Annotated in this window: 46 protein-coding genes and 8 pseudogenes (2 of these 54 cut by a window edge); 23 read left to right on the top strand and 31 right to left on the bottom strand. The window is 69.4% G+C overall.

Translation table 11 applies throughout. The features are described 5' to 3' along the window. The 3 genes from ACZ4RZ_RS36850 to ACZ4RZ_RS36840 form a co-directional block, all read left to right on the top strand. A protein-coding gene (locus ACZ4RZ_RS36850) for an aldehyde dehydrogenase family protein (RefSeq protein WP_467751281.1) crosses the window boundary here: on the top strand, positions 1-1,305 show its 3' portion. 249 nt of this gene lie to the left of the window's left edge; the window shows 1,305 of its 1,554 coding nt (coding positions 250-1,554); the start codon falls outside the window, past its left edge; it ends in the stop codon at positions 1,303-1,305. Then, positions 1,302-3,494 carry a thiamine pyrophosphate-dependent enzyme gene (locus ACZ4RZ_RS36845; RefSeq protein WP_467751279.1) on the top strand — a complete coding sequence of 731 codons (2,193 nt, stop codon included), beginning with the start codon at positions 1,302-1,304 and terminating at the stop codon, positions 3,492-3,494. Before ACZ4RZ_RS36850 ends, ACZ4RZ_RS36845 begins: the two co-directional genes overlap by 4 nt. 143 nt (positions 3,495-3,637) lie before the next feature. Beyond that, positions 3,638-3,874, top strand: a complete 237-nt coding sequence (locus ACZ4RZ_RS36840) for a hypothetical protein (RefSeq protein ID WP_467751278.1) — start codon at positions 3,638-3,640, stop codon at positions 3,872-3,874. 123 nt (positions 3,875-3,997) lie between these two features. Here the strand turns inward: ACZ4RZ_RS36840 and snpA are convergent, their stop codons facing one another. Continuing rightward, positions 3,998-4,825 (bottom strand): snapalysin, encoded by an 828-nt coding sequence (gene snpA / locus ACZ4RZ_RS36835; RefSeq protein ID WP_467751276.1) that lies wholly within the window; start codon positions 4,823-4,825, stop codon positions 3,998-4,000. A gap of 906 nt (positions 4,826-5,731) precedes the next feature. Between snpA and ACZ4RZ_RS36830 the strand changes: the two genes are divergently transcribed. Further along, positions 5,732-5,938: a hypothetical protein gene (locus tag ACZ4RZ_RS36830; protein ID WP_467751275.1), complete on the top strand. Its 207-nt coding sequence runs from the start codon at positions 5,732-5,734 to the stop codon at positions 5,936-5,938. Positions 5,939-5,948: 10 nt separating this feature from the next. On the opposite strand, the gene ACZ4RZ_RS36825 is transcribed toward ACZ4RZ_RS36830, so the two are convergent. From ACZ4RZ_RS36825 to ACZ4RZ_RS36815, 3 genes are all read right to left on the bottom strand, one after another. After that, positions 5,949-6,569 carry a transposase family protein gene (locus ACZ4RZ_RS36825; protein ID WP_467751273.1) on the bottom strand — a complete coding sequence of 207 codons (621 nt, stop codon included), beginning with the start codon at positions 6,567-6,569 and terminating at the stop codon, positions 5,949-5,951. A gap of 69 nt (positions 6,570-6,638) precedes the next feature. Continuing rightward, a complete protein-coding gene (locus ACZ4RZ_RS36820) occupies positions 6,639-6,860 on the bottom strand; it encodes a helix-turn-helix domain-containing protein (protein ID WP_054237256.1) in 222 nt (73 codons plus the stop codon). Further along, positions 6,860-7,351 carry a DUF2975 domain-containing protein gene (locus tag ACZ4RZ_RS36815; RefSeq protein WP_467751271.1) on the bottom strand — a complete coding sequence of 164 codons (492 nt, stop codon included), beginning with the start codon at positions 7,349-7,351 and terminating at the stop codon, positions 6,860-6,862. The genes ACZ4RZ_RS36820 and ACZ4RZ_RS36815 overlap by 1 nt, the downstream gene beginning before the upstream one ends. A 711-nt stretch (positions 7,352-8,062) precedes the next feature. Here ACZ4RZ_RS36815 and ACZ4RZ_RS36810 point away from each other — a divergent pair. The 4 genes and pseudogenes from ACZ4RZ_RS36810 to ACZ4RZ_RS36795 form a co-directional block, all read left to right on the top strand. Further along, positions 8,063-8,938, top strand: a complete 876-nt coding sequence (locus ACZ4RZ_RS36810) for a phosphotransferase (protein WP_467751270.1) — start codon at positions 8,063-8,065, stop codon at positions 8,936-8,938. Then, positions 8,935-9,402: an NUDIX domain-containing protein gene (locus ACZ4RZ_RS36805; protein WP_467751268.1), complete on the top strand. Its 468-nt coding sequence runs from the start codon at positions 8,935-8,937 to the stop codon at positions 9,400-9,402. Before ACZ4RZ_RS36810 ends, ACZ4RZ_RS36805 begins: the two co-directional genes overlap by 4 nt. A gap of 23 nt (positions 9,403-9,425) precedes the next feature. After that, positions 9,426-10,343 (top strand): annotated as a pseudogene (locus ACZ4RZ_RS36800) (ABC transporter ATP-binding protein); the annotation flags it as partial. Next, positions 10,343-10,879 (top strand): annotated as a pseudogene (locus ACZ4RZ_RS36795) (glutamine amidotransferase-related protein); the annotation flags it as partial. The pseudogenes ACZ4RZ_RS36800 and ACZ4RZ_RS36795, both read left to right, overlap by 1 nt. A gap of 754 nt (positions 10,880-11,633) precedes the next feature. Here ACZ4RZ_RS36795 and ACZ4RZ_RS36790 read toward each other — a convergent pair. Then, positions 11,634-11,815: pseudogene (locus ACZ4RZ_RS36790) on the bottom strand (hypothetical protein); the annotation flags it as partial. Between the two features lie 317 nt (positions 11,816-12,132). Between ACZ4RZ_RS36790 and ACZ4RZ_RS36785 the strand changes: the two are divergent. The 4 genes and pseudogenes from ACZ4RZ_RS36785 to ACZ4RZ_RS36770 form a co-directional block, all read left to right on the top strand. Beyond that, positions 12,133-14,835 carry a SpoIIE family protein phosphatase gene (locus ACZ4RZ_RS36785; RefSeq protein ID WP_467751266.1) on the top strand — a complete coding sequence of 901 codons (2,703 nt, stop codon included), beginning with the start codon at positions 12,133-12,135 and terminating at the stop codon, positions 14,833-14,835. Positions 14,836-15,028: 193 nt separating this feature from the next. Then, on the top strand, positions 15,029-15,469 hold the full coding sequence (locus ACZ4RZ_RS36780) for an amidase family protein (protein WP_467751265.1): 441 nt from the start codon (positions 15,029-15,031) through the stop codon (positions 15,467-15,469). Positions 15,470-15,472: 3 nt separating this feature from the next. Beyond that, a complete protein-coding gene (locus ACZ4RZ_RS36775; protein WP_467751264.1) occupies positions 15,473-15,940 on the top strand; it encodes a hypothetical protein in 468 nt (155 codons plus the stop codon). Continuing rightward, positions 15,922-16,268: pseudogene (locus ACZ4RZ_RS36770) on the top strand (NF041680 family putative transposase); the annotation flags it as partial. The gene ACZ4RZ_RS36775 and the pseudogene ACZ4RZ_RS36770, both read left to right, overlap by 19 nt. A 475-nt stretch (positions 16,269-16,743) precedes the next feature. Here the strand turns inward: ACZ4RZ_RS36770 and ACZ4RZ_RS36765 are convergent. From ACZ4RZ_RS36765 to shiA (ACZ4RZ_RS36750), 4 genes are all read right to left on the bottom strand, one after another. Then, positions 16,744-17,232 carry a hypothetical protein gene (locus ACZ4RZ_RS36765; protein ID WP_467751352.1) on the bottom strand — a complete coding sequence of 163 codons (489 nt, stop codon included), beginning with the start codon at positions 17,230-17,232 and terminating at the stop codon, positions 16,744-16,746. A gap of 118 nt (positions 17,233-17,350) precedes the next feature. After that, positions 17,351-19,135 carry a bifunctional sugar phosphate isomerase/epimerase/4-hydroxyphenylpyruvate dioxygenase family protein gene (locus ACZ4RZ_RS36760; RefSeq protein WP_467751263.1) on the bottom strand — a complete coding sequence of 595 codons (1,785 nt, stop codon included), beginning with the start codon at positions 19,133-19,135 and terminating at the stop codon, positions 17,351-17,353. Then, positions 19,128-20,117, bottom strand: coding sequence for a zinc-dependent alcohol dehydrogenase (locus tag ACZ4RZ_RS36755; protein ID WP_467751261.1), 990 nt, complete (start codon positions 20,115-20,117; stop codon positions 19,128-19,130). Before ACZ4RZ_RS36755 ends, ACZ4RZ_RS36760 begins: the two co-directional genes overlap by 8 nt. 145 nt (positions 20,118-20,262) lie before the next feature. Then, positions 20,263-21,609 (bottom strand): shikimate transporter, encoded by a 1,347-nt coding sequence (shiA, locus tag ACZ4RZ_RS36750; RefSeq protein WP_123969427.1) that lies wholly within the window; start codon positions 21,607-21,609, stop codon positions 20,263-20,265. A 381-nt stretch (positions 21,610-21,990) separates the two neighbouring features. On the opposite strand from shiA (ACZ4RZ_RS36750), the gene ACZ4RZ_RS36745 reads away from it, so the two are divergent. Beyond that, the gene (locus ACZ4RZ_RS36745; protein ID WP_467751260.1) at positions 21,991-22,785 is read left to right on the top strand and encodes an IclR family transcriptional regulator; all 795 of its coding nucleotides are present in this window, start codon (positions 21,991-21,993) and stop codon (positions 22,783-22,785) included. A 392-nt stretch (positions 22,786-23,177) separates the two neighbouring features. Here ACZ4RZ_RS36745 and ACZ4RZ_RS36740 read toward each other — a convergent pair whose 3' ends face one another. From ACZ4RZ_RS36740 to ACZ4RZ_RS36695, 10 genes are all read right to left on the bottom strand, one after another. Then, complete coding sequence (locus ACZ4RZ_RS36740; protein WP_467751259.1) at positions 23,178-24,350, bottom strand: esterase-like activity of phytase family protein; 1,173 nt, start codon at positions 24,348-24,350, stop codon at positions 23,178-23,180. Between the two features lie 82 nt (positions 24,351-24,432). Then, positions 24,433-25,389 carry an ABC transporter permease gene (locus ACZ4RZ_RS36735; protein WP_467751258.1) on the bottom strand — a complete coding sequence of 319 codons (957 nt, stop codon included), beginning with the start codon at positions 25,387-25,389 and terminating at the stop codon, positions 24,433-24,435. Further along, complete coding sequence (locus tag ACZ4RZ_RS36730; protein ID WP_467751256.1) at positions 25,389-26,504, bottom strand: ABC transporter permease; 1,116 nt, start codon at positions 26,502-26,504, stop codon at positions 25,389-25,391. The genes ACZ4RZ_RS36735 and ACZ4RZ_RS36730 overlap by 1 nt, the downstream gene beginning before the upstream one ends. Then, positions 26,501-28,069 carry an ABC transporter ATP-binding protein gene (locus ACZ4RZ_RS36725; RefSeq protein WP_467751255.1) on the bottom strand — a complete coding sequence of 523 codons (1,569 nt, stop codon included), beginning with the start codon at positions 28,067-28,069 and terminating at the stop codon, positions 26,501-26,503. The genes ACZ4RZ_RS36730 and ACZ4RZ_RS36725 overlap by 4 nt, the downstream gene beginning before the upstream one ends. Before the next feature lie 29 nt (positions 28,070-28,098). Beyond that, complete coding sequence (locus tag ACZ4RZ_RS36720; protein WP_467751253.1) at positions 28,099-29,070, bottom strand: BMP family ABC transporter substrate-binding protein; 972 nt, start codon at positions 29,068-29,070, stop codon at positions 28,099-28,101. Between the two features lie 210 nt (positions 29,071-29,280). Beyond that, positions 29,281-30,015 carry a purine-nucleoside phosphorylase gene (gene deoD / locus ACZ4RZ_RS36715; RefSeq protein WP_467751251.1) on the bottom strand — a complete coding sequence of 245 codons (735 nt, stop codon included), beginning with the start codon at positions 30,013-30,015 and terminating at the stop codon, positions 29,281-29,283. After that, a complete protein-coding gene (locus ACZ4RZ_RS36710) occupies positions 30,015-30,797 on the bottom strand; it encodes a glutamine amidotransferase (RefSeq protein WP_123969434.1) in 783 nt (260 codons plus the stop codon). The genes deoD and ACZ4RZ_RS36710 overlap by 1 nt, the downstream gene beginning before the upstream one ends. Before the next feature lie 62 nt (positions 30,798-30,859). Beyond that, positions 30,860-31,909: a LacI family DNA-binding transcriptional regulator gene (locus ACZ4RZ_RS36705; RefSeq protein WP_467751250.1), complete on the bottom strand. Its 1,050-nt coding sequence runs from the start codon at positions 31,907-31,909 to the stop codon at positions 30,860-30,862. Further along, positions 31,899-33,257 (bottom strand): amidohydrolase, encoded by a 1,359-nt coding sequence (locus ACZ4RZ_RS36700; RefSeq protein ID WP_467751249.1) that lies wholly within the window; start codon positions 33,255-33,257, stop codon positions 31,899-31,901. The genes ACZ4RZ_RS36705 and ACZ4RZ_RS36700 overlap by 11 nt, the downstream gene beginning before the upstream one ends. A 203-nt stretch (positions 33,258-33,460) precedes the next feature. Beyond that, on the bottom strand, positions 33,461-33,673 hold the full coding sequence (locus ACZ4RZ_RS36695) for a hypothetical protein (protein ID WP_467751248.1): 213 nt from the start codon (positions 33,671-33,673) through the stop codon (positions 33,461-33,463). Between the two features lie 340 nt (positions 33,674-34,013). Between ACZ4RZ_RS36695 and shiA (ACZ4RZ_RS36690) the strand changes: the two genes are divergently transcribed. Further along, entirely contained in the window at positions 34,014-35,342 is a 1,329-nt protein-coding gene (gene shiA, locus ACZ4RZ_RS36690) for a shikimate transporter (RefSeq protein ID WP_467751247.1), read from the top strand. A 92-nt stretch (positions 35,343-35,434) separates the two neighbouring features. Continuing rightward, positions 35,435-35,539 (top strand): annotated as a pseudogene (locus ACZ4RZ_RS36685) (DUF1737 domain-containing protein); the annotation flags it as partial. Positions 35,540-35,563: 24 nt separating this feature from the next. Here the strand turns inward: ACZ4RZ_RS36685 and ACZ4RZ_RS36680 are convergent. Beyond that, the gene (locus ACZ4RZ_RS36680) at positions 35,564-35,845 is read right to left on the bottom strand and encodes a transposase (protein WP_467751347.1); all 282 of its coding nucleotides are present in this window, start codon (positions 35,843-35,845) and stop codon (positions 35,564-35,566) included. Next, the gene (locus ACZ4RZ_RS36675) at positions 35,755-36,726 is read right to left on the bottom strand and encodes a transposase (RefSeq protein WP_467751246.1); all 972 of its coding nucleotides are present in this window, start codon (positions 36,724-36,726) and stop codon (positions 35,755-35,757) included. Before ACZ4RZ_RS36675 ends, ACZ4RZ_RS36680 begins: the two co-directional genes overlap by 91 nt. 167 nt (positions 36,727-36,893) lie before the next feature. On the opposite strand from ACZ4RZ_RS36675, the pseudogene ACZ4RZ_RS36670 reads away from it, so the two are divergent. Further along, positions 36,894-36,998: pseudogene (locus ACZ4RZ_RS36670) on the top strand (DUF317 domain-containing protein); the annotation flags it as partial. A 281-nt stretch (positions 36,999-37,279) separates the two neighbouring features. Here the strand turns inward: ACZ4RZ_RS36670 and ACZ4RZ_RS36665 are convergent. After that, entirely contained in the window at positions 37,280-38,284 is a 1,005-nt protein-coding gene (locus ACZ4RZ_RS36665; protein WP_467751245.1) for an APC family permease, read from the bottom strand. On the opposite strand from ACZ4RZ_RS36665, the gene ACZ4RZ_RS36660 reads away from it, so the two are divergent. The 6 genes and pseudogenes from ACZ4RZ_RS36660 to ACZ4RZ_RS36635 all read left to right on the top strand — a co-directional run bounded on the left by ACZ4RZ_RS36660 (position 38,268) and on the right by ACZ4RZ_RS36635 (position 45,956). Further along, positions 38,268-39,302, top strand: a complete 1,035-nt coding sequence (locus tag ACZ4RZ_RS36660; protein ID WP_467751244.1) for an ATP-binding cassette domain-containing protein — start codon at positions 38,268-38,270, stop codon at positions 39,300-39,302. The two genes, ACZ4RZ_RS36665 and ACZ4RZ_RS36660, sit on opposite strands and share 17 nt — an antisense overlap. Positions 39,303-39,325: 23 nt before the next feature. Further along, the gene (gene fxlM / locus ACZ4RZ_RS36655; protein ID WP_467751242.1) at positions 39,326-41,467 is read left to right on the top strand and encodes a methyltransferase, FxLD system; all 2,142 of its coding nucleotides are present in this window, start codon (positions 39,326-39,328) and stop codon (positions 41,465-41,467) included. 98 nt (positions 41,468-41,565) lie between these two features. After that, the gene (locus ACZ4RZ_RS36650; protein ID WP_467751240.1) at positions 41,566-43,062 is read left to right on the top strand and encodes a methyltransferase; all 1,497 of its coding nucleotides are present in this window, start codon (positions 41,566-41,568) and stop codon (positions 43,060-43,062) included. A 31-nt stretch (positions 43,063-43,093) separates the two neighbouring features. Next, positions 43,094-44,299 (top strand): bifunctional class I SAM-dependent methyltransferase/NUDIX hydrolase, encoded by a 1,206-nt coding sequence (locus ACZ4RZ_RS36645; protein WP_467751238.1) that lies wholly within the window; start codon positions 43,094-43,096, stop codon positions 44,297-44,299. A 696-nt stretch (positions 44,300-44,995) separates the two neighbouring features. Then, a pseudogene (locus ACZ4RZ_RS36640) lies at positions 44,996-45,268 on the top strand (DUF6907 domain-containing protein); the annotation flags it as partial. A gap of 280 nt (positions 45,269-45,548) precedes the next feature. After that, complete coding sequence (locus ACZ4RZ_RS36635) at positions 45,549-45,956, top strand: DUF6177 family protein (protein WP_467751345.1); 408 nt, start codon at positions 45,549-45,551, stop codon at positions 45,954-45,956. 148 nt (positions 45,957-46,104) lie between these two features. Here the strand turns inward: ACZ4RZ_RS36635 and ACZ4RZ_RS36630 are convergent, their stop codons facing one another. The 9 genes and pseudogenes from ACZ4RZ_RS36630 to ACZ4RZ_RS36590 form a co-directional block, all read right to left on the bottom strand. Further along, on the bottom strand, positions 46,105-47,535 hold the full coding sequence (locus tag ACZ4RZ_RS36630) for a DMT family transporter (RefSeq protein ID WP_467751237.1): 1,431 nt from the start codon (positions 47,533-47,535) through the stop codon (positions 46,105-46,107). A gap of 234 nt (positions 47,536-47,769) precedes the next feature. After that, the gene (locus tag ACZ4RZ_RS36625) at positions 47,770-48,666 is read right to left on the bottom strand and encodes a helix-turn-helix domain-containing protein (protein ID WP_467751236.1); all 897 of its coding nucleotides are present in this window, start codon (positions 48,664-48,666) and stop codon (positions 47,770-47,772) included. Positions 48,667-48,893: 227 nt separating this feature from the next. Continuing rightward, positions 48,894-49,581: pseudogene (locus tag ACZ4RZ_RS36620) on the bottom strand (IS5 family transposase); the annotation flags it as partial. Between the two features lie 301 nt (positions 49,582-49,882). Continuing rightward, on the bottom strand, positions 49,883-51,394 hold the full coding sequence (locus ACZ4RZ_RS36615; RefSeq protein WP_467751235.1) for a hypothetical protein: 1,512 nt from the start codon (positions 51,392-51,394) through the stop codon (positions 49,883-49,885). Positions 51,395-51,549: 155 nt separating this feature from the next. Further along, positions 51,550-53,127 (bottom strand): glycosyl hydrolase, encoded by a 1,578-nt coding sequence (locus ACZ4RZ_RS36610; protein ID WP_467751234.1) that lies wholly within the window; start codon positions 53,125-53,127, stop codon positions 51,550-51,552. Positions 53,128-53,257: 130 nt separating this feature from the next. Next, positions 53,258-54,478 carry a hypothetical protein gene (locus tag ACZ4RZ_RS36605; RefSeq protein WP_467751233.1) on the bottom strand — a complete coding sequence of 407 codons (1,221 nt, stop codon included), beginning with the start codon at positions 54,476-54,478 and terminating at the stop codon, positions 53,258-53,260. A 128-nt stretch (positions 54,479-54,606) separates the two neighbouring features. Further along, on the bottom strand, positions 54,607-55,137 hold the full coding sequence (locus ACZ4RZ_RS36600; protein ID WP_467751231.1) for a DUF4913 domain-containing protein: 531 nt from the start codon (positions 55,135-55,137) through the stop codon (positions 54,607-54,609). 45 nt (positions 55,138-55,182) lie between these two features. Beyond that, entirely contained in the window at positions 55,183-56,841 is a 1,659-nt protein-coding gene (locus ACZ4RZ_RS36595) for a hypothetical protein (protein ID WP_467751230.1), read from the bottom strand. A gap of 122 nt (positions 56,842-56,963) precedes the next feature. Then, positions 56,964-57,389 carry a DUF4913 domain-containing protein gene (locus ACZ4RZ_RS36590; protein WP_467751229.1) on the bottom strand — a complete coding sequence of 142 codons (426 nt, stop codon included), beginning with the start codon at positions 57,387-57,389 and terminating at the stop codon, positions 56,964-56,966. A gap of 151 nt (positions 57,390-57,540) precedes the next feature. On the opposite strand from ACZ4RZ_RS36590, the gene ACZ4RZ_RS36585 reads away from it, so the two are divergent. After that, positions 57,541-57,671, top strand: the start of a protein-coding gene (locus tag ACZ4RZ_RS36585) for a hypothetical protein (RefSeq protein WP_467751228.1). It continues 1,315 nt past the right edge of the window; only the first 131 of its 1,446 coding nucleotides appear in the window; the start codon lies at positions 57,541-57,543; the stop codon falls past the right edge of the window.

The raw sequence follows: 57,671 nt of genomic DNA, 5'->3' as shown, positions 1-57,671 counted from the left end.
CAACTCGCCCGCATCGTGACCGAGGAGATCGGCAAGCCGCTGGCCGAGGCACTCGGCGAGGTCCAGGAGATCATCGACACCTGCGACTTCTTCCTGGGCGAGGGGCGCCGGCTGTACGGGCAGACGGTGCCCTCGGAGATGCCGGACAAGCAGCTGTTCACCTTCCGCAACCCCGTGGGCGCGGTCGCGGTGATCACCGCCGGCAACTTCCCGGTGGCCGTGCCGTCCTGGTACCTCGTACCGGCGCTCGTGACCGGCAACACCGTGGTGTGGAAGCCCGCCGAGTACGCCGCCGCGAGCGCCAAGGCCCTCTTCGAGGTGTTCGTGCACGGAGGGGGCTTGCCCGACGGCGTACTCAACCTCGTCCTCTCCGACGGGGAGCAGACATACGCCGGTCTGGAGGCCTCCCTCGACGCCGGCCTGGTCGACAAGGTCGGCTTCACGGGCTCCACGCTCGTCGGCCAGAAGATCGGCGCCCTGTGCGGAAGCCACCTGCAGACCCCCTGCCTGGAGCTGGGCGGCAAGAACCCCCAGGTGGTCACCCCCAGCGCAAACCTCGACCTGGCGGTGGAGGGGGCGTTGTTCTCCGGATTCGGCACCGCGGGGCAGCGCTGCACCTCCCTCGGGACGCTCATCGTGCACGAGTCGGTGCACGAGGACTTCCTCGCCCGCTTCGACGCCGCGAGCCGCGCGGCCCGGATCGGCGACGCGTTCGAGGACGTCCTCTACGGCCCGATGCTCGACGAGCGCTTCGCGCAGCGCTACGAGACCTTCCTCGGCTGGATCAAGGACCACCACCGCACCTACGGCTCCGACGGCATCGGGCGGATCACGACCGGCAACCCGCGCAAGGGCTTCGTCGGGGACCCTGAGGCGGGCATGTTCTACCACCCGGTGATCGTCGACGGAGTGCGCCGCGACGACGAACTGTTCCTCAACGAGACCTTCGGCCCCATCGTCGGAGTCACGACCTACCGGGACCTCGACGAGGCCGTCGATCTGGCCAACGCCCACGGCTACGGACTGTCCGCCGCGATCTACACCAACGATCCGCACGAGGTATGGACGTACCGGCGCGGCATCTCCGCAGGCATGGTCAGCGTCAACAACACCACCTCCGGAGCCGAGGCCCACCTTCCCTTCGGCGGCAACGGCAAGTCGGGCAACGGCAGTCGACAGTCGGGGCAGTGGGTGCTCGACCAGTTCACCCGCTGGCAGTCGATGAACTGGGACCACTCCGGCCGTCTGCAAAAAGCGCAGATGGACGTGGCCACGCTCGAGCCCGACCTGTCCTTCCGCCTGTGAGCGCCGTCGAGGACCTGGAGCGGCACTTCCGCGAGGCGGTAGCCGGTCTGCGGTCTGCGGACGCGGCGATCCCGCTGCGCGACGCCGGCGGACTGGACACCGGTACCGCACTGGACCTGTTCGACGCGCAGTTGGAGAGCCGGCACACCGACGCCGCCGCACGCTGGATGCAACAACAGGGCCGCGGCTACTACACCATCGGATCGAGCGGGCACGAGGGCAACGCCGCACTCGCCCTCGCCCTGCGCCCCACCGACCCGGCGCTACTGCACTACCGATCCGGCGCCTTCTACTGCGCCCGCGCCCGGCAGGCCGGCGGCGTCGACGCGGTCAGGGACATGCTGCTGGGGGTGGCCGCCGGGGCCGAGGAGCCGATCGCCGGTGGACGGCACAAGGTATACGGGCGCCACGAACTGGCCGTCATCCCGCAGACGTCGACCATCGCCTCCCACCTGCCCCGAGCGGTCGGTGTGGCATGGAGCATCGCCCGCGCCAAGCGGCTCGGAACCGAGTGCACCTGGCCCGCCGACGCCGTCGTCTGCTGCTCCTTCGGCGACGCCTCGGTCAACCACTCCACGGCGGCAGGCGCCATCAACAGCGCCTGCCACGCGGCCTACCAGGGCCTCCCGATGCCGATCCTGTTCGTCTGCGAGGACAACGGCCTGGGCATCAGCGTCCCGACACCGCACGACTGGGTGCGGCAGGCCTACGGCAGCCGGCCTTCTCTCACCTACTTCGCCGCGGACGGCTGCGATCCGCAGGCCGCCTTCGACACCGCGCGCGAGGCAGTGACCCACGTACGCAAGAACCGGCAACCCGCCTTCCTGCACCTGTCGATGGTGCGCTTCCTCGGCCACGCGGGCTCGGACGCCGAAGCCGCCTACCGCACGCCGTCCGAAGTCGCCGCGGACCTGGAACGCGACCCACTGCTGGCCACGGCCCGGCTGCTCACAGCGGCCGGCATCCTGTCACCGCAACAGGTTCTCGACCGGTACGACGAGGTGAGCGGACGGGTGTTCGCCGTAGCCAAGGAGGCCCTGGAGAGCGAGCCCCTGACCACCGCCGCGCAGATCACAGCCCCCATCGCACCCCGCCGCCCCGACCTCGTGGCGGCTACGGCACGCCGTACAACCGAAGCACCCGCAGCCCCCGTGGGCGAGCCCGTCACATTCGCCCAGGCCATCACCCACACACTCGCCGACCTGCTCGGCAGCCACCCGGAGATGGTCGTCTTCGGCGAGGACGTCGGCCGCAAGGGTGGGGTCTATGGTCTGACGCGGGGCCTCCAGCGGCGTTTCGGTACCGCGCGGGTCTTCGACACCTTGCTCGACGAGCAGTCCATCCTCGGCCTCGCGCTGGGGGCGGGCCTGTCCGGACTACTGCCGGTTCCCGAAATCCAATACCTCGCCTACCTGCACAACGCCGCAGACCAACTGCGAGGCGAGGCCGCCACGCTCCAGTTCTTCTCCCAGGGCCAGTACCGCAACCCCCTCGTGGTCCGCATCGCCGGCTACGGCTACCAGCGCGGCTTCGGCGGCCACTTCCACAACGACAACGCGCTCGGCGCCCTGCGCGACATCCCCGGCCTGGTCATTGCCTCCCCCTCCCGCCCGGACGACGCGGCGGCGATGCTCCGCACGTGCGTGGCGACCGCGAAGGTGGACGGCACGGTCAGCGTCTTCCTGGAGCCGATCGCGCTCTACCACACGCGAGACCTCCAAGAGGAGGGCGACAACGCCTGGCTGGCGGCATACCCGCCCCCCGCAGGCCACGTACCGATCGGCCGAGCCCGCACCTACGGCACAGGCACAGACCTGACCCTCGTAACCTTCGGCAACGGCCTCCCCATCTCCCTGCGAGCCGCACGCCGACTGGATCAACAGGGCATCGCCAGCCGGGTCGTCGACCTGCGCTGGCTGGCCCCCCTGCCGCTCGACGACCTGCTGCGGGAAGCCCGTGCGACGGGACGCGTCCTCGTGGTCGACGAGACCCGCCGTACGGGAGGTGTGTCAGAGGGAGTCGTGACCGCCCTGGTCGATGCCAGATTCACCGGGGCGGTCAGACGGGTCGCGAGCGTGGACAGCTTCGTCCCGCTGGGGAAAGCAGCTCAGTTGGTACTTGTGTCGGAGGCGGACGTCGAGCGCGCCGCGACCGAGATGCTCTCTGCAGGCCCAGATACTCAGAGGTGATGGCTGGTCAGGCGGCAGTAGACACCGGTGGCTTCGAGACACCCGCGGATGATGCGCGAGCGCCTTCGATCGAGCCGACCGTGATCGACCGACCGCGGGCAAAAGCGGTGTCATCGGGGAGCTGGTCGAGGTGGCCGGCGGGCGTGCTGACCGACCCAATTCCCAGGAACCCGCTGGCAGCGCCGCCTGAGCAGCGGATCGCCTCCTTGCCGGTGAGGGGATCGACGCCAACGCTGCGCAGGATCACCGAGGCCCTGGGCCTCAACGGCAAGCAGCGTCAGGACCTGAGAGCTCTCCTGCTCAGCAGTCGGCCGGAACAGTACGCCGCTCCGCTGTGGCGCATCCCAGCCGAAGCGGTCCAGGTTTCAGTCGATGCTTGACGGGTCGGCGTCGCGTGATGCTTGACGCCCGCCCCGGACAATCCTCTGCCAGGCGATCATCAAGATCGACTAGTGAGTTCACACCCGACCTCACGCCTGGGCGCGCGATGAGTGGGAACGCAATCAATTCCAGAGCGTGCGGTGGTGCGGACGCCACGGACCGTGACCCGGCCCCGCGGGCCATACCGGCCGTGCAGCACTCGGGCCGCCAGCGGGCTGGTTCCCCGTGCCCGGGGCCACGGACGGTGCCGACGGTGCAGCACTCGGGCCGCCAGCGGACTGGTTCCCCGTACCCGGAGCTTGCCCGCCTCCGCTGGCCCACAGCTCGTCGACACGCGCACGCTCGGTGGCGTTCGGGTAGCGGTTGGTGCAGGACGGGCCGGCGGTGCCACCCGACATCAGCTCACTGCACGGCCCGCCGTAGTCGTCCGGCAGGCCCAGCACGTGCCCGGTCTCGTGGGTGGCGACGCGGACCGAGTCGTACTGCTGGCTCTGGGCGTAGTCGAGGAAGACATAGCCACTTCCGTGGCCGTTGGTGGAGGCGTAGGACCCGCGCGGGTCGTTGCCCTCGTAGTAGGAGAAGTCGGCACCGCTCGAAGCCTCCTCGAGCTTGACGTTGGACTCGGAGCTGTTCCAGATCGCGGCCGCGCTCGATATCTGCGAACGGAAGCTCGGCGCCTTGGAGGCGTCGTAGTGGAGGGTCACCGCCTGCCCGCTGGGCTGGGCGGCACTCTTCTCGGCGACCGACTTGAGCACAGCCTCGAAGAACGCCTTGTTGTTCGCAGCCTCCTCAGCCGACCCGTCGTACCCCGCCACGGAGGCATCGGCGGAAGCGGACGGGGTGGGGGCCGTCAAGGCGCTCGCCGGCACCGCTGCGCCCAGCGCGCTGGAGGCCAGACCCAGGCCGATAGCGAGGGCAAGGAACCTCGGGGACATTCGGGACGAATTCATGTGGGGGGTGCTCCTACTCACTCGGTGACGCCGAGCGCCACAGCGCGCGGTCGACTCGGCGTGAACACCGGTTCCGAACTGCAGCGACGTCCTGTGGGTCGACATTCTTAGAACGGCTCGACAGGGCGCGCAATGGGTCCCGCCACTACGTCGCTTCGTAGGTCCCAGGACCTCGCCAGGACAGTGCACGGGCCTCCGGTCCGGACATGGCGACAGGAGGAAAAGCTGTCGCGGCGTCAGAAGCCTTACAGCATGGGGTCGCGGGCGCGCGGGCCAGTCGAGCGGAATCCCGGAAAAGCGCGGCGAGATACACATCCAGACCAAGACGGGCAAATCCCTAGATGTCCGCCACGTTGCATCTACTAAGCGCGCCGGTCAATTGATGGTGACCTGTGACTGACGTCACGGAATATGGGCTTTCGCTTCTTTCGCGCCCCACCGGCCCCGGTTCGCCCCCCCACAGGGAGTCACCCTCGGCGCTGGGCGGCACCCCTCACGGCTGAGCCGCCACCGCTCAGTCCTGATCAGGCTGGAAGCCGGGCCCGCCGTGCGGCACGGCGAGCCGGTGGCGCGCGCTGGTGCTCTTGTCGCTTGTCGCGCCAAGACGGGGCCGCCCCCATAGAAGCCCGAAACGAGCTCTGACCTGCGATCCGACAAGCGACAAGCAGCACGACAAGCCCCAAGCCGCCACCAGCAAGAGCAGCACGGCGCGCCCTAGTGCTCTTCTTGCTGTTCGGCGGCGATGCTGGGCCCTTTCTGGGCCCTCCGAGGACGGCCAACAACGACCACCAATGACCGCCCGACCGCAGGTCAGTTGAGGACGTGTTCCTGCGGTCCGCCCGCCAGGCCGTCCTGGATCTTTGCGACCGACGGGGCGGCGAGTTCGAGTCACTCACCGGCGAAGCCGTGTCCGATGCAGCGGACAACGTGGTCGTCGCCGCCACCGCAGTGATGCTCTTCCGTGGCCGTCGCTGCGTCTTCCGCCGCGGGATCTGGCCGCCGAGCCACCCCGCCACCACGCAAGCCGCCATCTACGCGACCGTCCTGAAGGAGCGGCTGCTGACGCGGGTCCACCCCCCGCTCGGCGACGACGTGTCGCCAGTCGACCTCTGAGAGCGCGCACTCACGAGCGTCGGCTCAATGCGCAGCTCCACCGATCGGACTCGCCGTCGTGGCACGAGCGCGTAGCAGCCGATCGAGTACAGCGACCGGCGAGCGCAGGTGCAGGCTCCGACGGACGTCGAGCGCTGCTTCCAGCGAGCGGCACGCCGGTCTTCTCGCCTACGTCGAGTTGGGCCAGGACCAGGCTGAAGAGGTGGTCGCAGGCGGCGAGCAGATGGATCTTGCGGCCCGTGGCCCTGGCCGCTCCGCGCAGGGTCTTGCCGTCGACCGCCACTGCGTGCAGCCGGCCGTCGGCCCCAGCGTGCCGGTCGGCCAGCCAGCGGCCCACCGCCCGGTCCAGCGCGTCGCCGTCGATGCGTCCCAGCAGCCGCCGCACCGTCGCCTCCGCCGGCAGGCACCGCTTCGGGGACAGCGGATCGGGCCGTACGCCGAGACGCTCCAGGACGGACGGCGGGGCGTCGGTGATCCACTCACCCACCGCCAGCAGGGAGGTCGCTCCGGCCAGAACCGCGCACGCGGTCAGCGCGAGCACGACGACCAGAGCGTGCCGTACGCCGCGCGGATCGCGAGGGTCGGGCACCTCGGCCAGTCGCTCCAGCAGGCCCGGGATCTCCCCGGGCACGGCCCCGGGATGCTCGCGGAGTTGGTCAAAGGCAAGCGGGATCGGCGATGACGCGTCGGCAGGCACGGTTCATTCACCCGCGGTGTCCTCGGCCTCCCAGCGCAGCAGGTCGCCCGGCTGGCACTTGAGCACCTCGCAGAGCGCGGCGAGCGTCGCGAAGCGCACCGCCTTGGCGCGGCCGTTCTTGAGTACCGCCAGGTTGGCGGGCGTGATCCCTACGCGGTCTGCGAGCTCGCCCACGGACATCTTCCGCCTGGCCAGCATCACGTCGATGTCGACGGCGATCGGCATCAGATCACCTCGTCCAACTCGGCCTGCATCTGCGCTGCTTCGACGTCGCGGGCGACGGCCTGGGCGAGCAGCATCCGCAGCACGAGCACGATGAGCGCGACTCCCAGGATGGCCACGCCAATCCCGCCCATGATGAGGGTGACGCCCGGGTCGTCCCGCTGGTCCGGCGCATTCAGGGCCGTGACCGCGAACCACACGAGAGCAGCCGCAACGATCGCGCCGATGATGACGTCCACGTACCGGAAGGCGGCGTGGGAGAACACGGTTCCGCGTCGAACCATCGTTACCAGTCGCCATACACAGACCAGGGCGACCTGGGCCGCCCCGATGCCCAGGATCGTGATCACGCGCAGCGGGGTCAGCGGGAGAGACCCGTCCTCCGGGTCGCTCCCGCTGACCAACGCCCACACCATCAATGCCTGTACGAACACGGTGCCGGTGAGCACCACCACGAGCACGGCGCGCAGCGCGCGCACTGTCAGCTTTCCCATGACCCATCCTTCCATCGAGCTACGATGGGAATCTATCGAATCTCGATAGGTGAAACAAGGACTGGGTCGGAGGGCGGGCGGCGGTTTCGCACCATGGCGGGATGCCGCCGCCCCCTCCCGCGGCATGGCGCGATGCGAAGGTTTTCGATCTTGCCGAAGTCGACCTCGCTTAGCCACAAATCGGACGCCATACGACTACGCCGAGGCCTTAGGACGAGGTCCTGCACGAAATGGAACGCATCAACGACTGGCTCCGAGGCCACCTCTTCTCCCGCGGGTGGGCGACCGAACACACCTATTACTCGAAGCGCAGCTTCCTACGCCACGTCGTCGATCTCCGCCCGGAACTGGCCCCTGCGATGGCCACGCCCGCGCCTGGCAATCCCCCACAGGAGGTACCGGAACCCACATGAGTGATCGAACACAGCGTCACAGCACGCCACCTTCGGCCGCACACGGAGAGGCCCGCGTATTCGAAATCAGGTTCTAGATTTCGCCCTAGCGCACCCGTGACGGCGACAGGAAACCTCCCGTTACCCGATCACCTGTCCGCATCTCGCCCCGCGGAGCACCCATGCATCCCTTACGCCGCCCTGCGCTCGTTCATCCTGCGTTCGAAAACACCGCTGCCTCCTCGGACACCACCGCCTGCCCCGCCGCTGGCGCAGTCTTCCTCGCCGATGGGGCACGACCGGATGCGAGGTACCTCGCATGACGGACTCCACACGCCTCCCGGGACACCTCGCCTCCTGGGTGGAAACGGTCCTGGGCCCCATTAAGGACGTGCGGGACACCTCGCACCCCCGGGAGAACTCCCAGGTGTGGAAGGTGACCGGAAGCACCGGCGACCACTACGTGAAGGTGGCGCCCGCGCCTGTCCTGTATACCCGGGAGACCCGCGCCTACCGCGAAGCCGTCCCTCACCTCGGCCACGGCAACGCCCCCACCCTGAAGGGCAGCTCCGCCGACCTGCTCGCCCTGATCCTCACCGCGGTGGACGGCGAACCGCTGAAGGGAGAGGAGTCACCCGCGCGCCGCCGCGCCGCCCACCGGCAAGCCGGCCAGCTCCTGCGCCGCTTTCACGAGGCTCTGCCCGGCCACCAGGCGCAGGACGAGGCCGCGCACGTTATCGAGAGCGCACAGTCCGGGCTGGACAAGCACACTGCGGAGGCCGGTGACCACCTGTCCACCGCCGAATCCGACACGCTGCGCCGCCTCGTGAGCACGCTGCCCGGCCTCGGCCCCCTTCCCGCGGGGTGGCGCCACGGGGACTTCTGGGAGCGCAACCTGCTGTGGAACGGCCGGCGTTGCGCGCTGATCGACTTCGAGCGCAGCGAACCGGGCCCGCTCGTCTGCGACTTCGTCAAGCTCGCCGCCTCCCTCTGGCCGGACCATCCTGAGCTGCGCACTGCCCTGTTCGAGGGGTATGGCCGGTCTCTGTCCGATGCCGAGGAATGCGCGCTCGCGGCGTTCGCCGCAGCCGACGCGGCCAGCGCCCTCGCGTACGGCCCCCGGCACGGCGACACGTTCGTGACCGCGCGCGGCCGACGCGCCGTCGAGCGCCTGATGCAGGAGGGACGGCGTTGAGCGACGCTCTTCACCTGCTCATCGCCGACGTGGCCCAGATCCTGCTCCGGGCGAACGGCGCCGCCCTGTGCGTGCGCCGCAAACCTGACGCGGACCTCGCACCGGGACAGCTCACCGTCGTGGGAGGCCATCTGAAGGCCGGCGAGCCGCTCGATCTCGCGGCGCGGCGCGAAGCGAAGGAAGAGGCCGGCGTCCATGTCAGCGCCGACCGGCAGGAGTTCGCCGGCCTAGTCCACCACCACGAGCCTGAGGGCATGGACCGGATCACCGCCGTGTTCGTGGCCCAGTCCTGGACCGGCGAACCGCACAACGCCGAGCCGGACAAGCACGAAGGGCTGTTCTGGGTGCCAATGGAGAAACCCCCGCCGGACTGCCACCCTTACACCGTCGCCATCTTCCACATGCTCACCCACGGCCCGTCGTACCGGGCACTGAACTGGCCCACCTCGGGAGGCGCCCGGTGAAGAGGTTCTTTGGACCGGTGAAGATGGCCGAACCCCGGGTCTCCGACGCCGAACAGGAGCTGTTCGGCGGACCGCTGCGCTACGACATGGGCTGGTCCCACCACGAGCACGCGGGCCTGGACCTGACCATGATGTCCGCGCTGCGCTCCATGCCGGCCCTCGTCGGCGCCGCCCTGCGCATGGCGTGGAGCGCCGACCGGCGGGCGCTGCTCGCGGTGGCGTTCAGCGAGATCGGCCAGGGCATCGCCGCGGCCGTCGGCCTGCTCGCCATCAACGCCGTCATGCATGCCCTGCTCGCCGGGAGTGGCGACGCCGCCCAGCGGCTGCACGCGCTGCTGCCCGGCCTGCTGGCCGCCGCCGCCATCGGTGTGGTCAACTCCGCCCTCTCCGCGTGGTCGACCTCTCGTGCCGGGCGCCTGGAGCCGATGGTCGAACGGATCGCCACCACCCAGTACCTGGCCGCCGCCGCAAGTGTCGAGTTGGAAGCCATCGACGACCCCGACTTCCGGCGGCTCGTTGACGTTGCCCAGTACGGTCCGGGCTCCGCCCGCCGCATGATCGGTGCCTGCGTCGCCGCGCTGAACGGCCTCATCTCCCTGATCACCACCGCCGGCGTCCTCGCCGTCCTCCACCCGGTCCTACTGCCCATGCTGATCCTCATCGCCGCCCCGCGCGGCTGGGGCGCCATGCGCGTGGCCCAGGAGCGGTACGTGTCGGTGATGAGCTGGATCGAACATGTTCGGGCCAGCCGGCTCATCGGCAACCTGCTCACCGAGCGCAGCGCCGCCCAGGAGGTGCGTCTGCACGGCGTCGGCGCCTTCCTCCTCAGCCGCTACCAGCTCATGGCTGAGAGCGCCGAGGGCGAACAGGAGCGCCTCGCCTCCAGCAAGGCCCTGACCGAATGGGTCGCCTCCGCGCTGTCCGGGCTGGCCTTGGCTGCGGCAGCCCGTATCGCAGCGAAGCCGGGGCGATCGCGGCGGCTCGCACCGCGCGTGAGCAGGGGGTCCCGTTTCTGGGCACCTGTGGTGGCTTCCAGCACGCGGTCCTGGAGTTCGCGCGCGACGTGTGCGGGCTCTCGGGTGTCAACCACGCGGAGAACCGGCCGGAGGCGGGCGACATGCTGATCGTCCCGCTGGCATGCTCCCTGGTCGGCCACGAAGGCGTGGTCAACGTGGAGAGGGGATCGTTGGCGGAACGCGTTCTGGGAGCCGATCGGACCGTCGAGCGCTACCACTGTTCGTATGGCACCAGCCCGGACTACGTGAATGTGCTCCGTGCGCACGGACTGCGCTTCAGCGGCGTCGACGAGGCAGGCGAGCTGCGGATCGCCGAGTTGCCGGACCACCCGTTCTTCCTCGCCACCTTGTTCCAGCCCGAACTCGCGGGAGACGGCACCCGGCCCCACCCGATCATCCGCGCGCTGGCTTCCGCCGCGGTCGAGCACGCCGCCAAGGGCTCTGCGCGGATGCTCACTTGAGCCGATTCGATTGCGCCTCGCGCCTGGACATGGTGCCGATGCCCTCGCGGCGGCTGACGTCGTCGGCGTAGGCGGCCCAGTCTCCGGCGGACGCCTTCTGCCACTGGACGGCGACTTGGATGTGGATGCCGAGCATGCGGGCCAGGATCGCGGCGGGGACTTCCTCGGCGAGGGCGAACGGGGCCGTGGAGCGGGCCTGGCCTGGTTGGATTCCGACGGCGATCAGCCGAAGGCCCAGCCGGTCGGCGCTGATGTGTTGGCCTGGGCGTTGACCTGGAAACAGCCAGGGTGTCTGGTCGGCGTGTCCGATCACTGTGTAGGCGCGGCGTGTTGCGATCAGGTCGAGGACCAGTGCGGCGAGCGGTTCGGGCAGGACGGTCGGGGAGGTTCCCAGCTGGATCGAAACCCGGCCGTTCGCCTCGGTGACCTGATCAACGGTGAGGTTGCTGATCGTGCTGAGTCGTTGGGCGTAGAAGAGCAGGAGGAGTCCGGCGACCCGGTCGGCCGTGGTCAGTGTGGCGTCGTGGAGGAGTCGGCGGGCGTCGTCCCAGCGGCCTTCGGAGTCGTGGGGGCCGACGGGGCCCTGCCAGCGCTCGGCGCCGAAGGTCAGCCCCTTCGCGAGCCGGTTCTTGCTCGCCCAGCGGATGAAGTGGCCGGTCTGGTCCCGGTATCTGAGGTCCTCGCCCGCTTTCCACTGGTCCAGGTCGGGCTGGGTGCAGGTGGCGAGGGTGAGACCTCTGCCCCCCGCCTGCACCAGCACGTGCGCGCCGCCGCGCACCGGCGTACGCACACGGCCAGCCGCCGGGTCGGGCGAGGCGAGGGGAGCGACGGCGATGTCGACGCAGAACAGGGGGCGGATACCCGCGGCCCGGCCGCCTTGGCGAAGCGGACCATGCCCGCGACGGTGTCCCGGTCGGTCAGCGCGAGCGTCGTCATCCCGCGCGGTGATCAGCGGCCTGATCTTCTCCCAGCAACGCAGCCAGGTTCTCGCCACGCGCCGATCCGAGATTCGGCTCTGTGCCCACGCCGACATGGAACTCTCCACAATAGCGGATAAAGCCTGTTTATATAGATATAACAGGCAAGCGTGTTCATATGACTAGAGGTGCTCATCCATGAGTAAAGGCGCTCATCGATTTCGGGCCTCGTCACTCTGGCCGTTCCGCCAGCGTCAGCGTTCGGCTACCACGCGGAACCGGTTCCACCCCGATGATGATCAACCCAGCGAGCACGCCACCCCCCCGCCCTCGCCAATGCCACGGCTGAGCTCCCTGCTGATCGTGCGCAGCGTCGCCGGTCAGGTGTTCTTCCTGCAGGCGACAATCGTGGTGCTGCTCATCGCTGCCGCAGTGGCTGTGCTGACCGCGCAGTTCCAGCGCGACAGCGTCGAGGACGCCAAGCACCGGTCACTGGGCGTCGCGGAGACGTTCGCCCGCTCCCCCGACGTAGTCCCCGCACTGGAGAGCGGCGACCCCAGCGCGGCGCTGCAGCCTCGAGCCGAGGCGGTCCGGAAGGCGTCCGGCGTCGACTACGTCACGATAATCAGCCCGGACGGGATCCGCCTCACCCACCCCGACCCGAAGAACATCGGGAAGCACATCATCGGCTCGGTGAAACCGCTGCTGACTGGCAAGACCGTCACGCGGATCTCCGGCTCGCCTCAGGGCATCGCCCAGAATTCGACCGTGCCGGTCTTCCGGCGCGACGGTTCGATCGCCGGCCTGGTGTCGGTCGGGGTCACGATCGGACGTGTGGAGGACTCGGTGGGCCGCCAGATACCGACTGTGCTCGGCGGCGGGGCTGGGGCGCTCGCTCTTGCTGCGGGCGGGTCGGCGCTGGTCAGCCGTCGACTGGGGCGCCAGACCCATGGCCTGGGTCCGGCCGAGATGACCCGCATGTACGAGCATCACGATGCGGTGCTGCACGCGGTGCGCGAGGGCGTTGTGATCGTCGGGGGTGACGGGCGGCTGCTGCTGGCCAACGACGAAGCGCGCCGACTACTGGATCTGCCGGCGGACGCCGAGCAGCGCCACATCACTGATCTGCGGCTGGACGCGGGCACCGTCGAACTGCTGGTCTCGCAGAGGTCGGCCACCGACGAGGTGCACCTCGCCGGGGACCTGTTGCTGGCATTCAACAAGAGGCCCGTCGACCTCGAGGGGCCGCGGGGAAGCGTGGTGACCCTGCGGGACTCGACCGAACTGCAGGCGCTGGCCGGCCGGGCTGAGGTGGCGCGAGAACGGTTGCATCTGCTGTACGAGGCCGGGGTCCGCATCGGGACCACCCTGGATGTGGTGCGTACCGCCGAGGAACTGGCTGAGGTCGCCGTCCCCCGGTTCGCCGACTTCGTCACGGTTGAACTGCTGGACGCGGTGCGCCGGGGGGAAGAGCCCGGCGCCGAAGACCGGGCGCTGCGGCGCAGCGCGGTCTGCGGCAACCGGAAGGATCAGCCCCTCATCCCGTTGGGTGAGCTGGTGCCGTTCCTCCCGGGCTCGCCGACCGCATTGGCTCTGGAAAGCGGCCGTGCGGTCCTCGTGCCGGATTTGGGAGCCGCGCCCGGTTGGCAGGCCCAGGATCCCGAGCGGGCCCGCGAGGTTGTCGACTACGGAATCCGCTCACTGATCACGGTGCCCCTGCGTGCGCGCGGCGTCACCCTGGGGCTGGCCAACTTCTGGCGCTCGGAAACCACTGGGGCCTTCGAACAAGAGGAGCTTTCCTTCGTCGAGGAACTGGCGGCCCGCGCGGCGGTGTGCGTCGACAATGCCCGCCGCTACACCCGGGAACACACGATGGCGGTGACGTTGCAGCGCAGCCTGCTGCCCCACGTGCTGCCCGAGCAGTCCGCGCTGGAGGTCGCCTACCGCTACCTGCCCGCCCAGGCGGGGGTGGGGGGAGACTGGTTCGACGTGATCCCACTGCCTGGGGCACGAGTGGCGCTAGTCGTCGGCGATGTCGTCGGCCACGGTCTGCACGCCGCCGCCACCATGGGCAGGCTGCGTACCGCGGTCCACAACTTCTCGGCCCTGGACCTGCCGCCAGACGAACTCCTCGGGTGCCTGGACGAACTCGTCGCCCGCATCGATCAGGGCGAGGCCATCGACGGCCTCAGTAACGGGGTCGTCGGCGCGACCTGCCTCTACGCGATCTACGACCCGGCCACCGGCGTGTGCACCCTGGCCCGGGCCGGGCACCCCGGGCCGGCCCAGGTAGATCCCGACGGCACCGTCACCTTCCCCGACGTGCCCGTGTCCCCGCCGCTGGGTCTGGGCGGTGGCCTGCCGGTCGAGGTCGCCGAAGTGACCCTGACCGAGGGGTCCCGGCTGGTCCTCTACACCGACGGTCTGGTCGAAGACCGCCACCGCGACCTCGACACCGGACTGGAGTTGCTGCGCACTGCCCTGGCACACCCGGACCGGACGCCCGAGCAGACTTGCCAGGTGGTACTCGACGCGCTGCTGTCTCCACTCCCGAGCGACGACATCGCCCTGCTGGTGGCCGGTACCCGGATATTGCCCCCGAACCAGGTCGCCGCCTGGAAGGTCCCCGACGACCCCGCGGCCGTCTCCCGAGTCCGTGCCGACGTCAACGACAGTCTGGAGGCATGGGGACTGGAGCGGTTCACCTTTGCCACCCTGTTGGTGATCAGCGAACTGGTCACCAACGCTATCCGCTACGGCATCGCCCCCATCCGGGTTCGCCTGCTGTACGACGACAACAGTCTGATCTGTGAGGTCGCCGACGGCAGCAGTACGTCGCCGCACCTGCGCCGCGCGTCCGCGTCGGACGAGGGTGGACGTGGGCTGTTCCTCGTCGCTCGGTTCGCCGAACGCTGGGGCACCCGCTACACCGCCCGCGGAAAGATCATCTGGGCCGAACAACTCCTGCACGGTCCGGCGGCCGTATCCGAGGGGGCCACGGCCGACACCCTGCTGGACCAGTGGGACGACACCTGGTGACCGCTGCGTCGCAGCGGGGGAGCAGGCACTTAGCCCGCCCGGTTCGTTTGCAGTCGGACGGCATACGGTCCACAGACCCCTTGCCCCGGCCTGCTCTCTTCCTTGCACCGGCACCAGTGAGGCCGACCAGAGCGCGGTCATCGACAAGTCGAAGGAACCGGACCCGGAGCGGGGCGGAGCCCAGATCGCCCTGATGAACCCGGGCGGGGTACGCGCGGACCTGGTGCACGCTTCCTCGACGGGTGGCGAGGCACCCGTCGAGATCACCTACGCTGAGGCCTTCGCCGTCCAGCCATGGCGAGCGCCTCGGGGTCGAGCAGAGTTCGGGCACAAGGGCACCACGGACAACACCCTGATCGGCCCGACCAGCACCCCGTTCGCCATCGGCAAGAACGCCGGGGGATCCTCCGGCGGGAGCCCCGCCGCCGTCGCGGACGGCCTCGCAGCCGTCGCCCAGGCATCCGATGCCGACGGATCGATCCGGATCCCCGCCGCCTGGCGCGGGGTCTACGGATACAAGGCGACCTTCGGCGTCGTACCGAGGGCGGCCCGCCCCAACGCGTTCAAGCACGCTCCCCTCGCCAGCAGCGGTGTGGTGGCCAGAACGGTCGGCGACGCGGCTCTGCTGCTGTAGGTCATGGCGGACGGATGGGACCCCCGTGATCCGTTCAGCGTGCCCTCCGCGCCGGTTGACTGGTCCCGCGCGACGGCGGGTGATCTGACCGGTCTTCGCATCGCGTACAGCTCCGACTTCGGCGGCTACCCCGTCGACCACCGGGTCACGGCGGTGATCGACGACGCAGTACAGGCGTTCGCCGACGGAGGTGCGGACAACGAGCCGATAGATCTTCGTCTGCCCTGCACGCCCCAGGAACACTGCGACATCTGGCTGCGTCAGACGGCGTCGTCCAACCTCGACCTGCTGGGGCTGTGCTGCAGAAGGTTGAAGAGGGTAAGGAAGACCAACAGGTTGGGGAAGCCGACCGCGGGCACCACCATCCAGGGCCTCGCGTCGCCACGCCGATGGATGTGCAAGCTGCCGTGCTTCAGGTCGATTCGCTCGGCCTCGCGCCATCCGAGCCGCCGCAAGGCGGGCGACCGCTGAAGCATGGCGGTGAGTTCGTCTTCGGCGCCCCGGCCACCTGGGGCACCGAGCAGGCCGTGACGGTCACCGACACCCGGCGCTACGGGAAGGCGACCGCCCAAGGCAGGACCGGCTGCACCCGAGACTGACCCGGCGGGCCGCCTGGCTCGATCACGAAGGGCCGCTGCCCATCATCGAGGGGACCGTCATCCGCTTGGCCGTGGAGAAGCTGCCCAGCGGCGGGGTGAACAAGCCTCTCTGGCTGTGGTGGTCGGGTACCGCCGCCACCGAGATGGACCTCGACCGCTGCTGGCAGTCCTTCCTGCGACGCTTCGACATCGAGAGGAGCAAGCCAGACTGCTGTCGTAGTCATGCCTTGGCTTCACTGTCGCTGTTCTCCTTCATCGTTTTGGATTATCGCGGTCTTCTGGTGGTCGAGCCAGGCTTGTCGGGGCTGGTGGCCGCGGGACTGCTGATGGAGCGCGCGGAGCCGGTCGACTTCGGCTGCGTCGGCTTGGATGGTCCAAGAATGATGTGCGTCGTCGCCCTGGTGGCCGGTGACCCGGCCTTGGGTGAGCTACCCGTAGAGGGTGACGCGCGGGATGCCGAGCTCGCCGGCGAGGTCGGTCAGCCGTCACTCGCCGGGGCCAAGTGCGGGGCGGTTGCGGCGGAGGGCTTGTTCGCGGCGGCTGACGCAGCCCAGATCCTGCAGGAGATGACGGATCCCCTCGGCTCCGAAGCGTTCACGGCGCTTGGGTGGGCGGAATCCTTCGCTGTTCAAGATGTCCGCGATGGCGGCCGCATCGTGGCTGCTCTGGCCGAGTTCACGGGCGCGGGCTGCCAGGCGCGGGTAGTAGCTGAGCTGGTCCAGGCGTGCGACGGGCCGGACGAACTCGCCGTTTGCGCGGTGTCCTCCGGGGCCGCAGATGCAGCAGGGTCCAGACGTGGCGAGGCACCCGCTGCCGTACCTTCGCGATCTGTGCACGCCTCGTCTCGTCCGTCGTGGACAGCAGCCGGTGCAGCGTGGAGTCCGACACTGCCGGTCCGAACAGGGGGCCGTGGTGGAGTTGGAGTTGCTCGGCCTCCAGCAGATTCGTGGCGCCGAGCGCGATCGCGACGGTGAGGCCGACGAGCGCGGTGGCCCGGTCCCGCCACGACGAGGTCGTGCCCGATGGCAGCACTCCCGCCAGCGCGTCGGTCAGGCCGACGCGGTCGGCGAGCCTGCGCAACAGCACCGCCCCGGCAGGCCCGACCAGCCCTTTCCCGTCGTCCGTCGCAGACAGACCGCGGTCCCACCCTGTACGCTCGCTCACCAGAAAGGTGCCCTGACTCCTGTGCCGGATCCGATCTAGACACTCGCATCCTTGCAGGTCGGCGGCATTTTTCTATTGTCAGGGCGTCAGATCAACCAATTCCGCTGAAGAGCCGGGGCTAATGCCGTTGGGCCGCGAGGCGGATGGGGGCATTGGCGGCGCCGTAGCCGCGGTAGCCTCCGATGCGCTGGACGAGTTCGAAGAAGACGTGGCCGAGGGTCGCCGTGTAGCAGTGCAGGAACTCCCCGCCCTGCTCGTCGCGGTCGTACAGGATGCCGAGCTCGCGATAAGTCTCCAGCTCCCCGTCGGGAAACTCGTACCGCGTCTGAAGGTCGTCGTAGTAGTTCGCCGGGATCCGCAGGAGTTCGCCGCCCGCCCCCTGTATGCGGCGAACCGCCGTGACGATGTCGTCGACGGCGAAGGCCACGTGCTGAGCCCGGGACTCGCCCTCCTCCGTTGGGCCGGGGGCGAGGTTGAGGACGAGACGTGGTCCGTTCCGCGGTGCGGACAGGGCCCTGCTGCGGAAGAGGCCGTAGGGGTCGGCGAATTCGACGGTGTCCCGCGGTCGCAGGCCAAGGACGGTGCGGTGGAAGAGGACCGCCTCGTCGAAGTGGTGCCGGGGCTGGGTGAGGGCCAGGTGGTCGATGGCCGTGACGCCGGAGGCCGGGCGCGGAGCATCGCCCAGGGGTTCGAAGTCGTCGGTCCAGCTGGGTAGTTGGGATCGGCTGGTGGCGCAGTAGAGCAGTTCGGTGCCGTCTGGCGCGGCGATGGACTCCAGGGGGACGTCGTGGGCAGTGCGGCGCCTGGGCAGGGTGGGGGCGAGCAGGGCCTCACCACGGCGGGCGGCGGCTGCCGGGTCGGGGCTCTCCAGTCCGATGGCGGCCAGCGTGGTGCCGCTGCGGCGGGTGGCGGTTCCTGTGTTGACCAGGACACGGGCGGCGCCTTGTTCCCACAGCTCGACGGGTTTGCCGCGGTGGCGGGCGGTGCGCGTGAAACCGAGCGCGCCGAGCAGCTTGCTGACCGGCTGGGGGTCGCCGGTGGCGAGTTCGGCGAAGGCGACGCCAGTTGGGATGACCGGGGCCGGCAGGGGGAGAACGCCGACGCTCTCCTCCAGGGCGAGCAGGGAGCGCAGCCCGTCCACAGCCGTGCGACCCGCGTCCGCCTGACGGAACACGTCGTTGAAGACCTCCAACGAGAGCGGCCCGTTGTAGCCCGCGTGGATGACGTGACGGAGGAGCCCGGCGACGTCGAAGCCGCCCTGCCCGGGGAAGCAGCGGTAGTGACGGCTCCACTGAAGAACGTCCATGGCCATCAGCGGCGCGTCGGCGAGCTGGAGGAAGAAGATCTTCTCGCCGGGGATGTCCTCGATGCCCTTGGGATCGGAGCCCCGGGAGAGGATGTGGAAGCTGTCCAGGCAGATGCCGAGCGCCGGATGACCGGCCATCTCGACAATGCACCAGGCATGGTCGTACGTACTGACGTGCCGGCCCCACGCCAGCGCCTCGTAGGCGACTCGTATACCGAAGTCCTGGGCCAGGTCGGCCAGTCGCCGCAGCTGCGCTGCAGCGAGTGCGTCGTCGTCCAGGGCCTGCGGTGAGATGTTCGAGCAGACCAGGACTGTGTCGGCGCCGAGCCGCCGCATCAGCTCGAACTTGCGCCGGGCGCGGCGCAGATTGCGGGTGAAGACCTCCTCCGGGACGGCCTCGACGTCGCGCATCGGCTGGTAGAGATCGATGGTGAGACCCAGGTCCGCCGTGCGGGTGCGGATCTCCTCAGGAGACAGGGGACTTGCCACGAGGTCGTTCTCGAAGATCTCGACCCCGTCGAAGCCGGCGCGCGCCACGGCGGTCAGTTTCTCGGTCAGCGTTCCGCTGAGGCAGACCGTGGCGATGGACCTACGCATCCGCGCTCCCGTCCGGGTCGCGGACGCTGATCCAGGTCTTTCCGGCGCGCTGGGCGGCGCCGGCGAACGCCTCCTGTGCCCGTGTCAGGGGGAAGCGTGCCTCGATGACGGATCCGGGCCGGGCCTCGGGGAGTTCAGCCACGGCGGCGGTGAAGTCACCGGGGTGGTCGTAGATCATCGAGCCGCGCAGGACGAGCTGGCGGCGGACCACGGCGTCGGTGGTCAGCGGCAGCGGGGCGGCATTGAGGCCGACCAGGACCACGGTGGCGCCGGGGGCGGCACGGTCCACCGCCGGGCTCAGGGCGGGGGGGTACCCGGAGGTCTCGAAGACGTAGGTGAAGCCCTTGCGGCCGTCGTCGGCGACGGCGCCGAGCCGCACCGCCCGTTCGAGCCGGAGCGGGTGCGGTTCGGTGACGACCGGTTCGATGCCGAGGCGCGCCAGGATGAGGCAGAGCAGCAGGCCCTGCGCCCCGGCGCCGACGACCAGGCAGCGGTCCTTCGCGCTCACGCCGCTGCGGCGCACCGCGGCTCGCGCGACGGTGTACGGCTCCGCGCAGGCGAGGTCCGCGTCCGTCGGGCCGGCCGGAACCGGGTGGGCGAAGTGCGCGGGAACCGCGACGCGTTCGGCCAGGACGCCCGGGGCGTTCAGGCCGACGATGGCACGGTGGGGGCACGCCGAGGTCAGGCCGGTGAGGCAGTCGACACACTTCAGGCAGGCATAGTTGGGCTCGATGACCACCCGTTGGCCCACCGTGCGGTCCGGGACGACGCTGCCGACGGCGATGACGCGGCCGAATCCCTCGTGGCCCACGATCCACGGGGTGGCGGGCGGTTGGCGCCTGCCATGGAAGACGGCCAGGTCCGTACCGCAGAGGCCGACACCGGCCACCTCCACGATCACGTCGCCGGGGCCGCAGACGGGCTCCTGCCAGTCGTCGACCGTCTCGATCCGGTCCGTCGCCGTGAAGACTGCTGCTTTCACTGAAGCTCCAAGCTGACCGTCAAGCGGTTCATTAGGTCCAGTAGACTCAGACCTTAGGTGTGTGAGACCACAGGGGTAAGGGCGCATCAGGCCGTAGGCGGTCCGGGAGCCGGTCATTCTGCCCCGGTCCCGGACCGCTGGGCGGTCAGACCGCGGCCGTCCTCTCGGGTGCGACGGCCGGCGCCTTGGCCTCGTCCACGCGGCGCAGGCGGAGCGCGACGAGGAAGGAGACGGCGCAGCCCAGCGCCATGTAGGCGGCGACCAGGGTCCAGCCGCCGCCCGCCCAGATGACCAGGGAGGCGGCGATGAGCGGGGTGAAGCCGCCGCCGATCGCGCTGGCGAGCTGGTAGCCGACGCCGGCGCCGCTGTAGCGGTACTCGGGGCCGAACATGTCGGTGAACAGGGACTGCTGGACGGAGACCGCCATGTCGTGCGCGCCGTTCACGAGCAGGACCGCGCAGGGGATGATCAGCACGATCGAGCCGGACTCCATCGCCCAGAAGTACGGCAGCACGCTCACCGCGCCGATCAGCGCGCCCCAGCAGTACACCCGGCGGCGGCCGAAACGGTCGGCGAGGTAGGCGAAGGCCGGGATGGTGAGGACGGCCAGACCGCCGACGGCCAGGTTGACGTTGAGCAGGCTGTCCCGGTTCAGGCCGAGTTCGCCGGTGCCGTAGGCGAGGCCGAAGGTGGTCACGCCGTAGAAGGTGAACAGCTCAACGAGGCGCAGGCCGATGATGGCGAAGAAGCCGGTCGGATTGGAGCGGACCGCGCTGAGCAGCGGGACGCGCGGTCGCGCGGTCTTTGCCATCGTGGCGACCCGCTCGGTGAAGACCGGGGACTCCTCGACCCTCGCCCGGACGATCAGGCCGACGATCACCAGGGCGGCACTGACCAGGAAGGGCACCCGCCAGCCCCATGAGCGGAAGGCTGCGTCCGAGACAGTGCCCGACATGACCTTGGTGATCAGCGTGGCGAGCAGCAGGCCGACGGATGCGCCGACCTGGACTCCGCTGCTGTAGAGCGAGCGCCATTTGCGGGGCGCGTTCTCCACCGCCATGAGCGCGGCGCCGCCCCACTCGCCGCCGACCGCGAAGCCCTGCGTGGCGCGCAGCAGCACGAGCAGCGCGGGCGCCCAGACCCCGGCCTGCGCGTAGGTGGGCAGGACGCCGATCAGGGTGCTGGCCGTACCCATGATCAGCATGGTGAGGACCAGCATCCGCTTGCGGCCGAGCCGGTCCCCGAAGTGGCCGAAGACGATGCCGCCCAGCGGACGGAAGAGGAAGCCGACGCCGAAGGTGGCCCAGGCAGCCAGGGTGCCCACGGCCGGGGAGGAGCCGGGGAAGAACAGGTCGGGGAAGAGGAGGCCCGCGACGATGCCGTAGAGGAAGAAGTCGTACCAGTCGACCACGGCTCCCATGAAGCTCGCGATCGCCGCCCTCTTCGCCAGGCCGGCGCCGCCGGCCCGGGTCGCCTGCTGGGTACTGCTCATCTCACACACTCCGTTGTATGGGCTGGACCGGTGGCCGCCGGCCACGTGAGAGTCACGCGGGGCGGGACCGCCGGGATGGCTGCGGTGGGGACAGACGCGACGCGACGGCGAGGAGCCCTGGGGTGCGAGCACACGGTCTCGTGCGTACCGGGCCATCGCCACGGAGGTGCGGGCGGCGACCCTCGATCACTTGGTCCACAGTGCGGATCAAAAGGACCGATGAGCGGCACCATAGGGGGGCGGATTAGCCGCATCAAGGGTTACGCCAAGATTGCTTCAACATTGCAGTTCACTTGGTCCGCCTAGCGGACTATGGTCGAGGTGCCACAGACGGATAAGCGCGGCCGACAGGGCATGGCCGTCACGACGAGGAGGTAGCAGGTGAGCGACGGAGAGCCGCAAACGGACGTCGAGCGGGAGCAGCACGGCACCGGCGTGCGCAGCGTGCGACGGGCGTTCGACATCCTCAACCTCCTCAGCGAGGAGCGTCCCGTCATCACCCTGCGCGAAATCACCGAGGGCACCGGGCTGGCGAAGACCACCGTGCTGCGCCTGATGCAGACGCTGGAGGAGACCGGCCTGCTGCGGTCCCACCCCTCCGGATACGCCGCTGGTCCCAGCCTGTGGCGCTGGGCCTACCTCGCCCGCAGCCAATGGGAGGTGCCGCAGGAGACCCGCAAGGTCATGCGCGACCTCGCCGACCGGCTCGGGGAGACCGTCAACCTCTTCGTCGCCCGGGACCTCCACCGGATCTGCGTCGCCCACGAAGAAAGCCCCCGCCCACTGCGCCACGTCGTCGATGTCGGCGACGAGCAGCCACTGTGGGCCGGCGCCTCCTCCAAGATCCTTCTGCGCGACGCCTCCGACGCGCTCCTTCGCCGAGTCGCTCTCGCCTCGCCCCACGGCGAGGCCCACGTCGAACGCCTGCGGGCCTGGGCGGCGGAGGCGGCAGAGCGCGGCTACGCCGTCAGCAGCAGCGAGTTCGACGAGGGCCTGACCGCCGTGGCGGTACCCATCATCGGCCGCACCGGCAAGGCCGTCGCCTCCCTCTCCCTGAGCGGGCCCAGCCACCGTTTCCCGTACGAGGCCGTCGAGCACTTCGCCACCGACCTCGCCGAAGCTGCCGCCCTCATCTCGGCCCAGGGCTTCGACCACCCCCTCAGCCAGGCCCACTGACCCGGGGCACCGGCCATCCCCGGCCCCGATCGAGTGGGCGAGGCCAGCGTTGCTTCCAGCACCACCTGGCGCCGGCAGTGCGCGGGCGGACCCGCCCGGGCCCTGCTCCGGCCACAGCCCGCCCAGGTCCTCGCCGCCGGCCTTGACGACGTCGGCGACCCGGGCGAGCGGCTCCACCACGGACCGGCAGGCGGCGCAGTCGGGCTCCACGACAGGGCGGACAGTGAGATCCACCGCCGCCGGGCGGCCCGGACGGCCGTGCAGCTGCCGGCAGGCTCGCAGTACCTACTCTGCGCCGGGCTCCATGTGGGTCACGTCGCGGCGGGGCCGGGCAGGACCGGAACGGCGCGCACGCTGAGCGATCAATCTCCTGTCCACCCGCCGACCGGACCTCAGATGCCGTCGGCGGCGAAGGCGATGAACTGGGTCACCTGCCGTGAAGCGAAGTTGTCGTCCGAGACGAGTACGACCGTGCGACGGCCGTCGGGCAGGCGCGGGCCGAGGGTGATGCCTTCGACGTTGTCCACCCTGGGCAGCCCGGGAACGTCGGACAGGTCCGACACAAGTGTCTTGTGGACCGGCCGGACGGGGCCGTCGACCAGGGAGTCGCGGCCGAGGACGTTGGTGGCGCCGCGGAGGTCCACCAGGTAGAGGCGGGCCTTCCAGGTGTTGGTGCTGAAGACGGAGGCGCGTTCGAGGACCAGGAAGCGGTCGTCGCCGAGGGCGACCAGGTCGCTGACGCCGTTAGTGTCCGTGCTGCCTGCGGGAGGCGTGGCGAACAGCGGTTCCAGGGGGTACGCGTACTGCGCCCCGGGCAGACCAGTGCGTGCGTCGTGGACGGTGATCCGGGTGAGGGCGCCGTGGTCGGGGGTGGGGTCGTCGCCGTCCTGGTAGAGGGGGTCCTCCATGGCGGTGACGAGTTGGCGGCCGTCGGGGGTGAAGGTGACGCCTTCCAGGGTCTGGTTCCGGCGGGGGCCGATGGCCTGGGAGTTCATGTGCAGCTGTGGGGGCAACGGGAGCTGTCCGCTGTACTCGCCGGTGGTAGTGGCACGCCGGATCCAGGGGTCGCCGAGGACCGCGGGGCCGTCGGACGGCACGATGCGCTCGCCCTCGCTCGTCCAGACCAGACTGCCGTCGGACGGGTCGACGGCGATCCCCTCCGGATCCGGGGCCACCGTGGCGGGCTGCCCGGCGGGGGTGGAAGTGGGCGGATAGGTGGTGCCGTCCGGCCGCAACCATGAGTGGGTGCCTATGAGTTCGACGCCAGTGAGGTGGCCGCCGCCGAAGGTGACACGGGCGCTGTAGAAGCGGGCGGGGCCGGTCTGCGACCGGTCGTCGCTGATCAGGTAGTACAAGCCCGTCCGGGTGTCGTAGCTGATGGCGGAGAGCCCGCCGACGGTGGTGCCCTGGAACGCCATGGCGTTCGGCAGTTCTCGCTCGCCGATGAAGTCCAGTTGTACGGCGCTGTCGTGCCCGGCAGCCGGTGAGGCGCCGGAGACGGCCGTCACGGACGCTAGAGCGAGGGCGGAAGCGATGATCCGGGCGCGGGTGGCACGGATGCTCATGGAGGCTCCTTGGCAGGGCGTGCGGGACAGGGCATGCGGGAGGGAACAAGGGAGGGACGGCGAAGAAAACAGGGGGCGAGGTTCAGTTGGTCGCCGGATCCGCGGCCACGCCGGAGACCGGGGAAGCCGGGCGGGCCGGGCGACGGCGGCGCCAGGCGAAGAACGCCAGGGCGAGCAGGGTGAGGGCGTACGGGATGGCGGAGACCAGCTGCGAGGGAATGCTCAGGTTGCCGAGCTGGACGGCCAGGGCCTCGGCCGCGCCGAAGCCGAGCGCGGCCAGGAAGACGCCCCAGGGGCGCAGCGCGCCGAGGAAGACGGCGGCCAGGGCGATGTAGCCGCGGCCGGCCGTCATGCCGGTGACGAAGAAGGAGACGGCGCCCATGCTGAGGAAGACCCCGGCGGCGCCGGCCAGCGCTCCGCTGAGTGCCAGGGTGGCGAACTGGACGCGGCGGACGGGGATGCCGACCGAGCGGGCCGCGTCGGGGAACTCGCCGACGGCGCGCAGGTGGAAGCCGAACCGGGTGCGGTGCAGCAGCCAGGCGACCGCCGGGGCGGCGGCGAGGGCGATCCAGGTCATCAGGTTCTGCCCGCTCACCACTGTGCCGAGGCCCGGGATGTCCTCGATCAGTGGAAGGCGGACCTCGGGGAGGGCTCCGCTGTGCAGCCGGCTGGTGCCGCCCTTGTCGCCGAGCAGGGCGTACACGGCGTACGCGGTCGCGCCGGACGCCAGCAGGTTGAGGCCGATGCCCGCGATGATCGCGTCGGCGCCCAGGTACAGGTGGAGTACGCCCAGCAGCAGGGTGAGCAGCGCGCCGGCGGCGATCCCGCAGACGGCCCCGGCCGCTACCGAGCCGCTGTATCCGGCGACCAGGGCCCCGGTGCACGCGGCGGCCAGCATCGAGCCCTCCAGGGCGATGTTCGGCACGCCGGCCCGTTCGGCGAGCAGTCCGCCGAGGGAGGCGAGGACATAGGGGGTCGACACCCGCAGGATCGCGGCGAGGAAGCCGGCGCTGAGCACGACGTCGAGGACGGGGCCCATCAGAGGGCCTCCCTTCGGGCAAGCCTTCTGGCGAGCTGGCGCTTGACGAGTTCGGGCAGCGTCCGGGCCGTCACCAGCAGCACGATGACCGCCTGGATGATGGTCACGGCCTCGGAACCGACGTCCGTCTGCTGTTCCATCACGTCACCGCCGACGCGCAGGTACGAGTAGAGGAGCGCGGCGGCGACCACGGCGACCGGGTTGTTGCGGGCCAGCAGGGCGACCACGATGCCCTCGAAGGCGATGCCGCCGGCCATGTCGGGCTGGAGCCCGCCGTACACGCCGAGGGCGAGGTGAGCGCCGGCCAGTCCGGCCAGCGCGCCGCCGATGACGAAGCTCCACTCGATGGTGCGGGGCACGTCGATGCCGCCATACCGGGCGAATTCGGGGTTGGAGCCGGTCATGCGGATGCGGTAGCCCAGGGGCGTCCTTGCGAGCAGGAACCACACGGCGGCGGTCACCGCGAGCATGCCGAACAGTCCGATGTTGGCCTGGTCCAGGGGGACGCCGAAGAAGTCCGAGAGCAGCGGGAGCGCCGAGTCGGGCCGGATGGGAGCCGACTGCACGGCGGCGCTGGCGGGAGCCTTGAGGTGGTCGGTGAGCAGCCAGTCGAAGACCCGTACGACGATGGCGTTGACCATGAGCGTGGCGACGATCTCGCTGGCCCCGAGGCGGGCCTTCATCACCCCGGGCACCGCGCCCAGCGCGCCGCCCGCCAGAGCGGCTGCGCACAGCGGTACGACCATGGCGGCGACCGGCGGCAGGGGGACGTTGATCGCCACCAGCGCGCCCGCCAGGGCACCCGCGTACACCTGGCCTTCCGCGCCGAGGCTGATCTGCCGGGCCCGGAAGGGGATGGCGACGGACAGGCCGAGAAGGGAGAGCGTCGTGGCGTCGGCGAGCCAGCGGCCGATGCGCGGGGTGCGGTCGAGGGGGCCGGTGAGGAGCGCGTTCAGGGCGCCGGGGGCGTCTTTGCCGGTCGCCAGGATCACCAGGAAGGCGATGAGGACGGCGACGGCGACGGTGAGCACGGTCATCGTCAGCTCGACAGCGGTGGACTGGCGCCTGGCGGCGAGGAACTCGCGGCGGCCTTCCAGCTCGACGGTGGTCGTCATCGTGCACCTGCCGTGATCCGCTGTTGTGAGTGCTGTTCGACGCCGAGCATGTACAGCCCGGTCTCTTCCTCCGTGAGTCCGGCCGGATCGTCGAAGCGACCGACCAGCCGGCCGTCCTTGATCACCAGAAGCCGGTCGGAGAGCGCGAGCAGTTCGCCGAGGTCCGCGGAGACCAGAAGGATTGCCGCGCCCGCGTCGCGGGCTTCGACGAGCCGCTCGTACATGAAGTGCATGGCGCCGATGTCGACGCCCCGGGTGAGCTGGGCGGCCAGCAACAGGCGCGGCTGGGAGGACAGTTCGCGGGCGACGACGACCTTCTGCAGGTTGCCGCCGGACAGCGCTCCGGCCGGTACGGCGGGGTGCGGGGCCCGGATCGCGTAACGGCGGATCAGGTCCTCGGCCAGCTCCCGTATGCGGCGGATGTGCAGCGCGCCGCGCCGGGCGAGCGGGGGCCTGGAGAAGCGGTCGACGATCAGGTTGTCGGCGATGGACTGGTCCAGGGCCGCCCCGTTGGACAGCCGGTCCTCCGGGACGTGGGCGATACCGGCCGCGCGGTGCGCCGCCGCATCCAGGTGGGTGACATCGGTGCCGTCGACGGTGACGGAGCCGGCGGCCGGGCGGCGCAGCCCGGCGAGGAGCTCCACCAGTTCGGTCTGGCCGTTTCCTTCGATGCCCGCCAGGCCGACGATCTCCCCGGCGGCGATCTCGAGGGAGACACCGTGCAGGGGCTGTCCCGCGTCCGCCCCGGAGGCCAGGTTCCGCACCTTGAGCACGGTCGCACCGGGGTGCGCGGGGGGCCTCGGGATGTCCAGGGACATCTCCCGCCCGACCATCATGGACGCCAGCTGCGCGGGGGACGCGTCCTCGGTGCGTACGGTGCCGACCACGGACCCGGCACGCATCACGGTGACGCGGTCGCTGATCTCCCGCACCTCTTTGAGCTTGTGGGAGATGAAGAGCACGGTCATGCCCTGGTCGCGGAGCCCGCGTACGGCTTCGAAGAGGTCGGTGGTCTCCTGTGGGGTGAGGACGGCGGTGGGCTCGTCCAGGATGAGGATGCGGGCGCCGCGGTGCAGTGCCTTGAGGATCTCTGCTCGCTGCCGCATCCCCACGGAGACGTCGCTGACCCTGGCCTGCGGGTCGACGGCCAGGCCCGCCTCCTTCGCCAGCGCGGCGGTGCGCTCGACGGCGGCGGACCGGTCGACCCGGGCGGCCGGGCCGGGTTCCACGCCGAGGACGACGTTCTCGGCGATGGTGAAGGACGGCACCAGCATGAGGTTCTGGTGGACCATGCCCACCCCGAGGGCGATGGCGTCCTGGGGTCCGGAGAGCCTGAACGCCTCGCCGTGGACGCGGATCTGTCCGGCGGACGGCTGCTCCAGGCCGTACAGCAGCTTCATCAGCGTCGACTTGCCGGCGCCGTTCTGTCCGACGATCGCCCGGATCTCGCCGCCGGGTACCTCGAGGTCGACGTCGCTGACGGCGCGGGTGCCGTTGGGGTACGTCTTCCCCAGGCCGGTGACCTGCAGGGCGAGGGCGGGGCGGGGCGGGGGATGCTGGTCCACGGGGGCTCCTTCCGTACCAGGGCCGCAGGTCAGAAGGCGGACGGGACCTGGACCGCGCCGGACGCGATCTTCGCCGCCTGTGACTTGAGTTCGGCGCGTACGGCAGCAGGCACGAGCTTGTCGAAGTTGGCGTTGTCGACGTAGCCCACGCCGTCCTCGGCGAGGCCGACCGCGGAGGACTTGCCGTAGGCCAGGGTGCCGGCCTTGTTCTCCTTGGCCGCCAGATAGAGGGCGTTGCCGGCGTTCTTGAGGATGGAGGTGACCACGGTCTGCTGCTGGGCGGGGTCGCCCAGGGTCTTGTACTGGTCGGAGTCGACGCCGAAGGCGTAGCGCTTGGCGGTGACGGCCGACTCGAACACGCCGAGGCCGGAGGAGCCCGCCACCGGCCACACCAGGGCCGCCCCCTGCGAGTACATGGACGAGGCGATCTCCTTGCCCTTCGCGGGGTCGCCGAACGGGTTGTCGCCGCCCACGTACTGCACCAGGACACCGGACGACGGATTTCCGCCGGCCGCCTTGAATCCGGCCTTGAATCCGACGACGAAGTCCTCGATCACCGGGATCTTCACCCCGCCCATCAGGCCCACCTTCTTGCTGCCGGAGGCGCCGGGGAGGGAATTGGCGGCGACCAGTTTGTCGGCGAGGAATCCTGCCAGATAGGCGGCCTCGTTCTGCTTGAAGGTGACGGAGTACACATTGGCGCACTTGTTGGAACAGCCGCTCTTGCCCGTGTAGTCGACGGTGGAGTCGAAAAGCCAGAACTTCTTCTTCGGGTATTCGGGCGCCAGCTTGGAGATGAAGGCAGCGGTGTCCACGGTGCCCGCCGCGAGCACGTCGTAGTCGTCGCCCGAGGCCGCGTCCTCGAAGCCGGACTGCCACTTCGTGCGGTCGCCGCCCAGCTCGACGACCTTGAGGCTGTAGCCGAGGTCCTTCTCCGTCTTCTTCAGGCCCGCGTAGGCGGAGTCGAAGAACGAACGATCGCCGAGGTTTCCGTTGACCACGAACTTGATTCTCAGTTTTCCGGCCGAAGAGCCGGAAGAGCTTGAGGATCCGGAAGAGCCCGTCGCTGATCCACATCCGGCGAGCAGTGCGGAGAGTGCTGTTATGGCCCCGAGGGCCTTGATCTTGTTCATCGTTCTTTTCTCCTTCGCGTTGGCCGAAAGCTATGCAATGCAAAACGTTTTGGCCATACGTCTTCGTACGCCTCTGTGTTAGGAGCTTGTTTCCAGTGTGGTGGCTGCGATGGTGACGGCTCGCTCGAAATCGGCCTCGCGCTCGGCCGGCGTGAGCGCCTGGGCCAGGCGTATGTGGTCGCTGACCGTCAGCACGGCCAGGGCCCGGCCGCCCTCGGCGGCGGCGGTGGCGTACAGGCCGGCGGCCTCCATCTCGACGGCCAGCGTGCCGTGGGCCTCCAGCTGCTCGAACAGGCCGGGGCGGGCGAGGTAGAAGTGGTCGCTGGTGAAGACCGGCCCGATGTGCACGCCCGGCCCGTCGCGCGCACCCGTTCCGGCAGCCCCGGCCGCTGCCTCCGCGGCAGCTTTGGCCAGGTCGAACGATGCGGCGTGACTCAGATGCACGCCGTCGACGCGATGGTCGCTCATCGCCGAGTCGGTGTGGGCGGCGGTGGCCACCACGACGTCGCGCAGACCCACCGCCTGTGGTATTCCGCCGGCGGTGCCGACGCGGACGATGCTGCGTACTCCGTAGAAGCGGAAGAGCTCGGTGGCGTAGATGGTCACGGACGGCATGCCCATGCCGGAGGCCAGGACGGACAGCGGTCTGCCCCGGTAGGTGCCTGTCCAGCCCTCGATGCCGCGTACTTCGGTGACCAGGCGGGCGTCTTGCAGGAAGGTTTCAGCGATCCGTCGGGCCCGGCGTGGGTCGCCGGGCATCAGCACATCCGGGGCGAAGTCGCCGGGTGCGGCGGAAATGTGCGGAGTGACCATCAGGCTTCCTCCCCCGCCGGGTCGGTTGCCGCAGCAGTGTCGGCCGCCGCCAGCCAGCAAACCAGTCGGTCCCAGAGCTCCGGGTATCCCTTCCACGCGAGGAAGTCCGGCGGCGCCCAGTGCGGCGCGAGGTCGGAGGTGAAGGCCGCCGACCGCCCGGCGCCGTACCCACCGACCACCAGCAGCGGGTGACCGCCGCACTCGGCGAGCAGCTCGGCCCCGTCCCGTACCCGCACCTCGTTGAGACCGAGCAGAGACGGCCAGGTCGCGCCCAGCCCGTCGACCACCCGGTGCCGGGCGACGACCCGGGGCGAGGCACCGGCGGGCAGCTCCACCCGGTCGTCGCGGTCGTGCAGAGCGACCGGCAGTGCGGCGGCCAGCGGGGTGCGCCCCCAGCGGGCCTTGGCGTCGATGCCGGTGAAGGTGAGGTAGCCGCCCACCATCAGCAGGCCGCCGCCGCCCTCGACGTACGCCCGCAGCAGTTCGGGGCGATCCGGCGCGGGAACGGAGCGGGCGAAGGTCTCCGGCGGGAGCTGGAAGCTGTTGGCCCCCACGTCGCTGATCACCACCACGTCGTACGCGGCGAATCCCTCGACCGAGGAGGGCAGCCGGTGGGGTATCTCGTGCGCCGGTACGTACGTCACCTCGTGGCCGCGATCGCGCAGCGCGCCCAGGAAGGCGCCCGCCCCCTCGACGTACTCGGAGGTGTGGAAGGAGTCGAACCCCTTGTGGTGGATGGAGTGGGTGAACCAGGACTCACCCACGACGAGGACATGCGTCATCGCTGCGCCGTGCCTTTCAGTTCGGGTTATGGGGTTACGGGATTTCTGGGTTACGGGCGGTGTCAGCGCAGGGCGGCCGTGCTGGCGCGGGCTTTCAGCCGGACCGGGAGGATGTGACGGGAGGCGGGGGGTACCTCGCCCCGGTGGACGTACTGCAGCAACTGGGCGGCGGCCGTGCGGCCGATGTCATACGCGGGCTGATGGACGGTGGTGAGCGGGGGGTGGACGCGGGCGGCGAGCATGATGTCGTCGAAGCCCGCCACCGACACGTCGTGCGGGACGCTCAGCCCCGCGTCCTCCAGGGCGGCGACCGCGCCGAGCGCCATGAGGTCGTTGGCCGCGAACACCGCGGTGAAGCGGCGCGGGCCGCCCCTGTTGAGGGCCGCGGCCACCATGTCGTAACCGGACCGCTCGACGAAGGCGCCCTCGACCTCAGTGACGCCCTCGTCGCCGAACGCCTCCCGGAATCCCGCGATCCGCTCGACACTGCTGACCAGGTCCCCCGGGCCGCTCACCGCCAGCGCCCTGCGGTGGCCCAGCTCCCGCAGGTGCTGCCCGACCAGCCGGCCGCCCGCGCGGTGGTCGGCGGTGACGAGGATCGTCTGCTCCAGCAGCCCAGGGACCACCTCGTCGGCCAGGGCTATGGGGAAGCGGCCGAGCAGCGATGCCAGCCGGTCGCGGGAGGGTGGTGAACCCGACGCGTAGACCATCCCGTCGATGAACCGGCCCCGCAGCAGCTCCAGGTAGCGGTCCTCGCGCTCGGGGTCGAACTCGGTGTTGCACAGGATGACCCCGTAACCCAGGTCGTGGGCGGCGTCCTCGACGCCCTTGGCCAGCTCCGCGAAGAACTGGTTGGTGATGTCGGGAACGAGTAGGCCGATGACGTTCGTGGAACCCGCCTGCAGGTTGCGGGCGGTCGAGGCCGGCACGAAGCCGAGCCTGGCGACCACCGCGCGCACCCGGTCCGCGGTCTCCTGGGCGACCGGCCGGTTGCCGCTCAGCACGTGCGAGACCGTGGTCGGGCTCACCCGGGCAGCGGCCGCGACGTCCTTGATCGACGCGGGCCGCCGCACCCGGCGTCTGCCCTCGTCGGCGTCTGTGTCAGGGGTCATAGCGCTGAACCGCCCTGCCGTGCGAGGTGTCCAGCAGCGCGGGCACCCGCGCCTCGATCTCGGCCAGCAGCCCAGGCACGTCCACGGTCAGCAGGCGCCCGTCGCGCACCACGACCCGCCCGTCCACGACCACCGTGCGCACATCACTCGCCCGGGTGCTGTAGACCAGAGCCGCCACCGGGTCGTGCAGAGGCCGGCAGTGGAGGCCGGACAGATCGACCAGCACGATGTCCGCCCGGCGGCCGGGTTCCAGGGCACCGATCCGGTCGCCCAGCCCCAGCGCCAGTGCCCCGCTGCGCGTGGCCAGCCGAATGGTGTCGGAGACAGTCATCCATGTGGCGTCCCGCTCCGCCTGCTTCTGGGTCAGTGCCACCAGCCGCATGGCCTCCCACACGTCAAGTGTGTTGTGTCCGGCGGCTCCGTCCGTCCCCGCCGCGACGGTCACCCCGGCTCCGAGCAGGCCCCGGACCGGGGTGAGCGGGTGCAGGGCGTGCTTCAGGTACACCTTCGGGCAGCACGCCACCGCCGTCCGGTCTCGGTACCGCGACAGCACCTCGAGATCCGGTTCCGTGATCCCGCATCCATGGGCGATCAACGCCCCGGCGTCCAGAACGCCGGTCCGCTCCAGCACCCCGATGGGCGTGATGCCGCGCCGCGCGAGACTCGATTCCGTCTGCTCCAGGTGCTCGGCGGCGTGGATGTGGATCCGTACGCCCATGGCACGGGCCCGCTCCGCGATCCGGGCCAGGTCCTCGTCGTCCACGGTGTACGGCGCGTGCGGCCCGAGCGACGCGGTGACCCGCCCGCCGCCCGCGCCGTGCAGCGCCCCGGCGGTCTCGATGCTCTCCTCCAGCGCCCTGCCGCCACGGCTGCTGAAGTACGTGGGCGCGATGTCGGCGCGGATCCCGGTCCGTACCACGGTCTCGGCGATCCGCTCGGCGTGGAAGTAGTGGTCGGCGAACGCGGTCACCCCGCTGAGCAGCATCTCCGCACAGGCGAGTTCGGCACCGAGGCCGATGTCGGCAGGCGTCAGGTTGACCTCCATCGGCCACACCCGCTCGTTGAACCACGCCTCGACACTGACGTCCTCGGCGGCACCCCGCATCAACACCATCGGGCTGTGCGTATGGGAGTTCACCAACCCTGGCATGGCCAACAGCCCGGTCCCGTCGACCGTCTCAGCTCCGGAGAAGCTCGCGACCCCGGCGGCCTCCGGCCGGGTACCCGCGGGACCCAGCCACACGATCACCCCGTCCTCGACCACGATGTCCTGGTCCGCTTCCACCCGGCACGGGCCCTGCTCGGGCACCACAAGCACCGAGCAGGACGTCACGATCAGTCGCCGCATCCTGGAATCCTTCCGTTCAAACCGGACGCTAAGGATCCAAAACGTTTTGCACAACCCTCGTCCGAGTTGTGTTTCAAGCCCTGTCGACAGCCAGCGGCACGGCCCCTGCATCGCTGTTCGGTCGTGGCGAGCAGCGCGGGGACGGGCACGCCTTGCAGGCCGTCGCGTCGAGGCCGGGGCAGCTTCTGTCCGTCCAACGCGCTTCACACGGGCGCCCCGGACCTCGGGGTGTCCACCAGCGCGATCCGCGCGGCGACGCGCACCAGCGCGGAGACCGCAGTCGGCGACCAGCGTTCGGCCACATCCCCTGGGAGTTGGGGGAACGTACGGTGTGAAGCCATCACCCGAACACCCGGACTCGTCGACCACTCCTCGCCGCGGGACGCCACTCGCAGGCCCGTGATCGCAGTTGCCACCTCGGGCATCGTCGCGGCAGACGTGGCGAACGAACCGGTGGGGATCAATTCGACGACTCCCCTTGCTGGCATCCCTGGAGAGGCGTAACTTCTGCGCAGCGGATCTACGGGTCCGCCACACGGACCATTGCCCGTGGTTGTCGGAACGCCTGTCACCAAGTGGGCTCATCGGACCGCTGGACGCTCACGGAGCGCCAAAACGATCCCTCACGCACTCACGGCCTGTGCTCGGGGCATTACGTGTTCCCCAGACCGGGCAGCGTGCTGCCCGAGTACTCCCATCATCAACCCCACAGACGGCCTTCGGCCGTCCCCTCCTCATCAACACCTGGACGTTGAAATGAGCCGGACATCACCTCATGCAAAGCGCGCGGCTGCCGCCGGCTTGATGGGGGCGGTCGTCGACTGGTACGACTTCTTCCTTTACGGCATCGTGGCCGGGCTCCTGTTCAACGATCTCTTCTTCCCCGAAGTGAGTCCCACCGTCGGAACCCTCGCCGCATGGGCCACCTTCGGTGTCGGATTCCTCTTCAGACCCCTGGGCGGCATTGTCTTCGGCCACTTCGGCGACCGGGTGGGCCGCAAGAAGATGCTCGTCCTCACCATGGTGATCATGGGGCTCGCCTCCACCCTGATCGGTGTCCTGCCCACCTACGGTGAAGTGGGCATCTGGGCCCCGGTCCTGCTCGTCGCTCTACGTGCCGTCCAGGGCTTCGCCGTCGGCGGTGAGTGGGGCGGCGCAGCTCTGATGGCGGTCGAGAGCGCTCCTCGAAAGTGGCGCAGCCTCTACGGCAGCGGCGTCCAGGTCGGTGCCTCGGTGGGGCTTCTGCTGGCTACCGCGGCCATCAAAATCGTTTCCGGACGCCTGCCCGAAGCGGACTTTCAGCAATGGGGCTGGCGCGTCCCGTTCGTCTTCAGCGCGGCCCTCGTCATCGTCGGGCTGATCGTGCGTATCTCGGTCGAGGAATCCACCGTCTTCACCGAGCAGATCGCCGCCCGATCCAAAGACCAACCTCTGCGGCTGCCACTGCTCGCGGCCATCAAGGCCAACCCCGGCGGATTCCTCGCCATCATCGGCCTGCGGTTCGTCGAACTCTTCACCTTCTACGGTGTGACCACGTTCGGCGTGAGCTATGGCACCGCGGAATTCGGTCTGAACCGCGACAGCATGCTCACCATCAACCTCGTGGTGGGCGCAGCGGCCATCGTCACCATTCCCGTCTTCGCCTACCTCGCCGACCGCTACGGCCGCGGCACCATATACGCGTGGGGCGCCGGGCTGGGTGTTCTGGGCTCCCTCCCCTTCTTCGTGGCACTGCAGTCCGGCTCCATGGTCTTGATCCTGGTGGCCTCGATTCTGCTGGTCAACGGTGCGCACGACATGGCCGTCTCGGTCCAGCAGTCCTTGTTCACCGACATGTTCGGCGCCGAATACCGCTACAGCGGTGCAGGCGTCGGCTATCAACTCGCCAGCGCCATCGGCGGGGGCTTCACTCCGCTCATCGCTGGCGTCCTCGTGCTGTGGGCCGACGGCGGCTGGTACCTGGTCGCTATGTACATGCTGATCGGCTGCGGGATCTCCTTCACAGTCGCCATCGGACTGAACGCCAACCGCACCGTGGACGACGCGCCCGAGCCCACGAAACCGCCCGCACGCGCGACCTTCTGACCGGCTGTGCACCTGGTCGCCCTTACGTCCTTGGGAGCGATTGAGCTGGGGGTGCTCATCGAGAGCCGGAGCCGGCCTGAGATCCTTCACTCGTGAGCACACCACCGGACGGGTTGCCCGTCTACCGAGTCCTGACCGGCCCGGACGACGCCACGTTCTGCCACCGGGTGAGCGAGGCGATCGGCCTCGGTTACCGGGACTCTTGCAGAAAGCCCCGGCGTTCACGCCGGGGATGAATGCATCTCGTTCCACCAGCGGTCCACGGTGGTGGCGAGGGTACGCACTTCCGGGATGTCGGCGTCCGCGCACCAGGTGAGGAATTTGTAGCGGGCCTGGCCGATGCGGTGGCGGTCCGCGCCGGTGCGGGCCAGAGCGAGGAGGGTGCGCAGGCTTTCCTTGGCGATCCAGGCGGTCAGCAGCGTCTGTCCGATCTTCCCCTCGTCCAGCAGCGGGTTCCACATCTTCGCGAACTGCTCGTCGGTGAGGTCCTCGCGGTTGCGCAGGAGTCGTCGGCGAGCCTTCCCTTTGGGTCGGTGGCGCGTCCGCGTCGTCCGCGGATTTCGGCGGTGGTGCGGCGCCGGACCTGGGACAGCATCTTGTTCGCGAGCTGCACGATGTGGAAGTGGTCGACCGCGACGACGGCGTTCGGCAGGCCGGTGCGGATCGCGGCCCGGTAGGTGGTCGACATGTCGATGGCCACGTGCCGGATGCTGTTGCGCCAGGTCAGGGGTGTGGTGGACAGCCAGGCCAGCACGTCGGCGACGGTGCGGCCCTCGACCTGGCCGAGCAGGCCACCGAAACCGAGCGCGTCGATGAAGCCGGTGTGCCACCGGTCCCGGGTCAGCTGCCACTTGCCCGTTTCGGGGTTCTGCTCCCAGCGGGTCTTGCCGCGCCGGGTCTCGTCGATGCCCAGCACCCCGACCTCGGGCAGCGGCGCTTCGATGACCTCGTGGGCAACGGCCTTGAAGGCGTCCATCGCGGTCGGCCAGGACATATGCAGATCCCGGGCGGCCTGGATGACCGTGGAGCCGACATCCCGTATCCGACGTCCGGCCGTAGTCCGTAGCCTCACGGTCAGCCGGGCGCCGGCCGGGATCTGCGGGATCTGTTCGGTGAATGATTTCCGAGGACAGGTCGGCTCGCGGCACCACCAGCGCCGCTTGTGCCACAAGAACTCCAACCCGCGCTCGCCATAAGGGAGACCACGGGGCCGGGTGGTCGCGGAGCCTTTCACCCGGGACGAGAAGACCCCGCAGGCCGGGCAGGCCCGGGCCGAGGCATCCGCCGTGGCCAGGTGGACCCGGCGCCCACCGTCCTCGCACCGCTCGACCCGTATGACGGACACCCCGTCGAGGTCCAGCAGCAACGTCGTATCGTTGACCAAGCCCGTGGCTCCCCAGTGATCCTTCTGCGTAGAGAACAGAAATGATCACCCAGGACCACGGGCGTCCTGCACCAGGGCCGATAACCACCCCACCCATCACAGACTGTGACGGCCAGTCAGACGCGCACCGACGCTGCACCGCTCAACTTCGAAGACCCGGTAATGCGGGCCCGGCCGGATGGTAGGCGTGGGCCGAGCCAGCGCTTGGTGCTCCGTGCCTGTGGGCGGCGTCGTTCAGCGGCAGCGTGCCGCACGACCTCGTCGCCGCGTTCGGGAAGCTGCCGCTTCCTCGTCAAGGACCGCCTGGACGCGACCGGGGCGAGATGGAGCCTGACCGGCGCCGAGGCGGTCCTCCTCCCACGCGCCGTCATCGACAACGGCGACTTCGAGCGGTACTGGCGCTACTTCACCGAACTGGACCACCTGCACACCCACGCCGTCCGCTATCAGGGACAACTCGCCCCCGCGGCGTGACCACAGCCACCCACCCATCACTCAAGAAGCAACGCAGCCATCTACCGAGGAGCGCAGGGACCAACGACGACGCCGTGTGCTACTCCTTGACGGCAGGTGAAGTGCGGGTTGGCTTGCCCAGCGCCCAGAAGAGCACGCCGAGGAGCATGAACCCGACGAGCGGGACGGCCTCCGTCAGCAGGTACTTCCAGCGCTCGCCGTAACTCCAGCCGCCCGGCGCGTAGTCGGAGCCGAACCAGTGGTCGCCGAGTCCGGGGGCGACCAGCTGCACGCTGGCGAACAGGACGAGCAGGGTGAGCATCACGCTGATGGTGCGGGGGAAGGGCGCCTTGTACGGGCGGGGGACGTCCGGGGCCTTGCGGCGCAGTACCGCGAGCGCCGGGAAGATGCCCAGGTAGCTGACGAGGGTGGTGGAGACGGCGAGGCCGAGGACGGCGCCGAAGAGCTTTGCAGCGCTGCCGTTGGTTAGTTCGTGGGCCAGAACCAGGACGACGGTGGAGACCACCCCGCTGAGGATGTTGACCCGTACAGGGGTGCCGAACCGGCTGGAGATGACGCCGAGGAACCGGGGCGCGGCGCCGTCGTAGCCGGAGACGGCGAGGGCGCGGTCGGAGCCCATGACCCATGTGACGCCGGAGGACAGCACCGTGAGGATGAACATGATCGCGGCGAGGTCGCCGAGCAGGCTGCCGGCGCCGCTGAGCGTGGCGGTGCCGTCGGCGGCGACGTGGCCGCCGTACACGGTGAAGACCTGCCGGATCGCGTCAATGAATCCGCCGAGGCCAGTGATGGCCTTGACCGGCAGGACGAGCAGGATGCCGATGATCGGCAGCGCGTACAGCAGAACGGCGAGGACGGCGCTGCGGAAGATGGCGAAGGGCACGTCCTTCTGGGCGTCGGTCATCTCGTCGCCGGCGGTGTTGGGCAGCTCGAAACCGACGTAGTTGAACATCAGGACGGGCACCAGGCCGACGAATCCCACGTAGGTCGGGGAGAAGTCGCCGATCCCGAATCCGTGCAGGCCGTGCTTGACGCCGTACGCGACAACGGTGACGGTGAACGGGGCCATGTTCTGGCTGATCACGGCCGGGCACATGAGCCTCGCCATCGCCGGCACCGCCGTGATCGCAGTTCGGACCGGGTCGGCGAGCCTGGGCGCGCTGGTGATGAACATCAACCAGCTGCACGAGGAATCCCTCTACGTCCGCGACCATGGCCGGTTCCTGGCCCAGGCAGCGCAGCGCATCATCCCCGAGGGGGGTGATCCGGTCCCCGAGCAGATCAAGGAGATCGTCCTCGACCGCGTCACCTACCGCTACCCCGACCGTGACACGGATGCCCTGGACCGGGTGTCCCTCACCCTGCCGATGGGGTCGGTCACCGCCGTGGTCGGTGAGAACGGCTCCGGCAAGAGCACGCTGATGAAGATCCTTTCAGGCATGCTGCTGCCCCAGGCCGGCACCTTGCGCTGGGGCCAGGCGGACATCAGCGACCTCGACCGCTCCCAGGTCTTCGAGCGCGTCTCGCTGCTGACGCAGGATTTCCAGCGCTGGCCCGTGACCGCGGCCATGAATATCCGCCTCGGCCGCCCCGCCCACGCGGCCACACCGCAGGACCTGCAGCCCTCGGTGGACTACGCCGGAGCCGGACCGGTCATCGCCAAACTCCCCGACGGCCTGCGGAGCCTGTTGGCGCGCATGTTCCGCGGCGCCATCGAGCTCTCCGGCGGCGAATGGCAGAAAGTGGGTCTCGCTCGCACCCACTGGCGTAGCTCAACTTCGCAGGCGGACAGCGTCCTCATCGTCGACGAACCCACCTCCGCCCTCGACCCTGAAGCCGAGATCGAAGCCTTCGACCGCATCCGTCGCCTCGCCGCCCCGAACCGGGCCGTCGTCCTGGTCACCCACCGCATGTCCGGCGTCCGCCACGCCGACCGCATCTACGTCCTCAACCACGGGCGCCTCGCCGAACACGGCACCCACGACGAACTCATGACCGCCCAGGGCCGCTACGCCGCCATGTTCGACGCGCAGGCAGCCCAGTACGCACCCAACGCCAGCATCCCGAAACCCGCCGCACCCACCGTCGCGGATCCCGCATGACCCGATCGACTGGAAGGCCCGCCGTGACGACACCTCCCACCACCGGACGCGACGAGGCGGCCGCCCTGCGCCACCAGCTGGCCGACCAGCTCGTCGACGCCGGCCACATTCGCACCCCCGCGGTCGAAGACGCCGTGCGCACGGTGCCACGGCACGCCTTCGCCCCTGAGGTACCGGCTGAGAAGGCGTACGCCAACGACATCATCGCCACCCGCCATACCGACGACGGCCGCATCACCAGCTCCATCTCCGCACCCTGGCTGCAGGCCGACATGCTCGAAGCAGCCCGCATCCGGCCCGGCCACCGCGTGCTGGAGATCGGCTCCGGCGGCTACAACGCCGCCCTGATCGCCGAACTCGTCGGCCCCACGGGCAGCGTCACCACCCTCGACATCAACCCGGCCGTCACCGATCGCGCCACCCGCTTCCTGACCCAGTCCGGGTACGACGGCGTTCGCGTGGTCACCGCCGACGCCGAGCACCTGCCCGCCGACATCGTCCCGGACGGCGGCTTCGACGCCATCCTGGTCACCGTCGACACCTGGGACCTGCCCTGGATCGGCGCCCTCGCCGACGGCGGACGCCTCGTCGCTCCCCTGCGCCTGCACCAGTACACCTGGGCCATCGGCTTCACCAAGGGCGACGGGGCCCTCCACAGTGACGAGCCGCTCATTGTCTGCGGCTTCGTCGCCATGCAGGGCGCCGGTGCCTGGGACGCGAACCGCCGCACCGTTCCAGGCACCGGCGTCCACCTCTCTTGGGAAGACGGCACTCCGCTGCCCGTCGACCAGCTCGGCCCCGCCCTCACCGGCGAGCCGTTCGTGGCTCATACCCATGTGACCGTCGGGGGTCAGGAACCCTTCGACGCCCTCGCCCTCTACCTGGCCGGCGCCCTGCCTGGCTTCTGCCGCCTTTCCATCGACCCCGACGGCGACAACGGGGTCCTGAATCCGCCGCCCCGGCACTGGCCCGGTGCCGCCATCGTGCGCGGCGCCTCCCTCGCGCGGCTGACCACCGAGCGCATCGCAGACGGCGACGACGGCAACGGCGTGTACGAGCTGGTCGTCCACGGCTACGGTGCCACGGGCCACCTGGCCGCCCAGGAGATGGCCGACCAGGTCCAGCACTGGCAGCGCAACCACCGCGCCGCTCTCTGCCCACGGATCAGCATCGAGCCCCTGCCCGAGGGTGCCCCCGCCCCCGACATCTGCGCTGCGCACATCTTCGTCAAGAAGCACACCCGCGTCGCGATCGACTGGCCGGTCGTTCCCGGCACGGCGGCCCTCCTCACGGACGACGAAGGCCGCTACCTGCTCCACCTGCGCTCCGCGAACAAACCGATCTGGCGACCGGGACAGTGGGCCCTCCTCGGCGGCAACACCGAAAAGGGCGAGACGTGCGACGAGGCGATCGCCAGAGAACTCGCCGAAGAGATCGGGCTCGCCGTCGCGGACCTGACCGGCTTCGTCACCCTGGACACCCTCGACGCAAACGGATCCTTCAAGGACCGCGTCCGTGTCTACCAGGGCACGCTGAACGTGCCCGCGCACGAGATCGAACTGCGCGAGGGCATTCAACTGCGCTGGACCCGGATCGAGGAGACAGCGGAGATGACCATGGACCCCGGCACCGCCGCGGTCCTCCACGCCCATCAGAACGCAGCGCACCCGAGCCACAGCCACGACAGCACCATGCCTACCGTGGAAGTGCGCGAGCCGAGCAATCACCGCAGCCGCAGCATCGTCGGCGCCCACCTGGTCCTCATCCGCGACGGGGCCGTCCTCCTGGGCAAACGTCACCCACGCTGTGCCTTCGCGCCCTCGACCTGGCACCTTCCCGCCGGCCACCGAGAGGACGTGGAAGCCGCCGTCTCCTGCATGGTCCGGGAGGCCGAGGAGGAGACCGGACTCGCCCTCGCCGAGGACGACTTGTCGCTCGTCCACGTCATCGACCTGCTCGACCCGGGCAGCACGACCCCACGCATCGGGTTCTTCTTCGCCCCCTCCCGCTGGGAGGGCGAGCCATCCGTACGCGAACCGCAGCGCTGCACCGAATGGCGCTGGTGGCCGCTGGACGCACTGCCCGAGCCGATCGTGGACTACACCCGCGCTGCCCTGGAGGCCATCTCCCACGGCACCCTCTACACCGCGATGGGCTGGACCTGAAACCGCCGCCCGCAGAGCCGTCCGGGCCGGCACGTGTCGTCAGCCGGCCCGCTGCTTCCTTGAGACCGCCGCTCTTGGGAAAGGACCTACTCCCGCACATGTTCACCTCGCAGGAAGAATGGGACCGCGGCTACGCCGACGGCCGCCGCTATCGCCCGCTCAGCGACAACGAGCGCACGCTGCTGGCCACTCATGTGCCGGCACCGGACGCGGCAAGGGCCCTCGACGTCGGGTGCGGGGTCGGTGAGCTCGCAGCTCATCTGGCCGGCCTCGGCTACGCCGTGGACGCCGTCGACTGGTCCGAGACCGCTCTCGCCGAAGCCCGCACCCGACACGGCGAGGCCGCTCGATGGCTTCGCCTCGACGTCGAAGGCGACGACTGGGAGCCCTTGCACGCCGACGGGTACGACTTGATCACCCTGCGGTTCGTGGCTGCGTTCCTCAACGCCCGCGACCGCACCCTGCACGCGCTCGGCCAGCTTCTGCGTCCCGGCGGAGACCTCGTGGTCATCACACCACTCGCGGCCGATACCCCGGCCGAGCGGCGCGGTATCGCACTCGACGAGGACGAACTCGCAGCGCTCCACAACCGCTGGCACAGCGCCGAGCGCCACGACACCGAAGGGCTGGCCTTCCTGGTTCTGCGCGGCCCGCACCGGAGCCAGTCCACAGCGCAGGACACTCCACCCGGCGCCGGAACGCAGGCAGCACCATCCAGCACCCGGAGCCTCGAGGCCACCGTGACCGCATCCCCGCGGGAACATCACTTCCACCTGCTCGAGCGCTACTACGACCAGGTGGAGTCGGGCCGCAAGACGGTCGAGGTACGTGTCGCCACCCCAGCCAAGGCGGCCGTCGAAGTCGGGGACGCGATCGTTTTCCACGACCGCGACAGCAGCCGGGAACTCGACATCGTCGTGAAACGGGTGACCCCGTATGCGTCGTTCGAGGAACTGCTCGACGCGGAGGATCCGTCGCGCATCGATCCTGACGCTCAACGCGAGGAGCTGCTCGTCGCGCTCCGCAGTATCTACCCGCCGGGCCGGGAAGCGCTGGGCCCGCTGGCCTTCGAGTTCGACCACCGTCCCGCGCGCCCGGGCCACTCCCTGCCGATGGCACCGTCGCAGTACGCGCAGACCGTGCCCCACCACACGGTGTACGGCTGCCTGTACGTACGCGACGAGCACGACCGGCCCGTACAGCTGCGCTCGCTCTACGGATCCCGGCTCTGGCAGTTCCCGGGCGGCAATCTCGACACCCAGGGGGAAGACCCCCTCCAGACCGCCCGTCGCGAAGCCATCGAGGAGACCGGCCTCGAAATCGGCCTGGACGCACCGAAGTTGCTGCTGACGCATTTCCTGCACGCCGGGCCCCGGCTGCCGCTGAACAAGGTCGGCTTCATCTTCGACGGAGGGCGCCTCACCACCGACCAGCTCCGCCAGATTCGCCTCGATCCCGCGGAGCACGACATGTGGGCCGTGCACGACCTGGAGGGATGGCGGCAGTTGATGGCGCCTCGCGCCTTTTCCCGCCTCGACGCCGTCGAACGCGCCCGGCTCGGCGAAGGCCCCGCCTACCTCATCACCCACACCTGAACCACGTCGCGCCGCCCGCGAAGGAGAGACCGTGCCCGTCGAGGACATCAACGCCCAAGCCTGGACCGTCTACGGACAGCGCCAGCTCAGTCGCTCCTACATGCCGCCCATCCCCGAACAGATGTCCTGGACACCGTGGGAGGGCGTCGGTCCCGGTACTGAAATCCTGGGCGACATCGCCAGCCGTCGTGTCCTGGACATCGGCTCCGGCGCCGGCCAGCACGCCGTACATCTCGCCCAGGCCCACGGCGCGCACGTCACCGGGATCGAGCTGTCGCCCACCCAGCACGAGCGCGCCGCCCCCACCCACGCGGACGTTCCGGGCGTGGAATTCGTGCAGGCAGACCTGGTCGACTACCTCGCCCAGGCCGAGCCATTCGATGCCGCGTACGCCATCGGCACCCTGGCGTACATCGACCCGCACCGCGCCCTGCCCGCACTGCGCGACGGTCTGCGTCCCGGCGCGCCGCTAATCCTCTCGCTCCTGCACACCGACCTGCACGACCGCGGTCCGTCCACCGCAGTCGCACCGCGCGAGCAGATGATCCTGCTCAGTGACGATCCGCCGCTGGCCACCCAGATGTGGGTCCTGGCACCGCTGTTGTGGGAGGACCTGCTCACCGAGTACGGCTTCCGCGTCGAGGCCATCGACCTGCTGCGCCATCCCGATCAGAGCGCGTCGGTCGTGCAGCAGCTCATCCGAGCCCGCCGCCTTGCCGCCCGGCCCGCACGCCTCTCCAGCCGCCCTCGTAGTGCTCAGCCCCCTGTGCCGCACGCGGCCGTCGGGGTCGGTGCGATCCTCCTCGGCGAGCAGGGAGTGCTGCTGGGCCGCCATCGGCGCGGCACCATCGAACTGCCCGGCGGCTCTGTCGAGGCCGGGGAGTCCTTCGAGGCGGCGGCGGTCCGTGAACTGCGCGAGGAGACCGGCCTGATCGCTCGCCCTGACGACGTCAAGCTCCTGGGCATGCTCGTCGACCAGGTCGGGGGCGTCTTGCGAGTCACGGTGGGCGCCCTGATCCACGCGTGGCAGGGCCAGCCGACCACGCAGCCGGACGAGAGCGTCGGCGATTGGGCCTGGTATCCCTTGGACCAGCTGCCCGACGGCCTGTTCGTGTGCAGCGCGCAGATTCTCACCGCCTGGCGCCCCGGCCTCCCCATCGACCACCCCTCTGCACACTTCACGCCCTTCGCCTCCCGTGCACCCCACTCCACTCCCTCGGTGGACGGCCTCGCGTGACAACTACCGCAGACTCGAGCCTGTAGCGACACCGCGACTTCCGTCTCTACTGGACGGGCCAGGCCAGTGACGTTCTGGGCTCCTCACTCAGCTCGGTGGCCATCCCCCTGCCTGCACGCCACGACGTGGCAGGCAGCCGTCCTCGCAGCGGTCAAAAGACGCCGCCCCTGCTGTTCTCGCTGCCCGCCGGCGCGTGGTGCGACCGCCTACGCAAGCGGCCCCTCATGATGGCGACGAGCCTGGTGTGCGCGGCGGCGATGGGCTCTATCCCGCTGGCAGCCGGGGACATGCCCCCTGCGGACTGGGACCAAGTCCGCAAGCTGTAGCGGCCGGACGAAGTCAGCGCCAGCTTTCCCTGCCGTAATCATCTCCAACGCCGACGAAGGGAAGGGAGCAATGGACAGTGGTCGCACGTCTGGAAGGCGTCGCCGAGGCTGTGGACCACGTTCGACCGCGCCTCGTCTTCCTGGAAGAATCGACGGCGCTCCGCTCCCGGTAACCGTCGTCTGTCCCCGGTGTTCGCCGAATGGATGGTGGGCCTGCCCGAAGGATGGGTGAGCACCGCGCCCGGCAAGGCCACTCCGTAACGGAACAAGAGGGCCGTTCCGACAAGGGCACAGACGCGTAGTCCCTTGGGGAACGGTTTCGCCCTTGCCGTGAAGGTCCGCGGAGTCCTGCAGTCATGACGTCCGTCCCCTGAGCTGGCCGTCGTCGGCTTCGGCCTCCTCCCAGCGGTGGACGGACTCGTGCGTCACCGCTCGCTGGAAGTCCGAGGACTACAAGTCCTGGCAACTGCTCTGTGCGCACCTCGCCGTGAGTCCGGACTCAACAACCAGCCCGGCGTACCGAGTCCCGCATGTTCTGGTCGAAGTGGCCGCCGACATGTACACCCGCCCGATGGATCCGGACCAGCCGGCCGAGTTCATCGAAGCGGTGGCCGGGCAGCTTGAAGAGCTTCGCGCGATGCACCCCCCGGCTCACCGCAGCCCGCGCCGAATGGGCCGCGCGGGCCGACACGACGGCCAACGCCGAGGCCGCGTAATCCCGCCGGGCCAAGACCGCCCCAAGCTCTGCGACCCCAGCGTCCTGCTCCAATGGCTGTCGCGAACGCCCAGGCCAGAGGCCTCGTCTACTCCTCCGCTCCAGGGACTTTTCAGGGACTTTCAACGCTGTCCGAGGGACTCTCGAGGGACTTTCCGCCGCCCAACGCGGCAAGCCCCCGAAAGATCAGAAAGGGCCTCCGTCCCAGATCAGAGGCCCTTTCCGAGGCAAAGCCGCAAGTGGCGGCGGACGCGCCATACTGCGCCGGCGGAACGGCACGTTCGCACCTGCCCTCTCGGCGGACGGCAAGCCCACGGTGGCCGAGGCGTTCACCGGCGTCACACCGTCCGCCGAACACCAGTTCGTCGTCACGTTCCGCACCCAGCACCCCGCCCACGAGCAGCTGGTCCTCGGCCACGCGATGGAAACCGCTTGGCAGATCCTGAGCGGAACGGCCCCCGCCGGCTGGGGCACCGCGGAACCGCAGCTTTCATCGCCGCGTCGAGGGCGAACCAGCCGTACTCGGTGTGCTCGTTGGAGAGCGTCAGCTCCGGGCTGTCGACTCGGACCCCGAAGGCGAACTCTTGAGTGTTTCTGGTGTGGTCTGATGGCGTAGGCGCGGGCGAAATCGCAGGCGCTGGCCGACTCGGCGGATCCCACTGCACTGGTACGGCGGCGGGCCCCAGCGTCACAGCTCAGCTGCGCAGTTGCCTGCAGGCCGTCCATGACCGCATTCCCGAGCCGATCTGACCGAGCAGTCCGAATCACTCCTGATAGGAGTGATCGGCCTTGTGCAGCAGGCGTCTGTCCAAGGTGGCGAGGATCTCCGCGGTGTAGTACGGGTCCTGCTGGCACATTGCCCGTAATGCTGAGGCCAGTTCGTCGATGACGTCTTCGTCCGTCACGCCGCACCACTCCTGGTAGGCATGGTCGAGGCAGGTGCGCGTGCTGGGGAGATCCCGGCGCGCAGAAGAGGAGTGGAACCGGGCGGCGGTCAGCCACAGCCGGGCGGAGAGGGCGTGATCCGCGGCGATACGGGCGACAACGGCGCGTACCTCGATCCAGTGCGTGGCCTCGGCGGACTTGGCGCCGTGGACGCGGACGGCCTTGTTCTCCAGCTTTCTTATGGTGGCCTCGACCACCGTGAAGCGTCCCAAATGCGCTTCGCGCCACAGAAAGGCGTGGATGTCGTCACCGGGTATGTGGTTCAGGGCGAGGAGCGGATGCTGCGGGAAAGCGACGAGGCCACGTACCTCGCCTGTGGTGTCCGTGTCCGTTGCCGGATCCGCGCGCCGGGCGTCCGCGACCACCACCGCGGTCACTCCCAGCATGATCATGAGCAGTCCCGGCCACGCTGTCGCGGCGGGCAGCTGGCCGAGCCACAGCCAGGCGATGAGTGCGGCCACGGGTGCCTCCAGCAGCAGCAATATGCTCACCGCCGTGGCCGGCGCCCGGCCGAGGACGAAATTGAGGGAGAACAGGCCGAGCAGCTGAGGAAAGATCAGCAGACCCAGCAGGGCGAGCCAGGTGCCACCGTTGAAGGCGAACAGAGGCGTTCCGGTGACGAGGCAGAGGATCAGCAGCTCCACCGTGCACACGGTGGAGCACAGTACTGAGTACACCATGGTGCTGACATCGGGACGGGCCTGTTCGCTGATCGCTGTGTAGCCGGCAAGTGCGACCGCGCCCGCGAGGGCGAGCGCGTCACCGACGACCGCTTCGGTGCCCGCCCGCCCATCCATACCGCTGGCGATCGCCGCGCCGGCCACGGAGATGCCGAGGCCGGCCCAGGTCGCGCGCGGCAGCCGGTGTCCCTGCAGCGTCGAGATGAGGGCCTGCCAGACGGGCTGGGTGGCGACCAGGGCGGTCGCCATGGCGACACTGGTCATCCGGGTGCTGGACATGAAGGTGGCGAAGTGCGCGGCCAGCGCCGTACCGGCGAGAGCCCCTAGGAGTGCACCTCGGCGTTGCTCCTTGCGCACGAGGAAACGCTCGCCGCGGAAAACCTTCCTGAACTCGCGCCGGCGGATCAGCGCGACCACCGGTCCGAGGGTCAGGAGCCCCAGGGCGTTGCGGCCCAGCGCCAGCGCGAGCGCGGAGCCGGTGGCGAACGCGGTGAGCGGCGCGGTCGCGGAAAACGCGCCGACCGTGACCAGCACGGCGGTGAAGGAGACAGCATCAAGCTTTGTGCGCATGGTGTGGGGGAAACCTTCACGGTGAATGGACGGACTCGACGAGACGTGTGAACTCGACGCGCAATGTGAGTCGCTGCTGAGAGCACGACGCCGTCACGGCACTACAACGCGACCCTGTGATCAGTGGTTCAACCCCTGAGCACGACGCGTGAACTGGTCTGGTTTCACCGGCTGCGGGCCGGCAGATTCCACCCGTACGCACACCGTCAGGCAATACCGGACCCACTCAGCGGGTTACGACCGCTCTCTGGCTGTGCCCTGCCTGCCGGGGGTTGGGACCGGGGCGCCGGCTTGGCCGAGAAGGTGCAGGGCGGCCTGTGAGCCCGAACCGGCCTCAGCGGTCGCCACGACGACGCGCTGCCCCGGCTCCTGAGGGATTGTCAGAGTCTGCAGGTTGAGGTGCATCTGGCCGACGAGAGGATGACGCATGCGATAGGCCGCGATCTCCCAGTTCCTGACCCGGTTCTCGGACCAGAGGGCGGCGAATTCCGGGCTCTGCATGGCTAGTTCGCCGATCAGCGTGGCCAGCGCCGGATCGTCCGGATACTGACCGACGGCAAGTCGCAGCTTCCCTACTACCGTCCTGGCCTTCTTCCGCCAGTCCACGAACAGGTCCCGGGTGTGGGCGTCCAGGAAGACCATCCGCGCCATGTTCGGGCGCCGGTCCGCCTGATCGGGTATGCGCCGGTCCAGATGCCCGGCGAACAAGGAGTGTCCCGTACGGTTCCACGCCAGCACGTCGCTGCGGCGCCCCAGCACGATCGCGGGTGCGTCACCGAACGCTTCGAGCAACTGCGTGGTCGTCTCACCCGCGTGCTCGGGCGCCGGCTTGCGGCGCTTGCCGCTGCGACGCGTGGCGCGAGCCAGATCGTGCAGGTGAGTTCGCTCCACCTCGCCCAGACCGAGGGCCCGGGCAAGAGCGTCCAGCACCTCCGGTGAAGCGTTGAGCGACACCCCCTGCTCCAGCCGGGTGTAATAGGAAAGGCCGATCCCCGCCAACTGGGCCAGTTCGTCCCGTCGCAGCCCCGGCACGCGCCGCCGTTCCCCGAAATCAGGCAGCCCCACGTCAGCCGGCCGCAACTGCGCCCGGCGCATCTGCAGGAACTCGCCAAGACCCGATCTCTTGTTCATGCGGCCGAGTATGGATGCCCCGGCGCCGCGCAGCCTGCCCCTCCCAGGGCTACCCGGGCCACGGTCACGGACCCGCTTCGCCGGGAGACGGCCTGCCCCGGTATGCGGTGTCGAACGGCGCGGCGCCGTGGTAGACGAGCACCAGGGTCGGGTGATCGTCCAGAGGGTGCCCTGCCAGGTCTTCTCCGCCTGCCTGTGCGGGGTTGTGTCGGGACGCGAGGTGTCGGGAAAGTCTGCTCGACCACCCACCGCTTCGGCTCCGGCGCGAACCCTCTTGCCCCGGACTCGCGTTGCACGATCTCGACGTCGATGCCGAGCCGGGCACCGTGCTCGACGACGGCCTGCTTGAACCAGGCATCCACCCAGCCCTTGGTCACGCTGGGCGCGGTGGTGGCGACCTTGTCCAGCAGCACGATGCCGATCGCGTTGTCGTGCACGCTCGCGGCGACCACGACGACCGCAATGATCAGACCGAGAACATCGGTGGCGATGCCCCCCCTTGCGGCCCGGGCTCTTCTTGCCCGAATCCAGTCCGGTCGTCTCCTTCGGCGCGTTCGTCGAGGCCCGTACCGCCTGCGAGTCCAGCACGACGGCGGCGGGGTCCTCGCGTCGCCTGCGCATCTCGCGGACCTGGCAGCGCAGCGGCTCGTGGATGGTCTCGGCGGTGCCGTCGTCGCGCCACAAGACGAAGTAGTAGTACACCGCACTCTTCGGCGGCAGATCGTGGGGCAGGAAACGCCACTGACAGCCAGTGCGCGCCTGGTACAGGATGGCGTTCACGATCTCCCGCATCCCGTAACTGCCCTCATGGCCGCTGACCGAGGGGCGTCTCGCCTTCCACCCGGCGATGACCGGCCGGATCAGCTCCCAGGCCTCATCCGACAAGTCGCTCGGATACGCGGGTCGTTCGCCCACGTCCTCAGCACACCGTGCCACCGGCCACCTGAGAAGCCACGGAACCGGACAACCTTCCTTCAACCGCTACGAGACCATCGAACTCTCTCGGAACGCCCTCTCAGAAGTGCCCGTCAGTCGTTTGCAGACTCGGCTTCGGTCGCAGGTGCGCGGTCGAACAGGGCGTTCAGCTCCGGGACGACGAGTCGCATCCGCACCCCGCACACCGGTACCCGCGCTCCGTGCGCGCGTCGCCACCGGCTCGCCCGGGGCCGTTGGCGCCATCCGCGTGATGCCGAGCCGGCGGGACCGGCCGCACGGGTCACACCGTGAACTTGACCGCTTCGAGCCAGCGCGTGTTTTCGAGGGTGCCGCCGAAGACGAAGTCGGGGCGCGCGTCCGCGCAGCCCTGGCCGCCCCAGGCGTAGCCGTGGACCTTGGCGATCTCGCAGACCTGGCCGCTCCCGATGTTGATGGCGAAGCCCGTCATGTACGGGGCGGACCTGCTGGTGCTGCCGATGTAGTTGTTCTTGCCGTTCCCGATGATGGCTGTCCACTGCGGCTCCCACTTGCCCTGGCCACTGGTCGACTTGGCGTCGTGGACGAAGGCGTTGGCGGCCGAGCCGCCGCTGCCGGTCACCGCGATGTTGATGGACTTGATCGGCTTGTTCTGGCCGGTCGTACCGGCCAGCGTGCCGTCGCACACGGGCTTCTGCCAGCCCTGTCCGGACAGGTACACGCGGTAGCAGATGTGCCGCCCGCCCGGGTCGCTTCTGGCGAGGCGCCCCACGGCGGTGGCGGCGGTGTCCTGCGGGGGCTTCGCGGTCATGGTGGTCCGCGGCGGCCTCGCGGTCACGGTCACGGTGACACTTCCGCCGCCCTTCGAGCCCTTTGAGCCCTTCGAGCCCTGTGTGTCCTTCGGCTTGGCCTTCGGCTTCGTGGGCGTCGCGCTGGGCGGTGACGGCATCATGCTGGGGGTCACGGACGCGGTCGGTGCAGGCTCCTCGGCCGAAGGGCTCCTGCTCGCCTCGCTGGTCGCACGGGCGGCCTGCGTCTCGTCCCCTCCTCCGCCCGACCCGCCGCTGCCCAGCATCACCAGCGGAACGATGACGAGAGCGGCCGCGCCGAGTGCGACCGGGCCGACCACGAGGGGCCGGTGGAGCAGCCTGGGTCCCTCGAACTCGGCGTCCGACTGGCGCAGTTTGCCCCGGCGGCCGATCTCCGGGCGCGGGATCGGGCTCCGGCTCGGGTTCGAGGGCGAGGCCGAGGCCCGGGTCGAACTGAAGGCGGGGGGCGGGGACGGGGAGCCTGAGGGCTGCGGCAGGGCGTACGCCGCTTCATCGACTTCGACTTCGAGATCGAGTTCGTCTTCGGGGTCGTCGTGGGGGCCCTCGTCGACGTCGTCGTCGACGCCGGAAGGCCCGGTTCCCGTCTCGTGTCCGTACGGCCCTGTGGGTACTGCGGGTTCGCCCTGCTCGGGCGGCTGCTCCCCGTGTTGCTCCAGAAGCGTGCTCGAACCGTCGGGGGCGACTTCGACGAAGGCCACGTAACCCGAGGCGGGATCGGAGATGGCCGCCGTCACGGTGGCGTTCCGGTCGCGTGCGTATCCGTGCAGCGTGTCGAGGACCGCGGCGTCGACCGCCTCTCCCTCCGCCGTCGGCACGGGTACGCCATCGATGGCGGCGGAGCCGTCGCCCGAGATGACCACCGCGAGGAACGGGGACGGCTCGGGCGCGTTCCCGGCGGGTTCCGGCCTGCTGAGATCCACCGGCTCCCCAGGTACGAGGTGCTCGTCCCCGGTGATCGGCTCGTCCGTCTCTTCACCCCGGCTCATGACCATTCCTTCCCTACGTCTTCCAGCCGCGTGGCCCCGGTCGGATCAGGACCTCGCCGCGCCCCAGGGGGGTGGGGCACGGCGAGGTCGTACCCGCACAACGGACGGCGGGCGAGAACGGTTCAGCTTTCGGGCCGACCGGGACCGCCGGGTCGTCAGCCCGCGTCTCGATAGGCCTGGCCGGCGGCGTTCGCGGTCGTGCCGTCGTAGAGGCCGGTCGGGCTGGTCTGGGTGGACAGCGTGAACCACGCGTAACGCTCCACGAAGTCCAGGCCGTTCAGCATCGTCGTCGACGACTTGATGAAGTCGGTCTCCTCCTGCTGGCTGGGATAGCGGGGGGTGCCCTGGGAGAAGTCGATGAGGCCGTACTCGGTCAGCCAGATCGGCTTGTGGTAGCGGTCGTGGACGGCTTGGAGATAGCCGCGCAGCTGATTCGCGGCGTCGGGGCCGAAGTCGGCGCCGTACCAGTGCAGGGGGATGAAGTCGACCTTCAGGCCGCGCTCGGCGGCTCCCGTCATGAAACGGTCCAGCCAGCCCCCGGCGACGTCGGCGCCCGTGGAGACCGCCGGGGCCCCCAGGCGCAGGCCGGTCGCCTGGAGCCGGGGCCACAGATCAAGAGCCTGTTCGGGGGTCATGTTGGACTGGGTGCCCGAGTCGGGCTCGTTGAAGCCGAGCAACTCCGTGCCCTGCTGGGCGGCCTGGCCGAGTTCGGCGTCGGTCACCGAGCCGGGACCCCAGATCATCGGAACGTACTCGACACCGTCCGGCTTGGCGACCGGACCGGTGGACGAGGCCCAGTTGAAGTACCAGGACGCACCGGACTCGGCCAGCGCCTGGGAGGCTCCGTCGACGGGGTTGAGGCTGATGCCCTTGCGGGTCGAGGCCGGGGTGACTGTGCCGGTCGTGGTCGTCGTGGCAGGGTCCGTCGGGGCGGCGGCGCTGCCGGTGCCGAACGCGACGGTCAGGCCGCTGCACTTGGTGCACTGGTACATGACCTTGTTGCCCGGCTCGGCGTCCTGCTTGGACCAGGCGTACGCTGTGGGGCACGTCTGGTTGATCATGTCGCTGTAGGGAGTCTTTGCGTCCCGGTTGGGATTGACGCACACCAGCGACTGGCCCGTGCCCTGGTCCTTGACCAGGTTGTCGGCCGGGCAGCCGGGCAGCAGATCCTTGGCGCAGCCCGCCGCCGCGCACTCGCCGCTCTCGGGCACCGCCACGTCGTTCGGGGTGATGGTGACGGGCGCCGAGACGGCGTTGACGTAGCTGACGTCGTACCAGGGCGCCAGGTTGTCGGCCGGGTCGAAGTTGAACTCGGCCAGTCCGGTGGGCTGTTCGCCGAGCGAGCAGTGGTCGGCGTACGGACCGCAGTCGCCTACGGCGCAGTGGAACGTACTGCCGTCGTCACCGCTGCACCCCTGGCGGGCGAAGAACTTGCCGCGCCAGTGCCCGGCGCCCTCGCGCTCGGGGATGGTGATGGTGGCGGACTGGCCCGGGTCCAGCGTCGGCATCCCGGTGAGCGCGGCCGAGCCGTCGGCGTTGACCGTGCTGCCGATCCAGATACGGCCGTCCGTCCTGTTCTGGAAGGTGACGGTGTGCTCGGCGGTGCCGACTTCGGCGGCCGGCGTTCCGTTGATACTGCTGCCGGAGCGGTGGACCTGGACCGCCACGGCGGTGCCCGTCACACCGGCGATGACCAGTAACAGCGCCAGCAGAAACGATGTGCGTCTGGGCAAGGTGCGCATAGAACGTTGCCTCTCCATCGGGCTTGCGGGGGTCGGGGTTCGGGGTTCGGCGATCTGTTGTCGCCTGCGCAGGCACGACGGATGGGGCGTGGTGGATGGTTCACCCGGCGGCAGAACGTCCTTACCGTCGCTTCGCCTTGGGGCGGGGGCTTGTCTGGGTTGCTGGAACAGGCGCGGGAGTACGTGGTGGTGAGGGCGGGCCGGCGTTTCCGGCAGCCGAGGACGACGCCCGCTGGGCGGCGAACGGTTCGTTGATGACCCTGAGCCCTTCGCTGCTGAGCAGGGGAGACACGGGGCTTGGGGGAGCGGGGGACGGCGGGTTGTTGTCCCTCAACTGCTGTGCCGTCTCGACCGAGAGGTAGGCCTGGCCGTCGCTCATCGGGTGCTGGCCCGGATTCCGGGAGTTGGCGGTGCTCCAGGCCTGCCTCGCTCGTTCGGCGTCCTGGAAGGGGTCACCGGTCCGGTCCGGGGCCGGGCTCGCAGGTTGGGCGGTTACCCTGGCGTGTCTCGCGTCTTCGACGGCTTGGAAGGCGACCGCGTCAGCCATCTGGTCCGGGCTCGCGGGAGGGGCGGTGACCCTGGCGTGTGTCGCGTCCTGGACGGCTTGGAAGCCGACGGCGTCAGCCATCTGGTCCGGGCCCGGCCCCGGGAAACCGCTCCTGATCCGCGGCTCGGCCGATTGCTGTTGAGGGGGCGCCTCGCGCTCCCAGCGCTCGCGCAATGCCGCGAACTGCCTCTTGTCGTTGGCCATGATGGTGGCTACGGCGTTGTTCACGGACTCCGCGACCGGGACCGCCCGCGATACCTCGGCATGCGACTGACCCTGTTCCCGCGTCGGCGGGTCGACGCTCGGGGAAGCGCCCTCCACCAGCTTCCTCATGTACGCGTTGTTGGCGTACTTCATGACAGCCGGCATGCTTTCGGGGTTCTTGTCGTACGCCTTCTTCCATTTCTTGTTCTCTTTGTCTTCGACGAGCTTCTGCACCGCGTCCTCGAAGGCCTCGAGTTCGCGTATCGGAAGCCGGCTGATCATCGCTTCGAAGCCGGCCCGCCCCGTCTGCGCCTGCTGCTCGAATGTGGGCTGCTGCTCCGGCCCGGCCTCCTGTCCGCCGAAGGACGACGGGGGACCCCCGGCGGACGCCGTCCGGCCCCTGAGGCGATCCATCAGGCGATTCAACTCGTCGGCCAGTTGATCCCAGACGCTTTCCGCACCGCCTGAGCCTGCTCCGCCGCCGCCGCGACGCCCGCCTCTCAGGCCGTACTCGGCCTTGATCAGCTTTCGAGCCAGCGCGACTTCGGGGCGCTCCGGGTCCTTGTTGGGGCGCTTTCGCTCCCTGGTCAACCGCTTCCTGCCTCGGGAAGCCGCGTTGTCATACGCCACGGTGCCCTCTTTCAGGTCGGAGGTCCTGACACGGGCGACAACGGGCCGCCGAGGGCGCAGGGTTCAACGCCAGGCCCCCCTTCCCGCCGTCAGTCCGCGGGCGGTGGAGGGGGAGTCGAAGGGGGCGGTGGGCCGGGTGGCGGGGCGAACGGGTCGGCGGAGTCGACCGACGGAGCCTCCTTCGGGCGGTGGTTGCCCGGCTTGCATCCGGCGAAAGGGCCTGCCGGGTCACGCAGGGAGGCCATCACCGGGCCCAGGTAGTCGCGGTGCCACGAGGCCGGCCCGCTCGATCCGCAGCCGGGGCCGGTCAGCTCCCCCCAGGCGAGCCACAGGCCATGGAGTTGGGCGACTGCTTCCGGGTGCTCCCACCACAGGGGGCACCAGGGGGCCGTGGAGGTGACCTCCCGGCCGTAGACGGGCAGCACCACATGGTGCGTCCACAGGGTCAACTGCCTTATCTCCTGCGCGTATTCGCGCCCGTTCAGGTAGAGGATGAACCGCGGTGCGGAGGATGGCGGTGGCGGCGGCGGGGCCTCCTGCGGCGTCCGCGCCTCCTGAGGAGCTCGGGCCGCGCCCTGCGGTGCCCGAGTCCACTGCCTGCCCGTGGTGTCGGCCGTCATGATGTCCTTCCCGACGTACGGTGAGGGCGCTGACTGTTCTCGCGATTACCTTCTGCTTCTCCCACCGCTTCTCCCCTGCCTCCTCCCTGAGTTCGCGTCTGCGGCAGGGGAGGCCGACGCCAGGCTGTGACTGGACGTTTTGGAGGCGTACGTTTCGGCACGCGTCCCGGGGTACGAATCCCACGTGTTGCCCTGCGGGTGGAATGCGTAGACTCCGAGACACTCGGTCTCACGACTGCTGTAGTAGCCCTTCTGTATCCCCGCTTCTGTTGTTGCATTGACGCGGTCCCAGACAATCCCGTCAGGCGTCCTGATCTGTTCGAAATCCGACGTGTAGTCCACTCCGCTGGTCGTGTCCCGCTGAAACACATCCACGTGGGTGTTGGGGTGGTTCGCGGCGAGAGTGTCTCGGCCCGGGACATACACCGAATCCCCGGGAAGCAGATTTACGAGATGCGTCGCCGGATCAGAGACGTTGGACGAGCCTTCGGAGCGGGCCCTGGAACCTTTGGAATCTTCCGAGTCGGACCCCGAAGTGTTGCCCTGATGCGGGGAGCTCGTCACCGCCGCGGTCGGGAAACTGAGGTTCGAGAAGGAGTCCACGAGCTGGCTGCTCGATGCTTCGCTTGCCCTTCGCCCCTGCTCCCGCGCGACGGTCGCGAGCATCCTTTTCAGCCCCGTCGCGTCGGCCTTCCCCTTCCCCTTCGAACTTGAGGACTTCGAACTGGAGGTATTGCTCTGCGTCCTGGAGAGTTGTTGAGGGCTTTCGGTCAGCTCGACGTGTGGTGCGTTCGGGTCCGTCAGCACGATCCGATACTCGCTTGGGTTCCTGACGGCATTTTCGAAGCTTGACATCGAGTTCTGCAACCCTATTCGGTTGTAGTACTTTCGCCGCTCCTCCTTCGTCCTCTGGTATATCCCCTCCTGTTGCTCCACGAACGACGGGGTTCTCTGGGCCTCGGGGAGCAGGTCGTAGGACGCCTGTGAATGCACTATGAGAGAATCGACCGTCTCCAGTTCGCCGGCGTCGTTCATTTTGAGCAGGTTGACGCGCATGTGGGGAACGTCGTTCTCGCCATTTTCAATCATTTTGAGTATGCGCGGCCACTCGGTGGTGTCCAGCACGCTGGGCTTCATGATCCCGCGGAACACGTTCCCCGCTATCTCCCCGCGCAGGCCGCCCGTGTAGTTTTCCGAGAACAGGTCCCAGACCTGTTTCATCGTGGGGGTGTAGTCAGGGTAGCCCCCGGTCCCGTAGTGCAGTTCGTTCAGTGCCACTGCTCCCGGTGTCGTCTCCAGGATGATGCCGTCCGACCTGTCGGCGAGTTTCTCGGCCTCCCACGGGCCGATCTTGTTCCATACGTTGCCGCGCCCGGAGAAGTAGTTCGCCATTTCCTGCAGCCGGGCAGGAAATTCCTCGGGGCTGTAAAGCTCCTGCTCCTCGACCCACCTCTTGGCCGGAATGCTGAACCCGTGATTTTCTTTCACCACCCTCACGAGGTCGGGGCCGACGTCCGGATCCATCCAGTGTTCTATTTGCTCATTGGTGTATCCCTGACTCCTCCATTCCAGCTCCTTCCAGACCTGATTGTGGTACGCGTCGAAGGCGGCCTTTACCTCAGGATTGTCTCCCAGTCCCTGATAGCGGCTCAGACGCCACTCGGCCCGCCCCCTGTCGATTGCGTACTGGGCGAGGTCTACCATCGCGATGTCCTTCCTTCTTGCGTGAGTCGGGCGGATCTCTTCTCTCGGTGTGTCTCGTCGAACCGCAACGGGCCGCGTGTCTGAACGGTTCACTCGCTCCGGGTGTTTTCGGGAGCCGGTGATCAGCCCGGGTACGGGTCCATCCCCGGCGCCTCCTTGGCCCGGTGGGCGCCGGCCTTGCAGCCCGCGAACGGGCCCGAGGGGTCCCGCAGTGAGGCCATGACGTGGCTGAGGTGATCGCGGTGCCAGGTGGCCGGCCCGGTCGATCCGGACGTGGGGCCGGTCAGCTCCTGCCACGCCATCCACAGCCCGTACAGCTGCGCCACCGCCTCCGGGTGTTTCCGCCAACTCGGGCACCAGGGTGCTGCGGAGGTGACCTCTCTGCCGTACACCGGCAGCAACAGGTGGCGCACCCACAGGGCCAGCCGGTTCAGGGCGTCGTCGTACTCGGGGCCGTCCAGGTAGAGGATGAAGGCGGGCCCCTGCGGCTGCTCTTCCGTCGACTCCGGGGTGTCCTGTTCCGCCGGATCCGGTGGAAGGATGGTCATTTCGGTACTCCGTCCGCTCGGTCGTGGTGGTCGCCACCACCACGGTGCGGAGCGGCCGCTGGTTCAGTGGGCTGCTGAACCTCCGTGCGTGCGTGGTCCGTTGTGCGTGACAGCCGGCGGCGCTCGGTCGCCGGGCAGGAAGGGAACGCACATGCCCGATCGAGATCCGGCCAAGGAGCCGGAGAAGGTTCAGTTCATCTGGTTCGGCGAGGAGCTGAGCGACAACGCGAAGGCGGGACTCCGGGCGCTGAGCCGGCGGTTCCCGAACTCGAAGCGAGAACT

Source organism: Streptomyces sp. NPDC027189 (genome assembly GCF_055566975.1).
Note: the sequence above shows the minus strand (reverse complement) of the source record. Positions and strands in the feature narration are given on the sequence as shown.

Bases quoted from the DNA above. Each gene is read 5' to 3' on its own strand.
- snpA (WP_467751276.1), bottom strand. From the start codon at position 4,825: ATGAATTCGTCCCGAATGTCCCCGAGGTTCCTTGCCCTCGCTATCGGC.
- ACZ4RZ_RS36630 (WP_467751237.1), bottom strand. From the start codon at position 47,535: ATGCGCACAAAGCTTGATGCTGTCTCCTTCACCGCCGTGCTGGTCACG.
- ACZ4RZ_RS36760 (WP_467751263.1), bottom strand. From the start codon at position 19,135: ATGCGTAGGTCCATCGCCACGGTCTGCCTCAGCGGAACGCTGACCGAG.
- ACZ4RZ_RS36650 (WP_467751240.1), top strand. From the start codon at position 41,566: ATGTTCACCTCGCAGGAAGAATGGGACCGCGGCTACGCCGACGGCCGC.
- ACZ4RZ_RS36660 (WP_467751244.1), top strand. From the start codon at position 38,268: ATGTTCTGGCTGATCACGGCCGGGCACATGAGCCTCGCCATCGCCGGC.
- shiA (WP_123969427.1), bottom strand. From the start codon at position 21,609: ATGAGCAGTACCCAGCAGGCGACCCGGGCCGGCGGCGCCGGCCTGGCG.
- ACZ4RZ_RS36815 (WP_467751271.1), bottom strand. From the start codon at position 7,351: ATGGGAAAGCTGACAGTGCGCGCGCTGCGCGCCGTGCTCGTGGTGGTG.
- ACZ4RZ_RS36600 (WP_467751231.1), bottom strand. From the start codon at position 55,137: ATGACGGCCGACACCACGGGCAGGCAGTGGACTCGGGCACCGCAGGGC.
- ACZ4RZ_RS36625 (WP_467751236.1), bottom strand. From the start codon at position 48,666: ATGAACAAGAGATCGGGTCTTGGCGAGTTCCTGCAGATGCGCCGGGCG.
- ACZ4RZ_RS36820 (WP_054237256.1), bottom strand. From the start codon at position 6,860: ATGCCGATCGCCGTCGACATCGACGTGATGCTGGCCAGGCGGAAGATG.
- ACZ4RZ_RS36595 (WP_467751230.1), bottom strand. From the start codon at position 56,841: ATGGTAGACCTCGCCCAGTACGCAATCGACAGGGGGCGGGCCGAGTGG.
- ACZ4RZ_RS36615 (WP_467751235.1), bottom strand. From the start codon at position 51,394: ATGAGCCGGGGTGAAGAGACGGACGAGCCGATCACCGGGGACGAGCAC.
- ACZ4RZ_RS36705 (WP_467751250.1), bottom strand. From the start codon at position 31,909: ATGACCCCTGACACAGACGCCGACGAGGGCAGACGCCGGGTGCGGCGG.
- ACZ4RZ_RS36700 (WP_467751249.1), bottom strand. From the start codon at position 33,257: ATGCGGCGACTGATCGTGACGTCCTGCTCGGTGCTTGTGGTGCCCGAG.
- ACZ4RZ_RS36590 (WP_467751229.1), bottom strand. From the start codon at position 57,389: ATGACCATCCTTCCACCGGATCCGGCGGAACAGGACACCCCGGAGTCG.
- ACZ4RZ_RS36730 (WP_467751256.1), bottom strand. From the start codon at position 26,504: ATGACGACCACCGTCGAGCTGGAAGGCCGCCGCGAGTTCCTCGCCGCC.
- ACZ4RZ_RS36740 (WP_467751259.1), bottom strand. From the start codon at position 24,350: ATGAGCATCCGTGCCACCCGCGCCCGGATCATCGCTTCCGCCCTCGCT.
- shiA (WP_467751247.1), top strand. From the start codon at position 34,014: ATGAGCCGGACATCACCTCATGCAAAGCGCGCGGCTGCCGCCGGCTTG.
- ACZ4RZ_RS36775 (WP_467751264.1), top strand. From the start codon at position 15,473: ATGGCGGACGGATGGGACCCCCGTGATCCGTTCAGCGTGCCCTCCGCG.
- ACZ4RZ_RS36810 (WP_467751270.1), top strand. From the start codon at position 8,063: ATGACGGACTCCACACGCCTCCCGGGACACCTCGCCTCCTGGGTGGAA.
- ACZ4RZ_RS36780 (WP_467751265.1), top strand. From the start codon at position 15,029: ATGAACCCGGGCGGGGTACGCGCGGACCTGGTGCACGCTTCCTCGACG.
- ACZ4RZ_RS36710 (WP_123969434.1), bottom strand. From the start codon at position 30,797: ATGACGCATGTCCTCGTCGTGGGTGAGTCCTGGTTCACCCACTCCATC.
- ACZ4RZ_RS36735 (WP_467751258.1), bottom strand. From the start codon at position 25,389: ATGGGCCCCGTCCTCGACGTCGTGCTCAGCGCCGGCTTCCTCGCCGCG.
- ACZ4RZ_RS36785 (WP_467751266.1), top strand. From the start codon at position 12,133: ATGCCACGGCTGAGCTCCCTGCTGATCGTGCGCAGCGTCGCCGGTCAG.
- deoD (WP_467751251.1), bottom strand. From the start codon at position 30,015: ATGGTCACTCCGCACATTTCCGCCGCACCCGGCGACTTCGCCCCGGAT.